At 48.6% G+C, this 57,671-nt stretch carries 55 protein-coding genes, 1 pseudogene, 1 riboswitch and 1 other annotated feature (2 of these 58 running past the window's edge); of the genes and pseudogenes, 5 read left to right on the top strand and 51 right to left on the bottom strand.

From position 1 onward, the window contains the following. The 7 genes from plsX to KNQ02_RS03585 all read right to left on the bottom strand — a co-directional run. On the bottom strand, nt 1-338 hold the beginning of the coding sequence (plsX, locus tag KNQ02_RS03615; RefSeq protein ID WP_029330860.1) for a phosphate acyltransferase PlsX. Its footprint begins 649 nt before the window's first position; 338 of the gene's 987 nt are visible here — the first part of the coding sequence; the start codon lies at nt 336-338; its stop codon lies beyond the left edge, outside the window. Next, nucleotides 338-904 (bottom strand): transcription factor FapR, encoded by a 567-nt coding sequence (fapR, locus tag KNQ02_RS03610; protein ID WP_029330861.1) that lies wholly within the window; start codon nt 902-904, stop codon nt 338-340. The genes plsX and fapR overlap by 1 nt, the downstream gene beginning before the upstream one ends. 85 nt (nt 905-989) lie before the next feature. After that, the gene (recG, locus tag KNQ02_RS03605; protein ID WP_214807314.1) at nt 990-3,020 is read right to left on the bottom strand and encodes an ATP-dependent DNA helicase RecG; all 2,031 of its coding nucleotides are present in this window, start codon (nt 3,018-3,020) and stop codon (nt 990-992) included. After that, nucleotides 3,004-3,900, bottom strand: a complete 897-nt coding sequence (sdaAA, locus tag KNQ02_RS03600; RefSeq protein ID WP_088837392.1) for an L-serine ammonia-lyase, iron-sulfur-dependent, subunit alpha — start codon at nt 3,898-3,900, stop codon at nt 3,004-3,006. The genes recG and sdaAA overlap by 17 nt, the downstream gene beginning before the upstream one ends. A 4-nt stretch (nt 3,901-3,904) precedes the next feature. Further along, on the bottom strand, nt 3,905-4,567 hold the full coding sequence (gene sdaAB, locus KNQ02_RS03595; RefSeq protein WP_088837393.1) for an L-serine ammonia-lyase, iron-sulfur-dependent subunit beta: 663 nt from the start codon (nt 4,565-4,567) through the stop codon (nt 3,905-3,907). A gap of 92 nt (nt 4,568-4,659) precedes the next feature. Continuing rightward, nucleotides 4,660-6,333, bottom strand: coding sequence for a DAK2 domain-containing protein (locus tag KNQ02_RS03590; protein ID WP_369834716.1), 1,674 nt, complete (start codon nt 6,331-6,333; stop codon nt 4,660-4,662). 25 nt (nt 6,334-6,358) lie between these two features. Beyond that, nucleotides 6,359-6,721 (bottom strand): Asp23/Gls24 family envelope stress response protein, encoded by a 363-nt coding sequence (locus tag KNQ02_RS03585; protein WP_029330866.1) that lies wholly within the window; start codon nt 6,719-6,721, stop codon nt 6,359-6,361. 284 nt (nt 6,722-7,005) lie between these two features. On the opposite strand from KNQ02_RS03585, the gene rpmB reads away from it, so the two are divergent. Then, nucleotides 7,006-7,194: a 50S ribosomal protein L28 gene (gene rpmB, locus KNQ02_RS03580; RefSeq protein ID WP_023468758.1), complete on the top strand. Its 189-nt coding sequence runs from the start codon at nt 7,006-7,008 to the stop codon at nt 7,192-7,194. A gap of 139 nt (nt 7,195-7,333) precedes the next feature. Further along, complete coding sequence (locus KNQ02_RS03575) at nt 7,334-8,746, top strand: amino acid permease (protein WP_214765172.1); 1,413 nt, start codon at nt 7,334-7,336, stop codon at nt 8,744-8,746. A gap of 630 nt (nt 8,747-9,376) precedes the next feature. On the opposite strand, the gene KNQ02_RS03570 is transcribed toward KNQ02_RS03575, so the two are convergent. The 13 genes and pseudogenes from KNQ02_RS03570 to gmk form a co-directional block, all read right to left on the bottom strand. After that, nucleotides 9,377-9,976, bottom strand: coding sequence for a thiamine diphosphokinase (locus KNQ02_RS03570; RefSeq protein ID WP_214807312.1), 600 nt, complete (start codon nt 9,974-9,976; stop codon nt 9,377-9,379). Between the two features lie 2 nt (nt 9,977-9,978). Beyond that, nucleotides 9,979-10,539, bottom strand: a complete 561-nt coding sequence (thiT, locus tag KNQ02_RS03565; protein ID WP_029330869.1) for an energy-coupled thiamine transporter ThiT — start codon at nt 10,537-10,539, stop codon at nt 9,979-9,981. A 64-nt stretch (nt 10,540-10,603) separates the two neighbouring features. Further along, nucleotides 10,604-10,710, bottom strand: a riboswitch (TPP riboswitch). A gap of 20 nt (nt 10,711-10,730) precedes the next feature. Further along, nucleotides 10,731-11,387 (bottom strand): ribulose-phosphate 3-epimerase, encoded by a 657-nt coding sequence (gene rpe / locus KNQ02_RS03560; RefSeq protein ID WP_029330870.1) that lies wholly within the window; start codon nt 11,385-11,387, stop codon nt 10,731-10,733. A gap of 1 nt (nt 11,388) precedes the next feature. Continuing rightward, entirely contained in the window at nt 11,389-12,294 is a 906-nt protein-coding gene (gene rsgA, locus KNQ02_RS03555; RefSeq protein WP_088837398.1) for a ribosome small subunit-dependent GTPase A, read from the bottom strand. Between the two features lie 36 nt (nt 12,295-12,330). Then, nucleotides 12,331-14,247, bottom strand: coding sequence for a Stk1 family PASTA domain-containing Ser/Thr kinase (pknB, locus tag KNQ02_RS03550; RefSeq protein ID WP_214765174.1), 1,917 nt, complete (start codon nt 14,245-14,247; stop codon nt 12,331-12,333). Nucleotides 14,248-14,249: 2 nt separating this feature from the next. Further along, nucleotides 14,250-14,984 carry a Stp1/IreP family PP2C-type Ser/Thr phosphatase gene (locus tag KNQ02_RS03545; protein ID WP_088837400.1) on the bottom strand — a complete coding sequence of 245 codons (735 nt, stop codon included), beginning with the start codon at nt 14,982-14,984 and terminating at the stop codon, nt 14,250-14,252. Nucleotides 14,985-15,045: 61 nt separating this feature from the next. Beyond that, nucleotides 15,046-16,374, bottom strand: coding sequence for a 16S rRNA (cytosine(967)-C(5))-methyltransferase RsmB (gene rsmB, locus KNQ02_RS03540; protein ID WP_214807310.1), 1,329 nt, complete (start codon nt 16,372-16,374; stop codon nt 15,046-15,048). Further along, entirely contained in the window at nt 16,371-17,291 is a 921-nt protein-coding gene (fmt, locus tag KNQ02_RS03535) for a methionyl-tRNA formyltransferase (protein WP_371816402.1), read from the bottom strand. The genes rsmB and fmt overlap by 4 nt, the downstream gene beginning before the upstream one ends. A gap of 33 nt (nt 17,292-17,324) precedes the next feature. Further along, nucleotides 17,325-17,756: pseudogene (def, locus tag KNQ02_RS15790) on the bottom strand (peptide deformylase); the annotation flags it as partial. A 9-nt stretch (nt 17,757-17,765) separates the two neighbouring features. Continuing rightward, complete coding sequence (priA, locus tag KNQ02_RS03530) at nt 17,766-20,090, bottom strand: primosomal protein N' (RefSeq protein WP_214807306.1); 2,325 nt, start codon at nt 20,088-20,090, stop codon at nt 17,766-17,768. Further along, nucleotides 20,087-21,277, bottom strand: a complete 1,191-nt coding sequence (gene coaBC, locus KNQ02_RS03525) for a bifunctional phosphopantothenoylcysteine decarboxylase/phosphopantothenate--cysteine ligase CoaBC (protein ID WP_214801877.1) — start codon at nt 21,275-21,277, stop codon at nt 20,087-20,089. The genes priA and coaBC overlap by 4 nt, the downstream gene beginning before the upstream one ends. Before the next feature lie 56 nt (nt 21,278-21,333). Further along, entirely contained in the window at nt 21,334-21,537 is a 204-nt protein-coding gene (gene rpoZ / locus KNQ02_RS03520; RefSeq protein ID WP_029330878.1) for a DNA-directed RNA polymerase subunit omega, read from the bottom strand. A gap of 1 nt (nt 21,538) precedes the next feature. Beyond that, nucleotides 21,539-22,156 (bottom strand): guanylate kinase, encoded by a 618-nt coding sequence (gene gmk, locus KNQ02_RS03515; RefSeq protein ID WP_200872407.1) that lies wholly within the window; start codon nt 22,154-22,156, stop codon nt 21,539-21,541. 169 nt (nt 22,157-22,325) lie between these two features. On the opposite strand from gmk, the gene KNQ02_RS03510 reads away from it, so the two are divergent. Continuing rightward, nucleotides 22,326-24,020, top strand: coding sequence for an Rqc2 family fibronectin-binding protein (locus KNQ02_RS03510; protein WP_088837405.1), 1,695 nt, complete (start codon nt 22,326-22,328; stop codon nt 24,018-24,020). A gap of 112 nt (nt 24,021-24,132) precedes the next feature. On the opposite strand, the gene KNQ02_RS03505 is transcribed toward KNQ02_RS03510, so the two are convergent. The 4 genes from KNQ02_RS03505 to KNQ02_RS03490 form a co-directional block, all read right to left on the bottom strand. Continuing rightward, nucleotides 24,133-25,044, bottom strand: a complete 912-nt coding sequence (locus tag KNQ02_RS03505; RefSeq protein ID WP_088837406.1) for an FUSC family protein — start codon at nt 25,042-25,044, stop codon at nt 24,133-24,135. Continuing rightward, nucleotides 25,041-25,940 carry a DUF4097 family beta strand repeat-containing protein gene (locus tag KNQ02_RS03500; RefSeq protein WP_088837407.1) on the bottom strand — a complete coding sequence of 300 codons (900 nt, stop codon included), beginning with the start codon at nt 25,938-25,940 and terminating at the stop codon, nt 25,041-25,043. Before KNQ02_RS03500 ends, KNQ02_RS03505 begins: the two co-directional genes overlap by 4 nt. Before the next feature lie 202 nt (nt 25,941-26,142). After that, nucleotides 26,143-26,832: a metal-dependent hydrolase gene (locus KNQ02_RS03495; protein ID WP_214807305.1), complete on the bottom strand. Its 690-nt coding sequence runs from the start codon at nt 26,830-26,832 to the stop codon at nt 26,143-26,145. 35 nt (nt 26,833-26,867) lie between these two features. Next, nucleotides 26,868-27,170 carry a winged helix-turn-helix transcriptional regulator gene (locus tag KNQ02_RS03490; protein WP_214807304.1) on the bottom strand — a complete coding sequence of 101 codons (303 nt, stop codon included), beginning with the start codon at nt 27,168-27,170 and terminating at the stop codon, nt 26,868-26,870. A gap of 107 nt (nt 27,171-27,277) precedes the next feature. On the opposite strand from KNQ02_RS03490, the gene KNQ02_RS03485 reads away from it, so the two are divergent. After that, nucleotides 27,278-27,769, top strand: a complete 492-nt coding sequence (locus KNQ02_RS03485; protein ID WP_088837410.1) for a lactoylglutathione lyase family protein — start codon at nt 27,278-27,280, stop codon at nt 27,767-27,769. Nucleotides 27,770-27,771: 2 nt separating this feature from the next. Next, nucleotides 27,772-28,743: a zinc-binding dehydrogenase gene (locus tag KNQ02_RS03480; protein WP_214807303.1), complete on the top strand. Its 972-nt coding sequence runs from the start codon at nt 27,772-27,774 to the stop codon at nt 28,741-28,743. A gap of 205 nt (nt 28,744-28,948) precedes the next feature. Here the strand turns inward: KNQ02_RS03480 and KNQ02_RS03475 are convergent, their stop codons facing one another. From KNQ02_RS03475 to KNQ02_RS03345, 27 genes are all read right to left on the bottom strand, one after another. Further along, nucleotides 28,949-29,761 (bottom strand): GNAT family N-acetyltransferase, encoded by an 813-nt coding sequence (locus tag KNQ02_RS03475; RefSeq protein WP_214807302.1) that lies wholly within the window; start codon nt 29,759-29,761, stop codon nt 28,949-28,951. A gap of 152 nt (nt 29,762-29,913) precedes the next feature. Then, a complete protein-coding gene (pyrE, locus tag KNQ02_RS03470) occupies nt 29,914-30,546 on the bottom strand; it encodes an orotate phosphoribosyltransferase (protein WP_214807301.1) in 633 nt (210 codons plus the stop codon). Continuing rightward, nucleotides 30,543-31,241 (bottom strand): orotidine-5'-phosphate decarboxylase, encoded by a 699-nt coding sequence (pyrF, locus tag KNQ02_RS03465; RefSeq protein WP_214807300.1) that lies wholly within the window; start codon nt 31,239-31,241, stop codon nt 30,543-30,545. The genes pyrE and pyrF overlap by 4 nt, the downstream gene beginning before the upstream one ends. Continuing rightward, on the bottom strand, nt 31,216-32,145 hold the full coding sequence (locus KNQ02_RS03460) for a dihydroorotate dehydrogenase (RefSeq protein WP_214807299.1): 930 nt from the start codon (nt 32,143-32,145) through the stop codon (nt 31,216-31,218). The genes pyrF and KNQ02_RS03460 overlap by 26 nt, the downstream gene beginning before the upstream one ends. Then, nucleotides 32,142-32,873, bottom strand: a complete 732-nt coding sequence (locus tag KNQ02_RS03455; RefSeq protein WP_214807296.1) for a dihydroorotate dehydrogenase electron transfer subunit — start codon at nt 32,871-32,873, stop codon at nt 32,142-32,144. The genes KNQ02_RS03460 and KNQ02_RS03455 overlap by 4 nt, the downstream gene beginning before the upstream one ends. Further along, complete coding sequence (carB, locus tag KNQ02_RS03450; protein ID WP_214807295.1) at nt 32,870-36,082, bottom strand: carbamoyl-phosphate synthase large subunit; 3,213 nt, start codon at nt 36,080-36,082, stop codon at nt 32,870-32,872. Before carB ends, KNQ02_RS03455 begins: the two co-directional genes overlap by 4 nt. Next, on the bottom strand, nt 36,075-37,163 hold the full coding sequence (locus KNQ02_RS03445; protein WP_214807294.1) for a carbamoyl phosphate synthase small subunit: 1,089 nt from the start codon (nt 37,161-37,163) through the stop codon (nt 36,075-36,077). Before KNQ02_RS03445 ends, carB begins: the two co-directional genes overlap by 8 nt. Further along, nucleotides 37,156-38,427, bottom strand: a complete 1,272-nt coding sequence (locus KNQ02_RS03440; RefSeq protein ID WP_214807293.1) for a dihydroorotase — start codon at nt 38,425-38,427, stop codon at nt 37,156-37,158. Before KNQ02_RS03440 ends, KNQ02_RS03445 begins: the two co-directional genes overlap by 8 nt. A gap of 1 nt (nt 38,428) precedes the next feature. Continuing rightward, the gene (locus KNQ02_RS03435) at nt 38,429-39,343 is read right to left on the bottom strand and encodes an aspartate carbamoyltransferase catalytic subunit (protein ID WP_214765211.1); all 915 of its coding nucleotides are present in this window, start codon (nt 39,341-39,343) and stop codon (nt 38,429-38,431) included. 122 nt (nt 39,344-39,465) lie between these two features. Beyond that, on the bottom strand, nt 39,466-40,782 hold the full coding sequence (locus KNQ02_RS03430; protein ID WP_214801892.1) for a uracil-xanthine permease family protein: 1,317 nt from the start codon (nt 40,780-40,782) through the stop codon (nt 39,466-39,468). 52 nt (nt 40,783-40,834) lie between these two features. Then, on the bottom strand, nt 40,835-41,365 hold the full coding sequence (gene pyrR / locus KNQ02_RS03425; protein WP_029330897.1) for a bifunctional pyr operon transcriptional regulator/uracil phosphoribosyltransferase PyrR: 531 nt from the start codon (nt 41,363-41,365) through the stop codon (nt 40,835-40,837). A gap of 237 nt (nt 41,366-41,602) precedes the next feature. Then, nucleotides 41,603-42,526 (bottom strand): RluA family pseudouridine synthase, encoded by a 924-nt coding sequence (locus tag KNQ02_RS03420; protein WP_088837422.1) that lies wholly within the window; start codon nt 42,524-42,526, stop codon nt 41,603-41,605. Continuing rightward, nucleotides 42,526-42,999: a signal peptidase II gene (lspA, locus tag KNQ02_RS03415; protein WP_088837423.1), complete on the bottom strand. Its 474-nt coding sequence runs from the start codon at nt 42,997-42,999 to the stop codon at nt 42,526-42,528. The genes KNQ02_RS03420 and lspA overlap by 1 nt, the downstream gene beginning before the upstream one ends. A gap of 72 nt (nt 43,000-43,071) precedes the next feature. Further along, the gene (gene ileS, locus KNQ02_RS03410) at nt 43,072-45,807 is read right to left on the bottom strand and encodes an isoleucine--tRNA ligase (RefSeq protein WP_088837424.1); all 2,736 of its coding nucleotides are present in this window, start codon (nt 45,805-45,807) and stop codon (nt 43,072-43,074) included. 58 nt (nt 45,808-45,865) lie between these two features. Then, nucleotides 45,866-46,092, bottom strand: a binding site (T-box leader). Continuing rightward, a complete protein-coding gene (locus KNQ02_RS03405; RefSeq protein WP_088837425.1) occupies nt 46,093-46,614 on the bottom strand; it encodes a DivIVA domain-containing protein in 522 nt (173 codons plus the stop codon). Nucleotides 46,615-46,637: 23 nt separating this feature from the next. Beyond that, the gene (locus tag KNQ02_RS03400) at nt 46,638-47,411 is read right to left on the bottom strand and encodes a YlmH family RNA-binding protein (protein WP_029330902.1); all 774 of its coding nucleotides are present in this window, start codon (nt 47,409-47,411) and stop codon (nt 46,638-46,640) included. Further along, nucleotides 47,411-47,683 (bottom strand): YggT family protein, encoded by a 273-nt coding sequence (locus KNQ02_RS03395; RefSeq protein WP_088837426.1) that lies wholly within the window; start codon nt 47,681-47,683, stop codon nt 47,411-47,413. Before KNQ02_RS03395 ends, KNQ02_RS03400 begins: the two co-directional genes overlap by 1 nt. 2 nt (nt 47,684-47,685) lie before the next feature. Further along, complete coding sequence (locus KNQ02_RS03390) at nt 47,686-48,180, bottom strand: cell division protein SepF (protein WP_029330904.1); 495 nt, start codon at nt 48,178-48,180, stop codon at nt 47,686-47,688. Between the two features lie 30 nt (nt 48,181-48,210). Further along, nucleotides 48,211-48,882 carry a YggS family pyridoxal phosphate-dependent enzyme gene (locus tag KNQ02_RS03385; RefSeq protein ID WP_088837427.1) on the bottom strand — a complete coding sequence of 224 codons (672 nt, stop codon included), beginning with the start codon at nt 48,880-48,882 and terminating at the stop codon, nt 48,211-48,213. Next, the gene (gene pgeF, locus KNQ02_RS03380) at nt 48,872-49,645 is read right to left on the bottom strand and encodes a peptidoglycan editing factor PgeF (protein ID WP_088837428.1); all 774 of its coding nucleotides are present in this window, start codon (nt 49,643-49,645) and stop codon (nt 48,872-48,874) included. Before pgeF ends, KNQ02_RS03385 begins: the two co-directional genes overlap by 11 nt. Before the next feature lie 80 nt (nt 49,646-49,725). After that, nucleotides 49,726-50,886 (bottom strand): cell division protein FtsZ, encoded by a 1,161-nt coding sequence (gene ftsZ, locus KNQ02_RS03375; RefSeq protein WP_029330907.1) that lies wholly within the window; start codon nt 50,884-50,886, stop codon nt 49,726-49,728. 43 nt (nt 50,887-50,929) lie between these two features. Then, nucleotides 50,930-52,234, bottom strand: a complete 1,305-nt coding sequence (gene ftsA, locus KNQ02_RS03370; RefSeq protein WP_214765220.1) for a cell division protein FtsA — start codon at nt 52,232-52,234, stop codon at nt 50,930-50,932. A gap of 228 nt (nt 52,235-52,462) precedes the next feature. After that, nucleotides 52,463-53,236: a cell division protein FtsQ/DivIB gene (locus KNQ02_RS03365; protein ID WP_088837430.1), complete on the bottom strand. Its 774-nt coding sequence runs from the start codon at nt 53,234-53,236 to the stop codon at nt 52,463-52,465. 59 nt (nt 53,237-53,295) lie between these two features. Further along, complete coding sequence (murG, locus tag KNQ02_RS03360) at nt 53,296-54,390, bottom strand: undecaprenyldiphospho-muramoylpentapeptide beta-N-acetylglucosaminyltransferase (protein WP_088837431.1); 1,095 nt, start codon at nt 54,388-54,390, stop codon at nt 53,296-53,298. After that, nucleotides 54,387-55,733, bottom strand: a complete 1,347-nt coding sequence (murD, locus tag KNQ02_RS03355) for a UDP-N-acetylmuramoyl-L-alanine--D-glutamate ligase (RefSeq protein ID WP_214807292.1) — start codon at nt 55,731-55,733, stop codon at nt 54,387-54,389. Before murD ends, murG begins: the two co-directional genes overlap by 4 nt. Nucleotides 55,734-55,770: 37 nt before the next feature. Further along, the gene (gene mraY, locus KNQ02_RS03350) at nt 55,771-56,733 is read right to left on the bottom strand and encodes a phospho-N-acetylmuramoyl-pentapeptide-transferase (RefSeq protein WP_088837433.1); all 963 of its coding nucleotides are present in this window, start codon (nt 56,731-56,733) and stop codon (nt 55,771-55,773) included. Nucleotides 56,734-56,755: 22 nt separating this feature from the next. Further along, a protein-coding gene (locus KNQ02_RS03345) for a UDP-N-acetylmuramoyl-tripeptide--D-alanyl-D-alanine ligase (RefSeq protein ID WP_088837434.1) crosses the window boundary here: on the bottom strand, nt 56,756-57,671 show its 3' portion. The gene runs 404 nt beyond the window's last position; only the last 916 of its 1,320 coding nucleotides appear in the window; the start codon falls outside the window, past its right edge; its stop codon occupies nt 56,756-56,758.

Genomic DNA, 57,671 nt, shown 5'->3' with positions numbered 1-57,671 from the left:
ATCACAAACAATCCGGCAGTCATCAGTGCTCCCGTGTTGCCTGCTGAAATCAAGGCATCCGCCTCTTTTGTTTTCACCAGGTTTGCAGCCACAACGAGTGAGCTATCTTTTTTCCGTCGAATCGCACGGACCGGTTCGTCTTCTCCAGTAATGACAGTCGCCGCGTGAACGATCGTCACACGGGAATCCTTGATGTCGTAAGAACGTAACTTCAATTCATCTCCAACCAATCGAATTTCAATGTCCGCCTTCGGGCGCTCCCCTAAATACTGGATCACACCTTCGACAATCGCACGGGGGGCGTTGTCACCACCCATTGCATCTACTGCTAAAATCATCATGATTCCTCCTTACTACTACGATACACCGTAAACTCACCGATAAAGACACACTCATCACCGACATAACTTTCGACGTTGATGTCTGATCGTCCATCTTGTCGATGGGAACTGACGAACGCTTTCGCGACGACGCGTTCTCCAACATGGACAGATCGTGTAAATTGCACGTTTGCTCGTGTCGTCAATGCTAACTCGTCATCAATTAACGCGATGGCGAGCGAATTGGCTTGAGCGAACAGAATATGCCCGCGTGCAATCGCGTTCCGGCTAAAAGCGTGTTCCGGCAAAATTTCTAAAATCGAAATCGCAGATGTATCAAGTTTCAGGTCAATCATATCACCAATGACTTCGCTTTCGGTCAAAGTACGCACGTCATCGAGTCGTTCTGTCGCGACGTGTTTAATCCGTTCCCGTAATTCAGGGATTTTCAATTCCATTCGATCGAGCCGAATCGTCTGAATGCTGACGTTAAAATGAAGCGCAAGTGCTTCATCCGTGATGAATGGGTTTTGTTCAATCGTATGCTGTAGTTCTACTTGCCGTTCTTTTTTAGGTACCCGCATGTACGTTCCTCCTACAAGAAGGATAATCACTATTATCACCTGGTACTAATAGTAGTATATATCCCCCGTTGTTCACTTTCAAGTATTATTCAATTCTTTCTCCGTCAAGCAGTCCTTGCTCTTCGATATAATGGCGTAACACGTCGTAGTCCGATGTTTGCCAAAAGGCATCCGAACGTAACAAACGGACGGCGTCGTTCCGGGCTGTTTCCATGATTTGAATATCGAGAGCAGGATCTGTCAGGACGAAACGTGGCAATCCACTTTGTTCTGTCCCAAAGAAATTACCCGATCCGCGTAGTTCTAAGTCTTTTTCCGCTAATTTGAAGCCGTCGTTCGTCTCTGTCATCGTCTTAATTCGCTCTTTCCCGGTGTCAGACGACGGATCAGCAATCAAGATACAATATGACTGCGAATCCCCTCGTCCGACACGTCCACGCAATTGATGCAGTTGCGCGAGACCGAATCGTTCTGCATCGTAAATGACGATGATTGAGGCATTCGGGACGTTCACCCCAACTTCGACGACAGTCGTCGAGACGAGGACTTGGACCTGATTGTCCTTGAAAGCTTGCATGACCTCGTCTTTTTCAGACGAGCCGAGACGTCCGTGCATCAAACCAACTTGATGATCGCGGAAACGTTCGACGAGAACGGCATGCAATTCCATTGCATTTTGAACATCAAGCGATTCAGATTCCTCGATCAATGGCGTGATGACATAGGCTTGCCGCCCGAGAAGTAATTCCTTCTCAACAAAACCAAAGACACGTTCAATCTGTTCTGGTTTTGCCCAGTACGTTTCAATTTCTTTACGCCCTGCTGGCATCTCGTCGATGATCGAAACATCCATATCGCCAAACACAGAAATCGCAAGTGTTCGCGGAATCGGTGTCGCCGTCATATAGAGGACATCTGCTTGCGCTGCTTTTGCTCGGAGGCGCTTCCGTTGTTCGACACCAAACCGATGTTGTTCGTCCGTAATCACTAAATGTAAGTCCTTGAAGACGACTGTATCCTGAATCAAGGCATGGGTGCCGACGAGGATGTCGATTTCTCCTTGCCGTAAGGCTTCTAGCAATAACACACGAGCCTTTCCTTTGACAGAACTCGTTAAGAGACCGACTTTAATCCCGAATGGTTCGAGTAACGGGGCAAGTGACGAAGCATGCTGCTCCGCTAGTATTTCAGTCGGAACCATCAAGGCACCTTGCTTGTTCGCACGAATCGTCGCGAACAGGGCAATCGCCGCGATGACGGTCTTCCCACTTCCGACATCTCCTTGCAGCAACCGATTCATTCGCTCTGCTCGATGCATATCACTCAAAATTTCTTCTGTCACTCTTTTTTGAGCGCCTGTCAACGGAAATGGCAGTCCTGCAATGAACTCGTCGACGGCTGCTTGATGTAACGGTAAAGCAATGCCTTGTCCCTGCCGCTTTCCAAGTCGTAATGTCTGAAGCTTTAACTGAAAATAGAGGCACTCTTCATACACATAACTTCTTCTCGCCGCCGTCAATTCTTTTCGATGCGTCGGGAAGTGTAGCGCCTTCAGCATCGTCATCCGGTCGAGAAGACGATACGCCGTCCGAATCGAATCGGGCACCCGCTCCCCGACTGATTCTACTGCTGCGAAAGCGAGTTCGACGACACGGCGGAACGTCTTCATCCGCATGTCACCTTTTAAGGAATAGACGGGTGTCAGTTCACCTTCGATCGCCCCGAATTGAAGTTCCGTCGCTGAAATCGTCATCCGGTGCAAATCCCACTTGCCGCTGACCGTCACTTCTTCCCCTAACTTCAACTGGGCTTTGTAGAAGGCACGGTTAAACATCGTCACCGTGACGCTGTACCGTTCTTCGACAAGTAACCGGAACGTTAGCCGATTCTTACCTTTTCCGTAATAACGAACGAGCGGTTCTGATTGAACTTGACCTGTGAACTTGACCTTATCTTCATGGATGGCTTCCGTCAAACTCCCCGTAACGAAATCATCGTAACGAAATGGGACGTGCTCCAGCACGTCCGAGATCGTTACGATATCCATTTCTGCAAGCTTAGTTGCCAAATCACGCCCGACTCCCTTAAGTGCCGTGACCTCACTTGATGGATTCATTCGATAAATCTCCAAAAATCTTCGACTCGAGCCAGCGTCCAGTCGGTGTATTCGCAAGACCGCCTTTCGCCGTTTCACGTAAGGCAGAAGGCATCATTTGACCGATTTCATACATTGCCGAGATGACTTCGTCACACGGAATACGTGACGTGATTCCAGCCAGTGCCATATCTGCTGCGACGAGCGCATTCGCTCCTCCCATCGCATTTCGTTTGACGCACGGGACTTCGACAAGTCCAGCGACTGGGTCACAGACGAGACCAAGCATATTTTTTAAAGCAATTGCAAACGCATGCGCCGATTGATCCGGTGTGCCTCCTGCCATTTCGACGATGGCAGCTGCAGCCATTGCTGTCGCCGAACCTACTTCCGCTTGGCATCCGCCTGCCGCACCTGAGATGGAGGCATTATTGGCAACAACGAACCCGAACGCACCCGATGTGAAAAGGTATCGGAGCATCTCCTCGCGTGAAGGCTGAAGCCGTTCTTTGACGGCGAACAACGTCCCTGGGACGACGCCCGCGCTCCCTGCTGTTGGTGTCGCACAGATTTTCCCCATTGCCGCGTTGACTTCATTCGTTCCGATGGCTTTGCTGACGGCATCTAACAAAAGATCTCCCGATAACCCGTTCCCTGACGCCCGATATCGTTGCAGTAAGACTGCATCCCCGCCTGTCAAACCGGTGACCGATTCGACACCGTCGCCTGTCAATGACCGTTCGACAGCTTCTTCCATGACTTGTAAATTCCGTTCCATCATTGCGTATACTTCATCACGCTCTAAGTGGCGGACCGTCATTTCTTGTTCAATCATGATTTCTGAAATCGGTACATTCTTTTCCGTAGCGAGTGCTACGAGTTCTTTTACTGATTTAAACATTTCTTCACTCTCCCATCATGACGGATCGTTCGACTTGTGGTAACCGGTTAATTTCTTCAAGCACTTCTTTAGGCATCCGATCATCGATTTCAATCGCCATCAAGGCTTGACGTCCTTTTTCGTGGCGCGACACTTCCATGTGACCAATGTTAATTTCATAGTCTGCGAGAATACTTGTGACTGCCGCAATCGCCCCGAAACGGTCGTGGTGCAGGACGACAAGTGCCGGCCCGCCACCTGAGAGGCGCAACGGTACACCATTCAATTCTGTAATTTCAATCGTTCCTCCGCCAATTGAAATGCCGACGAGTTCAAATTGATTTTCTCCGTCAGTCAAATGGACTCGCGCCGTGTTCGGATGGTCCGTCAGTGCTTCACTCGTTTCAAAATGAATCCGAATCCCTTTCCCTTCGGCGATTTTAATCGACTCAGGAATCCGATCATCAAACGTATCATAACCAAGCACCCCACCAATGATCGCTACGTCGGTTCCGTGCCCCCGGTACGTATCGGCAAATGATCCATAAAACGTGATATAAATGTCTGTTGGCGTTTCCCCGAACAACTTACCCGCCATCAAACCGATTCGTGCTGCTCCTGCCGTATGGGAACTCGATGGTCCTACCATGACAGGACCGATGATATCAAATACACTACGATACTTCATTTCATTTCCCCCTCTCTTTTAAACAAAACAAAATCCCACCTCTATTATCGCAGATGGTGGGATTCGTGAAAAGGTAACTTCACCTTTATTCTTTATTCAACACTAAGAATATATGAATAGAGCGGTTGCTTTCCGTCGTGAACTTCGACTTCAGCGTCCGGATTGACAGATTCGATGTAAGCGACTAACTCGTCGACTTCATCTTGGGCTACGCCTTCTCCAAATAAAATCGTTACGATTTCGTCATCTTCCGTGACGAGCGTATCGATGAGTTTCTTCGCTGCACCGAGACTCGAGTGATCCGTTGCGACGATTTGTTTTTCCGCAATCGCCATGTGATCATCTTTTTTAATCTCGACACCATCGATACTCGTATCACGGACAGCATATGTGATTTGTCCTGACTTGACAGCACCAATCGCATCCATCATGTGACGCTCGTTCTCATCGACTGTCGCTTCCGGGTTGTAGACGATTGTCGCAGCCAGTCCTTGTGGGACCGTTTTTGATTTCACGACCGTCACGCCGCATGATGCAACAGATGCTGCTTGTTCAGCCGCCATGATGATGTTCGAGTTGTTCGGATACACATAGACGTGCTCCGCATGCGCGTCTTCAATCGCTTTGACGATATCTTCCGTCGATGGATTCATCGTCTGTCCACCTTCGATGACGATGCTGACACCGAGTGATTTAAAGAGCTCACTGATCCCTTCGCCCATTGCGACCGTGACGAGTGCAGATTTCGCTTTCGCTTTCGTTGCAACTGGAGCTGTTACGTGATTGACGCCTTCTTCTTCTAAAATCGTTGAGTGTTGTTGGCGCATGTTTTCGATTTTAACCGCGACGAGCTCACCAAATTTTTGTCCTTTGTTGATGACATCACCTGGTGTCTCGACATGGACATGAACTTTGAGCAACTCTTCATCTGCGACGACGAGCAGTGAATCTCCGAACTCAGATAATTCGTTACGGAATGCTTCTTCACTGAACGGTGCATTCGCTAACTTATCATCTTGGAAACGAACCATGATTTCTGTACAGTAACCGTAATGGATTTCCTCTGTCGACATGAAGCTTTGAGCCGATTTATGATGCTCTGCTTCGACGAGTGCTTCCATGACAGGAGCATGCGGTTTTTCAAGTTCTTTTCCTTCGAGTGTCGCAAGGAAGCCTTCATAAATACAAACAAGTCCCTGTCCACCAGAATCGACGACACCGACTTCTTTTAAGACCGGTAAAAGATCGGGTGTTCCTTCGAGTGAAACTTTTGATGCTTCGACAATCCCGCGCATCAATTCAAGTAAGTCCGTCGTTGTTTCCGATTGTGCGATCGCAGCGACTGCTGTTTCACGAGCAACTGTTAAAATCGTCCCTTCGACTGGCTTCATGACGGCCTTGTATGCTGTATCAACACCTTTTTGCAAGGCATCTGCGAATTCCTTCGTATCGATTGTTTGTTTTCCTTCAATCGATTTCGAGAAACCACGGAATAATTGACTTAAGATAACACCAGAGTTCCCACGTGCCCCCATTAAAAGACCTCGTGCGAATATTGATGCGACGTCTGCGACAGAATCAGATGTTGCGTTTGTTGCTTCTTTCGATCCAGATGTCATCGTCAAGTTCATGTTCGTTCCTGTATCGCCATCCGGCACAGGGAACACGTTCAGTGAATCGACGAAATCTGCATTTTGATAGAGATTTGCCGCGCCATTTTGAATCATCTTGACTAATTGGGCTCCTGTTAAACGATCTACACTCACTAAAGTTTCCTCCTCTATTTCCGTCTTAGACATTCGTCAAACGGACTCCTTGGACAAAAATATTTACAGATGTCACTTCTAACCCTAACGCTTGGTTCAACGTATATTTAACACGGCTTTGAACATTGTTCGCGACTTCAGAAATTTTCGTACCGTAACTCACAATGATATGCATATCGATGTGAACTTGTTCTGAAGATTGTCGAACGATGACGCCACGTGCAAAATTCTCACGTTTCAATAATTCAGCTAGCCCATCTTTGATTTGTGATTGTGATGCCATACCAACGACACCAAAACATTCCATTGCTGCTCCGCCCGCCAGTTGCGCGACGACATCATTATCTACATCAATCTTTCCATAGGTCGTTTTCATCTCGATCGCCACCTGAGTAGCCCCCTTTAACTAATTGTGTTCTTCTCGTAATTCTACTATAAGGACCTACTATTGAAAAGTCGCCGTACTGACTATACAATGAATAAGTGAAAAATAGTAGCGGTCAAATGAACTTTTACCATCATCCTCATCCATTATTTTAAATTTTGAGGTTCTCTGTCAAGTTTTTTTCTTGTCAGCTACTTTTTTTATGTTGCAACCGTCCTGACACCATGCTAAGATAGCAAAGTGTCTATTAGGACGAACGCAAAACAACATAAAAGGAGGCGGAACGCATGGCACGTAAATGCTACGTTACTGGAAAATCGCCGAAGTCGGGAAACAACCGTTCACACGCATTGAACAAAACGAAACGCACTTGGGGAGTCAACGTACAAAAAGTACGTATCCTCGTTGACGGTAAACCTAAAAAGGTTTGGGTTTCAGCTCGAGCTCTTAAATCAGGTAAAGTCGAACGCGTATAAGGCGCAAAAACCGGACGGGAATCTTCCCTTCCGGTTTTTTTGTCGTCTTTTTTATTTTTCTCCTAAAGTAATTGTCGCAGCATTTGAAAACGCTTACAATAAGTTGGCAGTTACTTTATTGCTCAAGGGGGAATTCATCATGCAGTTAAAAAGAGCCATGACAAGCCGACATCTATTCATGATTTCGCTTGGTGGTATTATCGGGACGGGGTTATTTCTCGGTTCAGGGTTGACGATTTCGCAAGCAGGACCACTCGGGGCGGTCCTCAGTTACATCGTCGGCGGAACAATCATGTACTTAACGATGCTCTGTCTAGGAGAGATGGCTGTCCACATGCCTGTGTCCGGTTCATTCCAAACGTATACGACACGTTTTATCGGTCCAGGCATCGGTTTTGCCGTCGGTTGGATTTATTGGCTCGGCTGGGCCGTGACCGTCGCTCTTGAAATCACAGCTGCCGGTAGTCTGATGGATCGCTGGTTTCCACAGGTTCCCGTCGTCATCTGGTGCGCCTTATTTACCGTCATCTTATTCGGATTGAACGCGATCTCTGCGAAAGCATTCGGAGAAGCAGAATTTTGGTTTTCAAGTCTTAAAGTACTCGCCATCCTGTTCTTCATCGGACTCGGGGGAGCCGCATGGTTCGGATGGATTGATATGGCGGCTGAACGACCAGCTACGTTGTTCGCGAACTTCACGGCGAACGGCTGGTTTCCGAACGGGGCTCTCGGCGTCTTGACGACGATGATTGCCGTCAACTTCGCTTTCCAAGGAACAGAATTGATTGGTGTCGCTGCCGGGGAATCGAGTGATCCAGAAAAATCGATTCCGAAAGCGATTCGTAATACGGTTTGGCGGACGTTTATTTTCTTCGTCCTCTCGATTACAATTATCGGGGCTTTAATTCCGTATGAATCGGCGAGCGGCATCAGCAGTCCCTTCATCATGGTATTTGACGCAATCGGTATCCCATATGCTGCAGATTTGATGAACATCGTCGTTTTGACGGCACTCTTATCCGTCGGAAACTCTGGACTGTATGCTGCGACACGCATGCTCTGGTCGATGTCGCAAGAAGGCATGATTTCAAAGAAACTCGCCATCGTCAATCAGCGGGGTGTGCCGATGCGCGCCTTAACGTTCACGATGCTGTTCGCGATGTTATCCTTATTGACGGCATTCTTCGCAGAAGATACCGTCTTCATCTGGCTATTATCCATCGCCGGTCTCGGAGCACAAGTCGGTTGGATCTCGATTTCCGCTTCGCAAATCGCTTTCCGACGCCAATTCATCAAGGCAGGACACACGCTTGACGAACTGAAGTTCAAAACACCGTTCTTCCCAGTCTTACCCATCCTCTCATTCTCACTCAATCTGCTCGTCTTAATCAGTTTAGGTTTTCAAGCCGATCAACGCGTCGCCTTATATCTCGGCGTCCCTTTCTTCCTACTGACATGGGCAAGTTACCATCTTTTCGTCAAAGGAAAACATATCGCTGCAAAAAGCGAACAACAAGCAGCCAGTTCGACACTTCAAAACGAACAACGATGACTTGTTATCTGGCCCTGGATACACCGGGTGCCGGAATCCGTTGAACTTAAACAGTCGACTGACTAATAAATCAAAACGCCGATGCTTCCGTTTTACATACGGAGTCATCGGCGTTTGCCATACCTATCTTTTTGTTCATGACGTCATGACGTGTACTTGAAGAACGCATGTCCCGGTCGCATCAGCGAGATATGATGGAATCGCGTCTATCGCGTTTTTATCAAAAATCAGGCGAGAATACTCCCACCTCTAAGCGTCTTGGGGCGAAGCCCAGCGTAGGTGGGAGATGAATCGCCTTCGGGCAAGGCGTGTCTTACGACACGTCAATTGCCCTACATTTTTTTGGTTTAACAACAAGCAAAAGCAGGGATAATTAAAATGTCACGTTCTTTGAAAACTGAAGATATAGGGTTGTGACAGGAAGTTCGTCTGTCACGTAAAATCTTCAACGTTCACCTTGCGGATGACCGAAGTAGCGAAAACCAAGCAGAGTAGGCATCCGCACAAAAGAAACGGACAAGATTAACGTTCAACCGTCGGGACGACGGGGTTAGCCTGATAACGTTTCGATCGATAGGTCGGATAACTCAGGAATCCTCCACCTCTTAGCGTAGCGTAGGTGGAGGTAGTTCAATTTTCATGCGTGCGCAGGACGAGGACTTCCCCTTCGACGACCGTCACTTGCGCAACACCAACCCACTCATTGCTGACCGTCAGCGAACCACCGACCGGAACAGGATGCTCCGTCAAGGGGTATTTGACGCCGCGTAACGTCAAGTTCGACGGGACAAGGGGAATGAATGACAGGTAATGATACCCTTCAGACGCGAGTTCGTACTGACCGGTTTTCCAGTACCGGACATCCTCACGTTTCGTCACGAGTCGTGCCATCGGAAATTGTTTTAACAAATAGACGTTCTGTAGCGTCATGTCGAGCCGACCACCCGTCGCACCAAAGATGAGTAGTTCAGCACCTGCAGCCTGTTCGGTAGCGTAACGTAACGCTAGTTCTAAGTCCGTTTCATCTTTTTCTGCCGGATGAAGCAATCCACCATCCGGAACGTATCCGAGCGAATCAAAGTCACCGATTGCCACATCAAAATCAAGTCCTTGCTCCACTAATGTCGCAATCCCGCCGTCAACACCGATAATCATCGTCTTGTCTTTCACGAATGGTGCGAGCGTCGGGACGTCTTCTGCCGGTCCTGCCGCAACGATTAAAACTCTCATCTTTAAATACCGCGAGCGGAGTAACGTAAAAGACGTGGTGCTGTCGTAAGCAAAATACCTGCAACGACCCCACATAAAACGTACGACGGAGCCATATACGTCGCGTTATAAATGAACGAGTAAGGAACGACCGGTCCTTTGGCATACTCTGCAAAAAAGACGATTCCACTGATGACATGACAGATGTAACGTAGACCGGCACCTAACAAGGTCGCAAACAAAACAATCGTCATGAGACGCTTTTTTTGACCTTCTGTTGCTGCTTTTTTGACTTGGCCTGCAAACACTCCACTCAAACCGACGACACCATATGCAAGCGTATAGTCAAGCAGCGGTTGGACGACCGTCAAGACTTGCGGAGCGAACATCAATTGAATCGTTCCGACGAGCGCACCCGTGATGACACCACCAACGACGCCGTGACGAAAGGCCATGACGAAAATCGGTAACATCGCTAAGCTGATGGATCCGCCTTGTGGCATTTTGAACGGAATCAATAAATCAAATACAACACCGAGACTCGCGAAAATCGCAATCTCCATTAACATTTGTAATCGTTTCATACTGTGTTCCTCCTAAAAATAAAATAATGATGACAACAAAAAGGCAGTACGACGGACGCCGTACTGCCTGCGTGCGCCACATCCCTACGTCCGTCTGAACGGAACAGGTTCGAAGGGTTAAAGTCTACTCACTTCTCTCAGCCGCTTGACGCGACACCCCTTGCGGTCAAAATTTAATTGTCTTGGCTCTATTATACGTGAGCCGCGTTTCGAATACTAGTGATGGCTTCCGCATAGTCTGGTGCATTGTAGATTGCAGAACCTGCGACAAGGACGTTTGCCCCATTGTCGATACACAGTTTTGCCGTTTCCGCGTTGACACCACCATCGATTTCAATTTCGAACGTCAAACCGCGCTCTGCTTTGATCATCGCCAATTGCTTCAGCTTCGTCATGACGCTCGGCAAGAAAGCTTGTCCGCCAAATCCTGGATTGACCGTCATCAACAAGACCATGTCGACTTCTTCTAGGACATGTTCAATCGTCGACAGTGACGTGTGTGGATTCAGCACGACGCCGGCCTTTGCTCCAGCCCCTTTAATTTGTTGCAAGACACGATGGACATGATTCGTCGCTTCGACATGGAAGGTGACGATATCCGCTCCTGCCGCTACAAACGCTTCGACGAAGTTTTCTGGTCGATCGATCATTAAATGAACGTCAAGGACCATGTCCGTCTTTTGACGAAGACTACTGAGGACGGGTAGACCAAATGAAATGTTCGGGACGAACTGGCCGTCCATGACGTCGAAATGGATGTAATCTGCTCCTGCCGCCTCGACAGCTTTAACGTCTCGTTCTAGGTTGGCGAAATCTGCTGATAAAATAGATGGTGCGATTTTAATCATTTCAATACCTCCGCGCTCGATTCTTGATTTCCTCTACAAACATACCATAATTCGTATAGCGTGAGGACATGATTTCTTCTCCCTCAACTGATTTTTTGACAGCACAGCCTGGTTCGTTTAAATGCAGGCAACCACGGTATTTGCACGTATCTTGCCGTGCGACGAATTCTGGAAAACACCAACGTAATTCTTCGATTTCCATCTCGTGTGGAAAATCGAGGTTCGAAAACCCTGGCGTATCAGCAATCAAGCCCTCTGCAAGCGGAATTAACGTCACATGACGCGTCGTATGTCGTCCGCGTCCGAGCGATTTCGAGATGTGGCTCGTCTCGAGATCGAGCGTCGCATCGAGCGCATTCAACAATGAACTTTTTCCGACTCCCGACTGTCCCGCGAGCACACTTGTTTTTTCCTTGAGTAGCGGGCGGACTTCCTCTACCCCTTCTAGCGTCTCACTCGACGTCTCAATCACCTGATAACCGATTTGTCGGTAACCGGCAATCGCCGTCCGGACTTCTGCTTCCGCTGTTCCTTGCAACAAATCCATCTTCGTCAAGATAATGATAGGTTGAATCTCTTTTGCTTCGATTAAGACTAAAAATCGATCGAGCAAATGGGCTGAAAAGTCCGGTTCTGCTGCTGAGACGACAAGCAACGCTTGATCGATGTTTGCGACCGGTGGACGAACCAGGAAATTTTGCCGTTCCTTCACTTCTAAAATGTATCCAGTTTCGCTTTCGATATGCAATACGACCTCATCTCCTACAACAGGACTGATACCACGTTTTCGGAAGTTTCCCCGAGCGCGCGATCGCACCTCGCCCTGCGTCGTCATGACATCATAAAACCCACCTTGTAGACGAATGATCGTCCCGTCCCGATTTTCTTCGATACGATTTTCTGCCATCCCATGCCCTCCTTCAATTTGCGGTTCGTAGCACACTCATTGTTCTGCTTTCGCTTGTTTATAGGTAATCGTTTTCGAGCGATACACTACATCATCTTTATAAATTGTGATTTTTCCTTCTTCGCCCGGATCAATCGTCACCGGAACATCAAATGTTTCATCACTGTCAATCGACTCTTCAATCACCGTACGTTTCCCTTTAGCATCATCCGTCTCGATTCGAATGACTTGCCGCGGCGGATCTTCATCCCCTTCACCTACAGCATCGTAGGCTACTTTTTCCGGGAAGGTCGCCGTCACGGTTTGTTCTTCCTCCCCTTTTGAAATAAAGACCGTCACGGAATCGTTCGGCTCGACTTTGACACCCGCTTGCGGAAATTGACGAATGACTTGGTCCAGTTCGACTTCACTCGAAAATTCTTGTTCGAATGTACCGTCGAGACCTGTCGCGTCCAAGTACGCTTTTGCTTCAGCACTCGACATGTTCGTCAAATCCTTCAATTCAAACGCTGACGAACCTTCGGATACCGTGATTGTAATCGTCTGTTCCTTTGCAATCACTTCTGTTCCGGCTGAAATCGATTGCCGGATGACATTGCCTTGTTTAATGTCTTCCGACTCTTCTTTTTCGACATCTACTTTTGAGAACCCAGCATCCTTCAAGATCGAGGTCGCTTTTTTCTCTGTTTCGTCCGTTACATCCGGCACTTCGACCGGATCACTGCCCGTCGAGACAACAAGATTGACCGTCGAACCTTTTTTGACGGTCACTTTTGCCCGCGGTGCTTGACTGATGACAAGTCCTTCATCAATCGTATCACTCGATCGCTTAGTCGATTCGACGATAAAACCGAGTTTCTCAAGTTGTTTTTCGGCCTCGTCCGCATCTTCTTTTGCGACATCCGGCACAACGACCGTCGGATCCGGCCACATCGCGAACGTCGTCGCGGCACCTCCGAGTAAGAGGAGGAATACGAGCACAATCCACCATCGCTTTTTTTTCTTTTGTTTCGGTACAACTGTCGCGACCGTAGCTTCTTCTTCCTTGACCGGAGTTCCGGACGGAGTCGAGACTGGACTTAACACCATCGTTTGCTCCATCGGATCTTCCCCGCGAACCCCTTCATCTGCTCGTTCAACAGATAATGCCGTCACCATATCTTCCCGAAATTCAGCAACGGATTGTTGCCGATCGTGCGGGGCCTTCGCTAGTGCCTGCATGATACAGTTTTCTAGCGCTTGCGGCACGGCAGGATTCAAGACGGATGGCCGCCGCGCTGTATCTTGCAAGTGTTTTAATGCCACGGCAACGGGTGAATCTCCTTCGAACGGGACGTGTCCTGTCACGAGTTCATAAAGGACAGCACCGAGCGAATAAATATCCGATTTTTCATCGGCAAATTTTCCTTTTGCCTGCTCAGGTGAGAAGTAATGCACTGAACCAAGAACGGACATCGTATGTGTCAATGTCGCGTTCGACATCGCGACGGCAATACCGAAGTCCGTCACCTTGACCGTACCATCCTCTCGGACGAGCATATTTTGTGGTTTTATATCTCTGTGGATGATGCGATGGGCATGGGCATGATCAATCGCGTCACAAATCTGACTGATGATTTCAACCGCTTTATTGATTGCGAGCGGTCGTCCTTCACAGTAGGTTTTCAACGTCATCCCATCGATGAACTCCATCACGATATAGTAAATCGAATCCTCTTCACCGACATCATAGACGGCAACGATATTCGGATGGTTCAAACTTGTCGCAGCATGAGCTTCGCGCTCAAAGCGCCGAATGAATTGTTCATCATGCGAAAATTCAGTCCGTAAAATTTTGATTGCGACATTCCGTTTTAAGATTTCATCATAAGCTTGATAGACATTCGCCATCCCGCCATTTCCAACTAGCCGTTCTATGCGGTAGCGGTCATTTAATCGATCTCCGTATCGCATATTCAGCCCCTCTTTCTTTCTTTGAAACGGATGGCAGCAACGGTGATGTTGTCTGCTCCACCCCGCTCATTCGCCTCAAAAACTAATCGTTCAACGATTTGCTCGAGTGGCGCATCTTCTTGTAGCAGCTGTTGTATTACTTCATAAGGGACTTCATCCGTTAATCCGTCACTACAGACGAGGACAATTTCATAATCTGGTGCATCCCGGACTTGGACGTCGACGTCGACGAGTTCGTTCGAGCCAATCGAGCGCGTGATGACGTTTCGACGTGGATGATTTTCGACTTCTTCTTCCGACAGTTCACCTAATTGCTTAAGCATATTGACATAAGAATGATCATCTGTCAGTTGCTTCAGTTGACCTTCTTCAATCGCATAGACTCGACTATCCCCGACATGACCGATAACGAGGAGTTCGTCCGACCAACAGACACACGCCATCGTCGTTCCGACGACGGCCAAGTTTTCTGTCTTGGAGTACTGTAAGATTTTAGAATTGGCTTCCTGCACTTGCTGTTCAATCCAAGAAGATAATTCAGCTGGTCGGCTTGGCATGTCCGCATAGGCATCAGCAAATACTTGATGCACAATCGCGCTTGCCTTCTCACCTGCCGCGTGACCACCCATTCCGTCAGCGACGACGGCAAGCCCTTGTTTTTCATCACCAACGAGTAACACCGTATCCTCGTTTTGCAATCGCACTTTTCCAGTCGTCGTCAGATAAGCTAACTCCATGACCGTCCTCCTCTTCTATCTCACCTACTGTTGATGCATTTAAGAAAATTCAGCGTGCGTGTCATCCTTGCTTTTTAAAGGCTGCGATGTAAAATCCGTCGGTCCCAAGCGTCGTCGGAAGCAACTTGAGCTCTGCCCGTTCTGAAATCAACGCCTGCACGTTTTCTGGCATTCGCCCTTTGAACGACTCATCAAAAACAAACCCTTGGCTTAAGATAAATTCCGTTTGTTGTTCATTTTCGACTGGATCAATCGTACACGTCGAATAGACGAATGTCCCTCCGCGCTTGACGAGCGGAAGAACTGCCTCGATGATTTGTCGCTGAATGACAGGTAACTGTGTTAAATTTTCTGGTTGCTTTGTCCATTTAATGTCGGGTTTCCGGCGGATGACACCGAGTCCAGAGCACGGTGCATCAACGAGAATCCGGTCAAACGATTCTGCATCGAACCGGTCGCCGACTTTTCGTGCGTCGAGGGCTTCTGCTTCTACCGTATCGAGTTCAAGCCGTTCTGCCTGTTTTTTTAGTAATTTAATTTTATGTGTGTGTAAATCAAGTGCCGTCAACGAACCTGTCGTCAATCCTTCAGCAATATGCATCGCTTTCCCACCCGGTGCTGCACAACTGTCGAGTACATGGTCAGACGGTTCTGCTCCGACGGCCCGCGCAACGAGCATCGAACTCTCATCTTGAAGCGAGAGATACCCACGGTCGAGTAAATCCGTTTGTTGGACACTGCCACTGATGATTTCAAGTCCGTCCGGGGCGACGGCGGCTGCTTTAGCAAAGACACCTTGGGCTTCGAGTAATTCGACGGCTTCTTCGACGGTCGCTTTATTCCGATTGACGCGGACCGTGACGGGTGCCGCTTCGTTGTTGATTTGACAAATCTTCAACGTCTCGTCTTCCCCGAACAATTCAATCCAGCGCTCGACAAGCCACTCCGGGTGACTCGTCTCAATGCTGATTCGTTTGCTCGTTGAAGGAATCGTCGAGAAGTCTGGTTTCCCTTGACGTAAAACGTTACGTAAGACACCGTTGACAACTTTTGCGATATGCGGTTTTCCACGCGTTTTCGCGATTTCGACCGCTTCGTTGATGACGGCGTGATCCGGAATCCGGTCTAGATAAAATAACTGATAGACACTCATCCGGAGCAACGGTCGCATGAAGGGATCGAGTTTTTTTTGTGACGCGAGCAACGGATTGAGGATATAGTCGAGTGTCAGTTCGCGGCTAAGCGTTCCATAAACGAGTTCTGTATATAATCCGACATCGGCTTTTGAAATCGCCCGTTTTTCAAGCATTTGGTGGACGGAGATCGTCGAAAATGCACCACCTTGTCCAATTTTCAATAACGTCGTGACTGCAGCATCGCGTACATTCATGCGTCTTCGCCTACTTTCTGTCCGATTTCGAGCGTCTGACCAATCCCACGCATGAAGGTCGCACCATCCATCCGTTTCTTTCCGGCAGGTTGGAGATCGACGAGTTTCAAGGCGATATCCGAGCCCGTCGCAATGACCGGACCATCACTTTCGAGCGCAATGATTTCTCCTGGTGTTCCGGTCCCTTCACACTTCTCAGCGAAGTAGACTTTAAGTCGATCTTTGCCAAGTAGCGTATAGGCACTCGGGAATGGGTTCATTCCTCTGATTTGGTTATAAAGTTCTTCCCCCGGGCGAGAGAAGTCAAGCCGTTCCCGTTCCCGACTGATATTCGGAGAAAATGTTACATCCTCTTCCCGTTGTGCTTCCGGTGTTAATGTCCCGGCAAATAACTGCGGGAGTGTTTCAATCAATAAACGTGCTCCAGCGTCACTCAATTTTTCGAACATCGTACCGACCGTATCCCGTTCTTCGATCGGGACGATGATTTTTGATAACATGTCTCCCGCGTCCAAGCGATCGACCATATACATGATTGTCACGCCCGTCTCCGTCTCACCATCGATGATGGCTTGGTGAATCGGCGCCCCACCGCGGTACTTCGGTAACAAGGACGCGTGGACATTGATTGCGCCATATTTCGGAGCCTCAAGTACGGCCGACGGAACGATTTGTCCGTAAGCTGCCGTGATGATGATGTCCGGGTTCAGGTCGAGCAGGTCTTGGTAATCCTCGCGAATCTTCGTTGGTTGCAAGACAGGAATCGCGTGGGCAAGTGCGACTTCTTTGACCGGTGTCGGTTTAATTTCGCGCTTTCGTCCGACCGGTTTATCCGGTTGCGAGACGACACCGACGACATTGTACCCAGCATCAATCACTTCACGGAGCGTACTCGCTGCAAATTCAGGCGTCCCCATGAAAACGACACGTGGTGCCGCATCCTGTTCAACGAGTTTATCCGTGAACAACACGCCGTCGAGATGATCCATCTCATGCTGGATTGCACGCGCGAAAAAACCACTTGCTTTGATTTTAACGCTGCGTCCAAGGCGGTCTTGTGTTTTGACGACGATGTGGTCGAATCGTTCGACAGGACCGAAGACACCAGGCATACTCAAACACCCTTCGTCATCGATTTGCGATCCACTTGATTCGAGGATTTCCGGGTTGATCAACTCAATCGGACCTGTCTCGTCATCGGTATGGACAACGGCGACACGGATCGGCTGATTAACTTGTGGTGCTGCGAGTCCGACGCCGTCATACTCGTACATCGTGTCGAACATTCGATCGATCATCTTGCCTAACTTTTTATCAAACTTCGTGACGCGTTGACACGTCTGACGCAATACGTCATTTGGAACTTCTACTACTTTATACATACTGCCACCTCACATAAATACGAATGGATTTAAATCCACTGTTACTTGGATCTTTTGTTTGATGCGTAATGCGAGCATCGCGCGGAGTGCCTCCCGCACCTCTTCTTGACCTTTGTGTTTTATAATGACTTGCTGCCGATACATGTTTTTCAGTCGGGCGAGCGGTGCATCGAGCGGACCATTGACGACGAGGTCGTCTGACTCAAGATGTCGTAGTTGTGCCGCAATTGCTTCCGCTTCCGCCTGCGCTTCAAGCGGATGCGCCGCTGAAATCGTTATGAGTCCTAAAAACCAAAATGGGGGATGCCCACCTAGTTTACGTAATTGCATCTCACGTTTATAAAACGTTTCATAATCATGTTGCTTTGCGGTTTGGATGACGTAATGCTCGGGATTGTACGTTTGGATGATGGATTGCCCAGCCAGTTCACCGCGACCGGCGCGTCCGGAGACTTGCGTAATCAACTGGAACGTCCGTTCACTCGCCCGAAAATCAGGAATTCCAAGTGTCGCATCTGCTGCGATGACACCGACGAGTGTGACATTCGGAAAATCTAGCCCTTTCGCAATCATCTGCGTCCCGAGTAAAATGTTTCCCTCGCGTCGTTCAAACGCATTGAGTAACTTTTCGTGTGCGCCTTTACGCGACGTCGTATCTTGATCCATTCGAATGATTTTCGCTTCCGGAATCAAATGTGCCAGTTCTTCTTCAATCTTTTGCGTCCCCGTCCCGAACTGTCGAATTTTTTTCGACGAACAGGATGGACATTCTTTTGGCATCGCTGCCTCGAAACCACAGTAATGGCATTTGAGACGATCGGCTTGTTGATGATACGTCAAGTTGACGGCACAGTGCGGACACTGCAACGTCTCTCCACAATCACGACACAGGACAAACGTCGTATAACCACGTCGATTGAGTAGCAGGACTGTCTGTTCGCCCCGCTCAATCCGTTGTTTGATTCCTTCGATCAACGGCAAGCTAAACGGTGTCCGGTTCCCGCGCTCGAGTTCTTTACGCATGTCGATGATATCGACCGGAGGCAACTCGCCACCGAATCGTTCCTTGAGCGGTAAATACTGATAGACCCCTTTTTGCGACCGGGCGTATGTCTCAAGAATCGGTGTCGCACTTCCGAGGACGACCGGACAATGATGGAACGCAGCCCGCCACGTGGCGACATCTCGCGTATGGTACCTTGGATTTTCTTCTTGCTTATACGTTGTTTCATGTTCTTCATCTAAGATGATGATGCCGACATTCGTCAGTGGTGCAAACACGGCAGAGCGTGCCCCGACGACGACATCGACTTCCCCTTGCGCAATCTTGCGCCATTCATCGTACTTCTCACCGAGCGACAACCCGCTATGCAAGACGGCGACCCGTTCCCCGAACCGACGCTTGAATCGTTTGACCATCATCGGTGTCAGACTAATTTCGGGCACAAGCAAAATCGCCTGTCGTCCCCGTTCAAGCATCGCGTGAATCGACTCGAGGTAAACTTCCGTTTTTCCACTGCCGGTCACACCATGCAGTAAAAAGGTCGCCGTTTCGTCCGGTGCCGTAATCGCGTCGACCGCCGCCTGTTGATCAGCTGTCAGCATCGCGGGCGTAAAAATATCCTGCGTCAAGTGTTCGTAGGGATTGCGATGGATGTCCACCGTTTCGACACTGAGGACACCTTTACGTTCTAGCGTATGGACGATGCTTAATGTCAAATCGAGCTCATGCATGACGTGACTCCACATCGTCTCTTTCTGTTCGATTAAATAGTCCCGCAACAATACTTGTTTCGTTGCTTGACTCGACAACGGAATCGACGGATCGAGCAGGCGAATCCGTTTGTCCGTTTTCGTCGTCTTTTTTTCTTTGACGACCGGTTGGAGCTCAATCTCGCCTTGGCGTGCGGCAAGTAAGATTTCCTGTTGGACTTCACTCGGGAACTGACTGATTTTTTTGCGGTTCCAGTTCGAAAATCGAGCAGTTTCCGTCAAAATCAGTTTATCATAACTGACCTTTAACGCCGCGGGTAACATCGCGAGTAACGCCGTCGCTTGATAACAAAGTGTCGTCTCCGACAGATACGAGGAAAGTTCTAACAGTTCCTCCGTATAGGTCGGAACTTCATCAAGAACACGGACAATCGGTTTAATCCGTGTCAAATCGCTTTCTTCCTTTGTCGCGACGACGATGCCAAGTAACGCCCGTGGCCCAAAGGGTACTTCGACTCGCATGCCGGGAACGACAAGATTCTGCCACAATTCCGGTACTTCATAATCGAACGGTCGGTCGACGGTCGCTGCTGCTACATCGACGATGACTTCAGCAATCATCGTAAGACCTCAGCGAATTGTTCCAGTAAAACTTTCGCTAAATCCGTTTTCAGTTGTTGACCGTAGTGTCTAGCGGGACCATTTTTCCCGAAAACCGTCACTTGGTTTTCGTCACTTGAAAATCCGATGTCCGGACGGGAGACATCATTTGCGACAATAAAATCAGCATGCTTTCGCTCTAGTTTTTTCAGAGCGTGAACTTCGACTTGTTCCGTCTCAGCCGCGAACCCGACAAGCACTTGATGCGTCTTCTGCTCACCCAACGTCCGTAAAATGTCCGTCGTCTCTTCGAGTTCAATCCGTAACGGCCCATCGATTTTTTTCTGTTTTTTCGTATATTGAACCGTTGGACGATAATCGGCCACTGCTGCCGCCATGATGACTAAATCTTGTGCCGCATAACGCGTAAGCATCTCATGGAGCATCTCGTCTCCTGATTCAATCGCCACTGTCGTCATCCCGCTCGGCAATTCGCCTTTAATCGGTCCATGGACGAGTGTCACCGTAGCGCCAAAATCACGTGCTGCTTCTGCTAGCGCAACACCCATTTTTCCGGACGAATCATTTGTTAGATAACGGACCGGATCAATCCGTTCGATTGTCGGACCGGCACTGACTAATACATGACGCCCGGCAAGTGGTTTCGTCTCGAAGAGCCCTTTGATGGTCTCGACTAAATCCTCAGGCTCCGGAAGACGTCCTTTCCCGACCCATCCACAAGCAAGATTACCGACTCCTGGTGCAATCACCTGGACGCCGTCTGCCATCAATTGATCGAGATTTCGGACTGTCGCCGGATGTTCGAGCATATTGACGTTCATCGCCGGTGCGACGACGACAGGACACTTCGCAGCGAGAATCGTCGTCGTGATGAAATCGTCGGCGATGCCTGTCGCGAGTTTGGCAATCAAATTCGCTGTCGCTGGAGCGACGACAATCAAATCCGCCTCGTCCGCTAAATCGATATGCGCGATTTTCGAAGCATCATGTTCGATGAAGACATCATCATAGACCGGCTTCCGTGTCAATGCCTCAAACGTCGTCTTCCCGACGAATTGTTGCGCATTTTTCGTCATTGCGACTTGGACGTTCGCCCCCGCCTGGACAAGTTTCGAGGCGAGTGCTGCCGCTTTATAGGAGGCAATTCCACCTCCGACGCAGAGTAAGATATTACGATTCGTTAGCATATTGAACTCCTCCTTATTGAAAAAAACAGCCACAATGAGGAGTGGCTGCTTCAAAATTAGTCTTGCGGTTGGTTCGTGACCAATACCTCTCCGAAGTAGAGCTCTTCAAGGGCTTTTCCGACTGGCTTATGTGATTTCGGATTCGCGACTTTCACACGTTTTCCGTCTTGAATTTGACGCGCTCGTTTAGCAGCGACCGTCACGATTGTGTATTTAGAAGGGACTTTCTTTTGTAGCTTATCTACTGATGGATATAACATGTTATTTAACCTCCATGGCTTTTTTATAAAGGGACGCAACGCGTTCCCGACTACAATGTTCCGCAGTGACGATTGCTTGAATCCGATCACACGCTTTGTGAATTTCATCATTCGTCACGACATAATCATAAGCATCCATCATTTCAATCTCTTCTTTTGCAACGAGGAGACGTTGTTTGATGACTTCTTCTGATTCAGTCCCTCGCCCGATGAGACGATTGCGTAATTCTTGAAGACTCGGAGGCGCCAAGAACAAGAAGACCGCTTCTGGGAAGTGCTCCTTCACTTGCATCGCACCTTGTACTTCGATTTCTAAGATGACATCTTTGCCTTCATCTAAGATTTTGTTCACCCAGTCAACTGGTGTACCGTAATAATTCCCAACAAATTCTGCATGCTCAAGTAATTGATTGTTTTCAATCATATGCTCGAACTCATCACGTGTTTTGAAGAAATAATGAACACCATCAATTTCTCCTTCACGCGGTTTCCGTGTCGTACATGACACCGAATAATGCAAATTATTGTCCTCGTCTTCACGTAAGGCACGACAAACCGTCCCTTTACCAACACCACTTGGACCAGATAATACGAGTAATAAGCCACGCTCTTTGAAAATCACTTCAGAACCCCTCCATCTAACAAACTTCACATTGTTTCATATTAGCAGTATAGACAGGAAGTTCGCAAGTAATCTTTTTCTAGCTCGACTGCTTTATCATACCATAACGAAGCCGTTTCTGTTACCTTTAGAAAGTGGAAACGAAATCAGGAAAGAAGGTAATATCATGGCTTTTGATGGATTGATGACGACACGTGTCGTCAACGAACTACAGATGCTCGTCGGTGGGCGGATCAACAAGATTCATCAACCGTACGCACTCGATTTAATTTTTAGCATCCGGGCCGATCGTAAGAACGTCACCCTACTCGCATCTGCGAACGCAATGTATGCACGTTTGCATATGACGAGCGAATCGACGAGCAATCCTAGCGAACCCCCGATGTTTTGCATGATGCTCCGGAAGCATCTAGAAGGTGGCTTCATCGAATCAATTGAACAATTAGGACGGGACCGTGTCATTTTGATGCGTATTCGTTCCCGCAATGAACTCGGTGACGAAGAAGCTAAAAAATTGTACATCGAATTGATGGGACGTCACTCGAACATTCTATTGACGGATGGTCAGGACAAAATCCTTGATGCGATTAAGCATCTTCCACTCAGTCAAAATACGTTCCGGACGATCATGCCGGGACTACAATATCAACTCCCCCCGCAACAGGATAAAGTCGATCCATTGACCGGGGATATTGAAACAGCCTTACATCGTATCGATTGGAACGCCGGTAAGATTGACCGTCAATTACTCGGGCTGTTCAGTGGACTATCCCCACAAATCGCTGAAGAAGTCGTCTTGCGTGCAGGACTTGCCAATCGAACTTCGCTCGCGGAAGCACTCCGGTCCGTCTTGAACGAACTGGAAGGACCGTACTATTTCCAACGGCTCGCGAGTGGGAAAGAACGGTTTTCGCCCGTTGCCTTACAGCATGGCGAGATTGTCGATGAAAAAACGTTCACGACGAGTGGTGACGTCCTCGATGCCTTTTTCCATCAAAAATCGAACCGCGACCGTGTCAAACAACAGGCCGCGGATTTAGAACGCTTCATTAAGAGTGAATACGAGAAGAACCTCTTAAAACGGACGAAACTCGAACGTGACCTTGCGGCGACTGAGAAGATGGATGAACTGAAGCATAAAGGTGAGCTCTTGACGACCTACTTGTATCAATTACAACGCGGGATGAAAGAAGCGACCGTCGTCGATTATTATGATGAGGACGGGAAAGAAATCACAATTGCACTCGATCCCCGTTTCTCACCGAACGAAAATGCACAGCGTTACTATAAACGCTACAACAAACTAAAGACAGCCAAAGTTGAAGTCGCAAAACAATTGACGAAGAACCAACTCGAAATCGATTACTTCGAGTCGTTACTCGCCCAACTCGAGGTTGCATCACCCGATGATATCCGGGAAATGCGCGAAGAACTCGTCGAAGAAGGCTACTTACGCGAGCGCAGTAAAAAGAAAAAGAAACCGCTCGTCCCAAAACTTGAAGCTTATCAATCTTCAACGGGCATCGACTTCTTCGTCGGTAAGAATAACAAACAAAATGACTATGCGACGTTCAAATTCGGACGACGCTCCGAAACCTGGTTGCATACGAAAGACATACCCGGCTCGCACGTCATCATTCGGAGTGATGAACCGGATGAAACGACATTAAAAGAAGCCGCGATGGTTGCTGCTTATTATTCAAAAGCACGTGAATCGAGTCAAGTCCCTGTCGATTTTACGGAACTCCGTCATGTCAAGAAGCCAAGTGGTGCCAAACCCGGTTTCGTCATCTATACGGATCAAACGACGTTGTACGTCACTCCGGATGCGAGTCTCGTACAAGCGCTTCGCCTAAAATGATATTTACACGCCAAAAAAGATGGAACATCACTTTGAAGTGACGTTCCATCTTTTTTGTCGTGTTCGTCTTCTTTTACGAAAATATTATGAGACGCCCGCTCGGAGAGAACATCTACTTGATTTTTTCGAGCTGTTCACGGTAATCAAGTAGATGCCCATTGATGATATCCTTCGCTTCATTCACTTCTTCATCAAACGAGAACATTGATTGTTTCCGTTCATGCGAAAAAATCACATCATAATGATGACTCAACAAAAAGTCGATCTCTTGACCGAGCATTTTTTCTTGTTCATCCGTCATCGGGATATCTCGGTGACTGGCGATACTCTCAAGCAGTAACAGTAATTTATCTTCTAAATCGACGAGCTGCTTCAGTTCAATAAACGGTTCACTTTGTCCACTCGTCACGAGCGGATATTTTTGATCTTCTTGAAGCATTAACATCATCTCTTCATGTTTCAGCACTTGCTTACGGACTGCCAGCAGTTTTACGTCGTCCTTAACGAGACTCCGCCAGTCCTCCATTAATTGTTGCGTCGTTTTTTTGACGAGCAACATCAAACGGTTTTCATAGTGCGGTGGGAAGACGATATAGTTGACGGCGACCGCCGATAAAACACCAACGACCGTCAACAGAGACCGCGTCAAGGCATAATGGACATAATCGGCAGTCGGACTTTCAAACATCAAAACGATGGCAAAGGCAGCAAACGTCGACATGTCCGTCCGACCAATCATCGAGTTGAAGACGAGCGACACGATAACGGCTAACCCAATCGTCAAGGGGTTTGCCCCTAACGTCGCAACGACTACGAGACCACAGACAAGGCCTAAAATCGTTCCGAACACTCGATTAAAGAACATTTTAAAGGAGCGGTGAATCGTCGGCTGCATCGCAACGATTGCTGCGACGGCTCCCATTCCAGAATAGATGTCAAAGACGTACCAAGAGAAGCTGAGCGCAATCGCGACGGCGATCCCTGTCTTAATGGTACGGAGACCGATTCGAAATTGGATGTTCACTCGAGCGTCACCTGCCCGACTTCACTTTCAACCGTCACTTCCGGCTTTTCTTGTTTCGACAGCTCATAAATAACTGCACTGTCGTCTTTTAATTTCGTGTAACGTTTTGCAGCTTTCACATCTCCATCCGTTTCAACCGTAATTGTCCCAGCGGTTTTTGCAGGATTTAATCGAATCGCTCCATCAATCGTCTTGACGCTTAAATCAAGTTTCACACCATATTCGTCGAGTTTGACACTCTTTCCTGTGACATCAGCATGAACAGCATTCAAATCCTCGATGTCAACAGATCCGCTCCCAATCAATGTCACGTCATCTGCGTTAATTTTGTTCAGACGAATCGTCTCCGCGTCAAGCTGAATCACTTTGGCAAAAACGCCCATCCCTGTTAACGAGGCCGCATCGACATCAATCCGATTCATATAGCTGGGTAAACCAACTTCAATCTCATAATCCCCCGTTTTCAAGCTCGGGCGATTTCCGAATCGGGCCAGCCAGCCGTCACGTCCTGTCACGGTAATCGTATTTCCTGACGTCCCGACTTTTAAGCGTTTTTTACTTGAAGCACTATCGACCAGTTTCAATTGAACATTCCCATCCGTGCTTCTAACGAAGTTGATGCTCGCGTTCGGTGCTTCGATTTGTAATGTTTTATAGCGGTTCGTCGTCTTGAATGTCTCACCACGAGATAAAGAATCTGTCGTAAGTAAGAGTGTCACCGCGTATAGAAGAATAAGGGCTGATCCGACCGAAGCATATAGTATCCACGGACGGCGAACAGGCTTGCGCTGACCAATTCTTTCAAAAGAATCATTTTGTTTTCGTCGTTTTGCTTTTAAACGTGTAAACGTCGACTGTTTTCGTTTTCGTTCTGATCTACTCGTTGTATCGTCCATCCGTTTACCTCCATCCAGTTCACTTCCATTATTCCGAATTTATGATTGTCCTGTCAACATCCTCTCTCCATCATACGAAAATCGTAAATGTCTTGGCATCGGGCGGAAGAATGAACGGCGGTAAAAAAAAGGAAGAAGAAGAATCAGCTGAAATGATTCTCCTTCTTCCTTTTAAGTTAGCTCTAATTTTTCAAAATCTGCTTTACAGTTCAAGCGATTCATCAATCGCTAAAGGATGACCTGTCTGCCCTTGCGCTTCAAGCTCATCACAAAAAGATTTGGCATCTTGTTTGATTAAGTCGAATGTATCGTAATGAATCGGTACAACCGCGTTCGCCTGCAACATATCGGCAGCGATTAAGGCGTCTTCCGGTCCCATCGTGAAATTGTCGCCGATTGGTAAAAATGCAAGATCAATGTCATGATGTGCCCCATACAATGCTAAATCGCCGAACAACGCCGTATCTCCTGCATGGTACAGTACCTTATCTTCAATCGTCAGTAAGAAGCCAGCCGGCATTCCCATGTACATGATGGTCTGCTTCTCTTCATCAATGATGCTTGAAGAATGGAAGGCTTGCGTCATTTTTACTTTTCCGAATGGAAATTCAAATTGACCGCCGATATTCATCGGATGAACATTCAACCCTTTAAAACTTAAATACGTCGCTAGTTCATGTGTTGCGACAATCGTCGCGCCCGTCGACTTCGCAATCGTTTCCGCATCCGCCATATGATCGGCATGGGCGTGGGTCAATAGAATAAAATCTACTTTGACGTCTTCCGGTTTTGTCATCGCTTTGTCATTCCCACTAAAAAACGGGTCAATCACGATGTGTTGCCCATTCGTTTCAATCGTTACCGTTGACTGTCCGTGATATGTCACTTTCATTTAAAAGACCTCCCCTAACAAATAATCGGAACGAGTTATTTTTTCCCCTCTCCCCAAGCACATAAACCTTTCATCGCCGGTTGAAGCGTAAACGCAGCATCTGTCAGTCGGTATTCGACATGCAGGACCGCTTCATCAAATTCAATCCGTTCGACCATGCCAAGTCGTTCAAGTTCCTTTAATTGATCTGTCAACACCTTCCTTGATATGCCCGGAATCGACCGATGCAATTCTAGAAAACGTTTAGGACCGTTCTCTAATGTGCAATATAACCGTGGGCGCCATTTTCCACCAATGATTTCGAGCGCTCGATTAACTGGAAATTGTTCTGTCGTCATTACTTTTCGTCTCTCCTTCAAGTAGTTACTTCAAAGTGCGTACTATGCAATCGAGTGTATCGTAAGTTACCGTTAGCGTAAACCAAAAAGCAAAGGAGACAACAAACATGACTTACCCACGTAATTTTTCACACATCGGACTTTCGGTCCCAGATTTAGAAGCTGCTATTACATTTTATTCGGAGGTTATGGGATGGTATGTCATCATGGAACCATCTGATGTCATTGAAGACGATTCCCCAATCGGCGTCATGTGTACGGACGTATTTGGAGCAGGATGGGGCAAATTCCGCATCGCGCATATGGCGACAGGCGACCGGATCGGGATCGAACTCTTTGAATTCCCGAACAATGAACAACCGGAAAATAACTTCGAATTCTGGAAAACAGGTATTTTCCATTACGCGATTCAAGACCCGGATATTGAAGGCATGGTCGAAAAAATTGTGGCTCACGGCGGCAAACAACGGATGCCGATTCGTGAATACTACCCGGGTGAAAAACCGTACCGCATGGTATATTGTGAAGATCCGTTCGGTAACCTCGTCGAACTCTATTCACACTCATATGAATTGACGTACTCCGAAGGCGCCTATTAATCATGAAGGCGTGGCTCAATCAAGAGGGAACATCTATTGAAAATTGGCAGTACCGTGACGTCGAGATGCCGCAACTTAAAGCACATGAAGCGTTGATTCGTGTTAAAGCCGTCGCCCTGAATCCTGTCGATTACAAAGCGACGAACAATCCCGCTTGGACGTTCCCGCATATTCCCGGTGTCGATTTAGCCGGAGTCGTCGAACAGGTCGGTTCAGACGCAGGTGATTTGTCGGTCGGAGACCGTGTCGCGATTCATACGAACCTTCAAAAAAATGGAGCGTTCGCGGAATACGCTGCAGTCGATGCACGGGCACTTGCCCTCATTCCGGAAGACGTCAGCTTTACCGATGCCGCAGCGATTCTCTGCGCCGGGATGACGGCTTATGAAGCGATCCATCAAAAGATGAACACGACGGATAAAGAGACGATTCTCATCCACGCCGGTGCCGGTGGTGTTGGCGGGTTCGGCATCCAGCTCGCGAAACGTCTCGGCTTACGTGTCGCGACAACAGCGTCGACTGAAAATCATGACTGGGTCAAGCGGTTAGGGGCTGACTTAGCGATTGATTATAAACTGGAGAACATCACCGATGTGATTCGCGACTGGACGGATGGACGTGGTGTCGATTTAATCTTGAATACGGTCGGCCGAGCTGAAGCGACGGACGATTTAGGACGGCTCGCCTTTTCCGGTCAACTCGCTTATATCGCCGGCGGTCCGGATTTGTCGATCGTCAAACCGTTTACGTTGTCACCGTCAATCCATGAAGTCGCGCTTGCCGCTGCTTACGCGAGTCAAAATGACCGCGCCATCCGTAACCTTGGTCAAATGGCATCGGCGTTGCTTCTGCTCGTTCAACAGAATGAACTCGATCCACTCGTCACAGATATCATCCCAGCCGATCAACTGGTCGAAGGGCTAAAGCGGTTGGCAGAACGACACGTCCGCGGTAAAATCATCGCGACGTTTTAAGTAGGCAACATCCAAAATTGAAACGCCGATGCTTCCATTTTCAGACGGCAGCATCGGCGTTTTTATATTTATCATGATTTGATGCATAGCTGTAACACCGCAACAACAGTTTTCATCCCGTGTTGAAAAAATCATTCGCTTCGCCCGCACCAAACAGGAAAAAAGCTTATGTTCCGTTGTCAAAGACAAACAGACCGACTCTTGACTACCGGTATTTATCGGTTTTTGTGATTTGTAACGAGCGACCGACGAGTTGAAAGCCGATTGCTTGATAGATTTTATTGGACGTCGGGTTCGACCAATCCGTATAGAGTGTGATCATCGGGTACCCTTGCTCCAGCAAATAGGTACAGACACGGGCCACGAGATCAGAAGCAAGACCTCGCCCTCTAAGTTCCGGCGGCGTATAGACGTAAGAGACGGTCACGCCTGACGTCGTCGGTCGACTAGCTGACGTCATGGATATGAGACGGTCCCCGTCGAACAGACCAAATAACGTCTGCTTTGAACTATGACGACGAATCGTCTGTTCATTTTGAAGACGATTCCGCTCCGTCACGGCTAATGCACCGGTCTCGCAAATGAAGTCCCATCCGAACGAGACGGCTTGGTCGACAGCCTGTTCGTCAACGATACGAAAAGCGTATTCAAGTTGCGGTGGTCGCGTCACGTGATGTAAGGCATACATTCCTTGATCCATCTTCACACGGTATTTCGTATGCGGAGCAAGAAGCGGCTTGACGAGCGCATGTTCTCCGACATATCCCTTACAGTCAAAAATCCGGGCAAGTTTTCGCATGCTTGGATCCGAAAATGCTTCACCTGCCAAAATCGCCTGTTCTTCAATCGTTTGTAGGATGATGATTTTTCGGTCGTCTTCTTCAGCGATCGCCATCAAAAGTGGCGTATCCCCCCGTTCCAAGATACCGAGCGGCAATTGGTGGACCTCACTGCGCTGTTCAAGGAAAGGAACAGCCACGCGTTTAAAACTCTCATAATCCCGATAATGCGTTACCATCTGAAGCGACCTCCTTTGTTCTACAACTAGTGTAACAAAAAAAGTTTCCACCCCATACGACAAGTCAAAAAACATTCATCTAAAATCGTCAAGGCTCCTTACCCGTCCGGATAAGGAGCCTCTATTTACACTCTGGTATTTGATTCACTCAATCAAATCGTCGCTGTGAAACGGTCACTCCAAGCAACTGGATCAATTGACCACGCGAGCAGTTGTGTCTGTTCGTCTCTCGAGATCGCACTTGTCGCAACTGCCGTTTCGAGTAACTCCGAAAAATTCAGTAGCGATTTCGCCTTCAGATTCGCTGCCGTTAAATTAGCTTGCAAACGACTCATGCCATAGGAGAAGATGGCTTGAATCTGCACGACTTCCGCCCCTGCCTGTTGCAAAGCTTCAGCCGCTTCAATCGATGATTTACCTGTCGATAACAAATCTTCGATGACAACGACACGTTGGCCCGGTTTAATGCGCCCTTCGATTTGATTCCCTTTTCCATGTTGTTTGGCACTACCGCGGACATAGACCATCGGTAAGTTGAGTCGGTCCGCGACTAGCGCGGCGTGTGGAATACCCGCTGTCGCCGTCCCTGCGATGACGTCGACTTGTAACGATTTGACCTGCTGCGCCAATAAATCGGCAATCATCGAACGGACATCCGGACTCGACAATGTCAGACGATTATCACAGTAGATCGGTGAACGGAGTCCGCTCGCCCATGTGTACGGTTGACTCGGTGAAAGTGTGACGGCTTCGATTTCGAGTAATGCAGTCGCTAATTGATTCATTGTCGGATCCCCTTCCATTGTGCCAGTAAGTCTTCGTACATCGCTGCCGGGTCGTCCGCCTGTGTGATGGCGCGTCCGATTACAAGATCCGTCGCTCCCGCATCGCGGGCAAATTCAACCGTTGCGATTCGTTTTTGATCATGCGCCGCTGTCCCTGCCGGTCGAATCCCCGGTGTGACGAGTTGAAATCCATCGCGGCAACCCGGCTTGATTTTTTCAACATCGAGTGCTGAACAGACAACTCCGTCTAAACCAGCTTGTTCGGCTAGTTGTGCATATGCGACGACGACGGTATCCAATTCCTCATGAATCAGTAATTGTTCGACCATCGCCTGATCCGTCGACGTCAATTGTGTCACGGCAATCAACCGGGTGCCCGCAGCTGTTTCGTCTAATCCTTCCCGTGCCGCGCGCATCATTTCGAGTCCTCCCGCAGCATGAACGTTCGTCAACTCAACGCCGAGCTGACCGATGACGCGAAGTGTTCGTCGCGCCGTTTCCGGGATATCATGGACCTTCAAGTCCAAAAAGACGGCATGTCCCCGTTCGACCAATTGTCGGACGAATGTTGGACCTTCGGCATAATAGAGCTCCATGCCGACTTTGACGGCAGGTCGGACTGGGCCGAATTTTTCTAAAAATCGAGTAACGTGTAATCCTGACGGAAAATCAAGCGCGATGTAAAGCTGCCCCATATGCGTTCCCCCTAATGTCTAAAATATGTTCGATCCCGAATTCGTCCATCCGTTTCGGGAGTGCCGCAATCAACTCTTGGCAAATGAACGGATTGACGAAGTTCGCCGTCCCGACCGCCACAGCCGACGCACCGGCATAAATCATTTCCAGCACATCATCGACCTCCATGACGCCGCCCATCCCGATGATCGGAATCTCGACGACTTGTGCGACATCATGAATCATCCGGATTGCAACGGGTTTGATGGCGGGGCCAGATAGACCGCCAATCCGATTTGCAAGAATCGGTTGACCGGTCCGGACATCAATTCGCATCCCGACTAGCGTGTTGATCATCGTCAACCCGTCCGCTCCTGCCTGTTCGACGGCCTGTGCCATCTCGACGATTGACGTGACGTTCGGTGACAGTTTGACGTAGACGGGTTTATCCGACACTGCTTTGACACGTCGCGTCAATTCTGCTGCCATCCGTGGGTCTGTTCCGAACTGCAGTCCGCCGGATTTGACGTTCGGACAAGAAATATTCAACTCGATTGCTTTGACGACCGGATTTTGACTGATTAACCGGGTGACCGTTTCGTATTCTTCCGGTGTCGATCCGGCGACATTCGCGATGATTTCCGTATCGAACTGACTTAAGAACGGTAACTTCGTTTCGATGATGCCCTCGACGCCTGGATTTTGCAACCCGATTGCGTTCAACATCCCCATTCCGCTCTCCGCGACGCGTGGGGTTGGGTTTCCGTACCGTTCCTCGCCTGTCGCCGCCTTAATCATGATTCCACCAAGAACAGATAAATCGTAGAACTTGGCAAACTCTTCCCCGAAGCCGAAGCAACCGGATGCTGGCATAATTGGATTCTTCAAATTCAATCCCGGTAACGTGACCGCTAATCGATTCATAAAATCACCGCTTCCGCCCGAAAGACTGGACCATCGGAACATGTCTTCACGTAGTTTCCGTCCGGTGTCTTACAGACACAGGCGAAACAAGCACCAATCCCGCAACCCATCCGGTTTTCGATCGACAGGAAACGATCTTGAATCGGGACCATCTGCAAGGAGCGTAACATCGGTTCCGGACCACACGCGAGTAACGTATCGAACCGCTCTGGTGTCAGTGCCGCCGTCACAAACCCTTGAACACCCGCCGTCCCGTCGACCGTCGTAATCGTCGTCGGCCCCAGCTTTTTAAACGCCTCTTCGTAAAACACACTGTCTGCCGTATCAAACCCTAGAATCGCTTCACACGCCACCCCACGTTCAACGAGTTTACGCATCGTATAATACAGTGGCGGAACACCGATTCCCCCACCAACGAGGACAACGCAACTCGTCGGCTCAATCAAGTTCACCGGGAAACCGTTCCCGAGTGGTCCGAGGGCATCGACGAAATCCCCAGGCCGTAAGGAAGCGAGTTCTTTTGTTCCTTGACCAATCTCTTTGAATAAAAAAGTGATTAGATCGCCTTCGACGTTTGCGATTGAAATCGGACGCCGTAATAACGGGCCGACACGCAGGTGCATGAAGCGACCCGGCTCAATCTTTTTTACCTCCGGCATCCGACAAATCAATTCTGTCGCATTAACTGCGACCTTTTTCGTTGAGACGACCGTTAGTAGTTCAATCATCGCGTCACCGCCTTTTTCATGTGCGTGAATGCTTGAATCGAACTCGCTTCGAATGAGAGACTCTCAATGACTCGGAGTAACGCTTCTGCCGTATCGAGAGATGTCAGACAGACGACATTGTTTTCTGCGGCTGCCCGGCGAATGATGAAACCATCTTTCGTCACTTGGGAGTCGCGACTCATCGTGTTGATGACATACTCGACTTCTGCTTTTTCGATTAAATCGAGCATTGACCCTTGATCGGAACCAATTTTTCCGACAACCTGGACGGCTAACTCATGTCCTGTCAAGAAGCTTGCTGTTCCGGCTGTTGCGAGCAATGTGAATCCGAGTGCTGCAAACCGCTTGGCGAGACCCAGCATTTCTTGTTTATCTTGATCAGCGACCGTCATCAAGATACGACCATGTTCAGGAATCGCCATTCCGGAAGCGAGTAACCCTTTATACAGTGCTTTCTCGAGCGTCCGGTCCGTTCCGATGACTTCACCGGTCGACTTCATTTCCGGTCCGAGTGACGGATCCACTTCCTTCAGTTTCGCGAATGAGAAGACCGGTACTTTGACGGACACGAGCTTCTCTTCCGGCAGGAGACCGCTTGTCAGTCCGTAAGACGCGAGTGTCTCACCTAAGATGACGTTCGTCGCGAGACGTGCGACCGGTAATCCCGTTACTTTTGAGATGAACGGTACAGTCCGACTCGCCCGCGGGTTGACTTCAAGCACATAGAGTTCCCCGTCAGCGAAGACGAACTGGATGTTGAGCAATCCTTTGATGCGGAATGCTTTTGCGATACGCGTCGTGTAATCAACGATTTGATCTTTGATTGCTTGCGCGACACGTTGCGGGGGATACACCCCGATCGAGTCCCCGGAGTGTACTCCCGCGCGTTCGATGTGCTCCATGATACCCGGGATGACGACATCTTCACCGTCGCAAATCGCATCCACTTCAAGCTCCATTCCCGTCAAGTAACGGTCGACGAGGACCGGTCGTTCCGGCGAGGCGATGACGGCATGTTTCATGTAATGTTCGAGCTCTTGTTGCCCGTAGACGATTTCCATTGCACGTCCACCGAGGACATAAGACGGACGGACGAGGACAGGATAGCCGAGACCCGCTGCCGCTGCCGTCGCTTCTTCGACCGTGACCGCTGTTTTTCCGGGCGGTTGTGGAATCTCAAGTTTTGTCAAAGCGGCTTCGAATTGTTTCCGGTCTTCTGCCATATCAAGATCTTCTAACGCCGTTCCGAGAATCTTGACCCCTTCGTCAGCGAGCGACTCAGCTAAGTTGATGGCGGTTTGCCCGCCGAACTGGACGATGACGCCGATCGGTTGTTCATTTCGGATGACTTCGAGAACATCTTCCGTCGTCAGTGGTTCAAAGTAGAGCCGGTCCGAAATCGAGAAGTCCGTCGAGACCGTTTCCGGGTTATTGTTGACGATGATCGCTTCATAACCCGCTTCGCGAATCGCTTGAATCGAGTGGACCGTCGCATAATCGAATTCGACCCCTTGTCCAATCCGGATCGGCCCGGAACCGAGTACGAGAATCGACGGGCGTGTCGTCGGTGCCGCTTCATTTTCGACTTCATACGTCCCGTAGTAATACGGTGTATCGGAAGCGAACTCTGCTGCACACGTATCGACCATCTTGTAGACGGGATGAATCTGTTCTTGATTTCGCGTATGACGAATCACGGTCTCACTTTTCTTCGTGATCCGGCCAATCATCGCATCGCTGAAGCCGTAACGTTTTGCGTGTAATAAACGCTCGCGTGTCAGCTCTTCGCGTGCCAACTCCTGTTCAATCCGGAAGATATGGTGTAACTTCTCTAAAAACAGCCGGTCGATGCTGGTCCATTCGTGAATTTGTTCGACCGAATAACCCCGCTCCATTCCCGCGTAAAGGGCGAATAGCCGTTCATCCGTTGCTTTGACGATGTACTGGTTGAGTGTCACTTCATCCATGTCGAGAAAACGGTCCATCCGGAGATCCGACATCCCGATTTCGAGCGAGCGGACTGCCTTCAGCAAGGCTTCTTCCATCGTCCGTCCCATCGCCATGACTTCACCTGTCGCCTTCATTTGCGTCCCGAGCGTCCGGTCTGCCGATTCGAACTTATCAAACGGCCAGCGCGGAATCTTCGCGACGACATAGTCGAGTGCCGGTTCAAACGAGGCAAAACTCGTTTCCGTGATCGGGTTCTTCAGTTCCGATAAGGCATAACCGACAGCAATTTTTGCCGCAAGTTTTGCAATCGGGTAGCCTGTCGCCTTCGACGCCAAGGCCGACGAGCGCGAAACGCGCGGGTTCACTTCGATGACATAGTAGTCGAAACTATGCGGATCAAGTGCAAACTGGATGTTACATCCGCCTTCGATGCCAAGGGCACGGATGATGTCGAGTGAAACATTTCGCATCATTTGATAATCGCGGTCGGACAGTGTCTGGGTTGGTGCAAAGACAATCGAGTCGCCCGTATGGACGCCGACCGGGTCAAAGTTTTCCATCGCACAGACGATGATCGCTTGGTTCGTCGCGTCACGCATGACTTCGAACTCAACTTCTTTCATCCCGGCAATTGATTTCTCGAGCAATACTTGGTTCGCCGGACTCGCTTTGATACCGCCCTCGACGATTCGGACGAACTCGTCCATCGTCTCAGCAATCCCGCCGCCTGTACCACCGAGTGTGTAAGCCGGTCGAATGATGATCGGCAGACCGATTTTCGCGCAAAATTGTTCCGCTTCTTCTACTGTATGAACGATTTCACTCTCCGGGACACCGTGTCCCAGTCTGAACATCAATTTTCTGAACAAATCACGATCTTCTGCCTCTTCAATCGCGGACAGTTTCGTTCCGAGCAGTTCGACACCATATTCAGCCAAAACGCCGAGTCGGTCGAGTTCGACCGCTAGATTCAATCCAGTCTGCCCACCGAGTGTCGCAAGCAAGGCATCCGGACGTTCCTTGCGGATGATCCGGGACACGAACTCCGCTTGGAGCGGTTCGATGTAAACCCGGTCCGCGACAGTCGGGTCTGTCATGATCGTTGCGGGGTTCGAGTTCACGAGGATGACTTCGTAACCTTCTTCCTTGAGTGCTTGGCACGCTTGGGTTCCGGCATAATCAAACTCTGCTGCTTGTCCGATGACGATTGGACCTGATCCGATAACGAGAATCTTCTGGATATCTTGACGTTTAGGCATGAGTGACCTCCTGTTGGTTCGTGATTTCTGTTAAAAACTGATCGAATAAATCATTGGCGTCCATTGGACCGGGTGATGCTTCCGGATGATATTGAACAGAGAAGACAGGTTCCGTCCGGTGTCTGACACCTTCGACCGTCCCATCATTGATGGCGACGTGTGTGACGATTAACTCGAATCCCTTCAATGACTGTTCGTCGACGGCGTAGCCATGATTTTGTGAGGTGATGCTGACGTGACCGGTTTGAAGATCTTGAACCGGGTGATTGGCACCGCGATGACCGAACGGTAACTTGAACGTATCGGCGCCGTGCGCAAGCGCAATCAATTGATGACCGAGACAAATGCCGAAGATGACGATTTTCCCTGTCAGCTCTTGAATCAATGGAATCGCTGTTGGAACGTCTTTCGGATTCCCGGGACCGTTCGATAACATCATGCCGTCCGGTTTATAACGTAAGACTTCCTTCGCCGTAACATTGTACGGTACGACGACTACTTCGCAACCGCGGCGGACGAGTTCACGGACGATGCCGAGCTTTGCACCAAAGTCGACGAGGACAATCCGCGGACCGGCACCCGGGATGATGTACGCCCGTTCCGTCGAAGCACGTTTCACCTGATCCGTTGCGAGCGGCATGTTGTGCAAACGGTCTAATTGGTCGGCGAGATTAAATTCACCATCGACGAGCAATCCGCGCATGACGCCTTTTGATCGTAAGTGGCGCGTCAGTTGACGTGTATCGACGCCGGTTAAGCCCGGAATATCGAATTCTTCTAAGGCCTCTGCTAACGACGATTGGGAGCGGAAGTTCGACGGAGTATGGCAGACTTCACGGACGATGAGTGCTTTCGCAAGTGGTCGCGTCGTTTCGTAATCTTCCCGGTTGATGCCATAGTTCCCGATCAAGGGATTCGTCAAGACGATCATCTGGTCACAATAGGATGGATCAGATAACATTTCCTGGTATCCCGTCATCCCTGTCTGGAAGACGACCTCCCCCATCGTGACGCGTGTTGCGCCAAATGCTGTCCCTTCGAACGTCATACCATCTTCTAAAATGAGTGTCCGTTTAGACATGTGCCGTTTCCCCCTTGAATACGATTTTTCCACCGACGAGTGTCATGACCGGGTATCCTGTCAGTAACCGTCCCGCGAACGGTGTATTTTTTCCTTTTGAATAAAAGCGTTCTGGTTCAACCGGTCGGACGGTCTCTAAATCAAGCAACACGAGATCTGCCGGTGCCCCGACTTCCAAGCGACCATACGGTAAGTCGAACAAGGCGGCCGGCTTGCGTGTCAAGGCATCGACTAAGTCGCTTAGCGTCATCTGGTTCGTTTGAACAAGTTTCGTATAAAGTAGTGGAAAGGCTGTCTCGAAGCCCGTAATTCCAAATGGTGCCCGCTCGATGCCGAGCGCTTTTTCATCGGCTGCGTGCGGCGCATGATCCGTTGCGATACAATCAATCGTGCCGTCGCGTAACCCTTCGAGCAGTGCCGCCCGGTCTGCCTTACTCCGAAGGGGCGGATTCATTTTAAAGTTCGGATCCTGCCCCTCGATGTCATCTTCCGTCAGGACGAGATGGTGCGGTGTCACTTCTGCCGTGACACGGATTCCTGCCCGTTTGGCGTCACGAATGACCCGGACTGATTCTTTTGTCGAGACATGACAGACATGATAATGGCAGCCGGTCGCTTCTGCGATTAAGACGTCGCGCGCGATGTGGATACTTTCCGCTAGTGACGGAATCCCCTGCAGTCCTTCCCGTTCACTATACGCACCTTCATGGACACAGCCGGCTTTCAACGTATCGTCCTCACAATGGGCGACGACCGCCTTCCCGAGTTTCGCTGCGCGTCGCATCGCTTCCCGCATGACGGCGGCACTTTGAACGCCAACGCCGTCATCTGTAAACGCAAAGACATCCGTTAATTCTTCAAACGCGACGAGTTCCTGTCCTAGCTGATTTTTTGAAATCGCCGCATAAGGCAAAACCCGGACAGACGCCGTTTCTTCGATTTTCTTGAACAAGGCGTCTAACGTCTCGCGGTCATCCGGAACAGGACGCGTATTCGGCATCGGACAGATTGTCGTGAATCCGCCGGCTGCGGCTGCGGCCGTACCTGTTGCAATCGTTTCTTTATGTTCGCCACCCGGTTCGCGGAGATGGACATGAATATCGACGAAGCCTGGTGCTAACAAGCGGTTACTTGCATCGATGACTTGCTCGTCCGCCCGCGGCGCAGCATCGAGATCCGTAATCAAGCCATCCTCGATGCGAATGCTTGATTGTTGCAATTGTCCGTTTTGATACCATGTTGCGTGATCGATACGTAGTGTCATATTAAATCTCTCCTTCAGTTGAGTTAGGATGAAACGCACGTTCTAAAATCGCCATTCGGGCGAACACACCATTTTTCATCTGCTCGAAGATTCGTGACTGGGTATGTTCGACCAGTTCGTCCGCAATCTCGATCCCGCGATTGACGGGTGCCGGGTGTAAGATGATTGCTTCCGGTCGAATCCGCCGCATCCGGTCGAGTGTCAAACCATATTGTTCGTGATACGTTTCTTCGAGCTCCATCGCCTGATTGTGCCGTTCCTGTTGAACCCGGAGTAACATGATGATGTCACTTTGCTCGAGTGCCTCGTCAATCGGGACATAGGCAATCCCCATCGTCTCGTCAAACCATTCCGGTGGACCGGAACCGATGACGGTCGCCCCGAGCCGCTGCAACACGTCCGCGTTCGACCGGGCGACCCGGCTGTGTCGCAGGTCCCCACAGATGACAACCGTTTTGCCGTGAATATGACCGAATTCGGCAAACATCGTCATTAAATCGAGTAAAGACTGGGACGGATGTTGACCACTCCCATCGCCCGCGTTGATGACCGGAATCGTCAACTGTTCAATCAGCGCGTGGTAATAACCTGTCTCGTGATGGCGGATGACAAGTGCTTCGACCCCGAGTGCTTCAAGTGTTTTACATGTATCAAGTAACGTTTCTCCTTTTTGGACGGATGATGTCGTCGTCTCAAACGGCAGGACATGCATTCCTAAGCGATGTTCCGCCATCTCGAATGAACAGCGTGTCCGTGTCGAATTTTCAAAGAACAGGTTGGCGATCGTTTTATTCGCAAAGGTATTTGACGGTTGTCCATGTTTCAATTCAAGCGCCCGCTCAATCAACTGCTCGATTTCTAGAATCGAGAGCTGGTCGAGACTGACGAAATCGGGACTCACTGGTTGGGTTTTCATCTCGTTCACTCCTTTTTCGGCCGCAAAAAAGCGCACCTTCTGATGTGAAGGTGCGCTGAAGAAAGCAGATGAACATCTGCGATCTACAAGGGCCTCCACTTTATCGTCCTCTCGGGAACGTCTTAAAAGTCGTTAGCTGCTCGTTTCGGTTGTAAAGGTGTTTCTTCGATGTCGACTTCTTCCTGTGCCGCCTTCGGTAAAATCAAGTTCAAGACAACTCCGAGGATGGTGGCGAGCGCCATTCCTTCTAACGAGAAGTTCCCCACTTTCAAAGCTGCACCGCCGATGCCGATGACCAAGATGACCGCCGTGATCGTCAAGTTTCGTTTATCTGCTAAATCGACCTTACTTTCGACGATCGTCCGGAGACCGTTCGAGGCGATGACCCCGAACAAGAGGATGCTGATGCCGCCCATGACGGGTGTCGGAATCGTTTTAATGAAGCCTTCGACGTATCCAAGGAATCCGAAGCTGATTGCAAGTAATGCTGCGCCACCAAGGACAAACACGCTGTAGACACGCGTAATCGCCATGACACCGTTATTTTCGCCGTATGTCGTGACAGGTGGTCCACCGAGCATCGAAGCGACTGCCTTGGCAATCCCGTCTCCAAGCACTGTCCGGTGCATTCCCGGATCAAGGAGCGTCTCGCGCCCAATGATGCGGGAAGTGACCTTTTGTTCACCGATATGTTCCGTCAACGTGACGAGTGTGACCGGGACGATCAAGGCGAGTGCTGCCCAGTTCAAGGTCGGTGAATAGTCGAGGAACGGAATCGTAAAGTCAGGTAGATGGAAGAATGTTGCTTCGCGCAGTGGTGCAAAATCAACGATCCCGCTAATTGCTGCGACGAGGTATCCGGCGAGAATACCGAACAAAATCGGCACCGTACTCCACATGCCTTTAAAGTACGTCATCGCGAGGAGCGTAACAGCGAGCGTCGTCAAGGCGACGAAGAAGAACAAGCCGTTATATGTGCCATCCGCTCCGTTCATTGCCATGCTGACAGCCGTTGGGGCAAGCGATAGACCGATGACCATGATGACTGGACCGATGACGACCGGCGGAAGCAGTTTCATCAACCAGGAGACACCTGTGTACATGATGATTAAGGAGACAAGTCCGTAGACAAGTCCAGCGACCATCCCGCCGACAAGTGCATCTTCGACACCCCAGCGTTCGCTGACGGCGATGATTGGGACGATGTAGGCAAAACTAGAACCAAGGTATGTGGGGACTTTGAAACGGGTGACGGCGAGGAAAATCAACGTGCCGACTCCGCTCGCGACGAGTGCGACAGATGTGTTTAATCCCGTAAGTAACGGAACGAGCACGGTCGCACCAAACATCGCGAAGACATGTTGGAGGCTGAGCATCAGCCATTGAAGAGGATGTTTCGGTAATTCACGGACTTCAAGAATTGCTTTATGTTTTGACATGAGAGCATCTCCCTTTCTGGTCTCTCTGGACCACGTTAAAGGTATTTTTGATTTAACGTTTAATGAATACTTGATCAGCATCGTCGACTTCTGATAAGGCGACGACGACTTGTTCTTCGCGTGACGTCGGAACGTTCTTGCCGATGAAATCTGGTCGAATCGGGAGTTCCCGGTGACCTCGGTCAACAAGGACAGCTAACTGAATCATGCTTGGTCGACCATGATCGACGAGTGCGTCCATTGCCGCGCGGACCGTCCGTCCCGTGTACAGGACATCATCGACGAGCACAACGATTTTTCCTGTGACGTCTTCCGGCATCTCGGACCCTTTGATTTCCGGCTCGAGGCTTTTTTTCGAGAGATCATCGCGGTACATCGAGATGTCGACGACACCAAGTAACACGGCTTTTCCTTCAATCTCTTCAATCCGCCGGGCAAGGCGTCTCGCAAGTGTTTCGCCCCGCGTCTTGATACCGACGATCATCAATTCTTCAATCCCTTTGTTGCGCTCGATGATTTCATGGGCGATTCGTGTTAAGGCACGACTGATTGCCGCTTCATCTAAAATGATGGCTGGTTTCATGGCTTCTCCTTTCATAAAAAAACCTCCTGCTTAATCGGCAGGAGGTTGTTGAAGACAGATGTGTACATAGCAAAGCCATGTGTTTACACGCGTTACGGTGTCTCCCTTTCGTAGCCTCTCCGGACTCGATTAAAGGTGTTCTAATTTTGTAGGATCGTCACGCGGACGACCGATTTGGTGAGGCTGATGTCTCGCATCGCTCTCTAGGTGTTACTCTACCGTTTTATTAGAAAAACGTCAAGACTCTAATTCAAGTTTTTTCAACTGACTGATCTCAAACGTCATCTCTTCCGGGAGTGGTGCTTCGAACGTCAACCATTCGCCGGTCCGTGGATGTTCAAATCCGAGAACCGCTGCGTGGAGTGCTTGACCATTCATCTTCATCGTCTTCCGCGGTCCATATTTCGGGTCACCTGCGAGCGGGAATCCGATATAGCGCATGTGGACACGAATTTGGTGAGTCCGTCCTGTTTCGAGTTTACACTCAACGACCGTAAAGCCTTCATACCGATCGAGGACACGGAAATGCGTGACCGCTGCTTTTGAGTTTTTGTCCGTGACCGTCATCCGTTGACGGTCATTTTTATCACGGCCGACCGGTGCTTCAATCGTTCCGAGTTCATGGGGAATCTCGCCATGGACAAGCGCGATATAAAGACGTTCCGTCGTCTTATCTTTTAATTGTTGCGCAAGCGATTCATGGGCTAAATCATTTTTAGCGACCATCAAGAGACCTGATGTATCTTTATCGATCCGGTGAACGATCCCTGGTCGTTTGACCCCATTGATGCCTGAGAGGTCTTGGCAGTGATGAAGCAACGCATTAACGAGTGTTCCTGACACGTGTCCTGCTGCCGGGTGGACGACCATGCCTTTTGGTTTATTGATGACGATGACATCGCTGTCTTCGTAAACGACATCTAGCGGAATGTCTTCCGGTAAGATTTCGAGTTCGACGGCTTCCGGGATATGCACGGTGATGCTTTCCGTTCCCGTCATCTTATAGTTCGGTTTCACGATGCGTCCGTCTACTTCGACGTGCCCCGCCTTTAACCAGTCTTGCACTTGCGAACGCGACCACTCTTGTTGTTCAGCCAACCATTTATCGATTCGCCCTGTCGCGCCTTTTGCTTCGACCGTCCATACTTGTTGTTCATTCATTAATCAATCGTTCCCTTCTTCGTCAAACGCTCTTCGAACATGACGCTAATCAGCATCAAAATCACTCCAAATGTCAAGCAGACGTCTGCGACATTAAAGATCGGAAAATTATAGCCGAACGGATAAAAGTGTAAGAAATCAACGACTTCCCCACGCGCCATCCGGTCAATAAAATTTCCGATCGCTCCACTCAGTAGTAAAGCGACACTCCAAGCAAATACTTTGTTTTTTGTTCCTTCTTTGTACAGAAAATAAATCAGACCAACAACGACGAGAACCGTCACGATGAAGAAGAAGCCGAATTTTCCTTCAAGCATTCCCCATGCCGCTCCACGGTTGCGGTATGAATTGAGATAAAAGAAATTTGGAATGACTTCAATCGCTTGACCAATCGTCATCTGCTGAACGACGATCCATTTCGTCAATTGATCCACTCCTACGAGTAAAGCAGCAATCACTAAGTAAAGCCACATCCTGTTTTCCCCCACATCAAAAATAATGAGGGGTAGCTACGAAGTCGCAGTAGCCGCCCCTCCCCTTATTCATTATAAAGAATTGACGACCGCAGTACAACGAGGACAAAGTGTCGGATGAGCCGGATCTTGACCAAGTTCAGTCGAATATGTCCAGCAACGTTCACATTTCTCGCCGTCCGCTTTCAAAACAGTGATTGCTGTCGTCTCATAGTTACGTTCTGCCGAGTCGACAAAATCGATGTGTGAGACTTGAAGCAGTTGTTCAAGATGGTCGATTGTCGCAAGCAAGTTCTTCGTCGCTTCGTTCGGTGCGAGCTCGAGTTTGGCTTCGAGCGTTTTCCCGACGAGCTTCTCTGCCCGTGCTTCTTCAAGCGCCTTCAAGACATCATCGCGGAAGACGAGGAACGCGTTCCATTTCGCGATCAGTGCAAGTCCTTCTTCCGATACGTCGACTGCTTCCGGTAAATCCGTCAAGAAGATACTTGCCGTCTCGACACCAGGAACGAATTCCCATGCTTCGTCTGCCGTATGCGGTAAGACAGGTGCCATCAATTGTAACAATGTCACGACGGTATCATACATGACCGTTTGAACGGCACGACGCGCCGGTGCATCTGCTTGTTCGATATACAAGATGTCTTTCGTGTAGTCGAGGTAGAACGAAGACAGGTCAAGGACACAGAAGTTATGCAACAGTTGGTAAACTGCCATGAAATCATACGCATCATAGGCTTTTTTGACTTTACCGACTAATTGATCGAGCTTCGTCCGCATGAAACGGTCTGCTTCCGGTAAATCTTCAAACGCAACACGATGTGCCGTGTGATCGAATTGATCCAAGTTCCCGAGCAGGAAACGGACCGTGTTCCGGATTTTACGGTATGATTCTGAAACTTGTTTAAAGTTGTCCATCGATGCCCGGACATCTGACTGATAATCGACTGACGCAACCCACAGACGAAGAATCTCAGCACCGAATTGTTGCATGATTTGGATTGGGGCAATCGTATTCCCGATTGACTTCGACATCTTCCGTCCTTGACCGTCTAATACGAAACCATGACTGACGACTGCTTTATACGGTGCTTTTCCCGTTGTCGCAACAGCTGTCGAAAGCGACGAGTTGAACCAGCCACGGTATTGGTCTGAACCTTCGAGGTAAAGATCAGCCGGACGCTCTAGTTCTGGACGCGTCGCCAGCACACCGGCATGTGACGAGCCGGAATCGAACCAGACATCCATGATGTCTGTTTCTTTTTTGAACTGACCATTCGGACTTGCCGGGTGCGTAAAGCCTTCCGGCAATAAGTCGATTGCTTCGCGTTCATACCAGACGTTCGAACCGTGCTCTGCGAACAAGTTCGCGATATGGTCGATTGTTTCCGGTGTAACAATTTCTGTTCCGTCTTCTGCATAGAAGATTGGAAGGGGCACGCCCCATGCACGTTGACGCGAGATGACCCAGTCGCCACGATCTTTAAACATGTTGTGAAGACGTGTTTCTCCCCATGCCGGTACCCACTGCACATCTTTGATTTCGTCAAGGATTTCCGCACGGAAGTCTTTAATCGACGCGAACCATTGTGGTGTTGCCCGGAAGATGACCGGTTTTTTCGTCCGCCAGTCGTGCGGATACGAGTGTTTGATGAACGATAGTTTCAACAATGCGCCCGCTTTTTCTAACGCAAGACCGACTTCTTTATTCGCATCTTCATAGAACATGCCTTCGAATCCTGGTGCTTCCGCCGTCATGACCCCTTTATCATCGACCGGGCAGAGGACATCGAGTCCGTATGCTTGTCCGATGCGATAGTCATCTTCCCCGTGTCCAGGTGCCGTATGCACGACGCCGGTCGCTTCCGCCGTAACATGATCACCGAGCATGACGAGTGATTCACGGTCATAGAGCGGGTGTTTGGCTTTCATGTATTCGAAATCTGCTCCATTGAAGACACGACCGACTGTCGCGTCTTCCCATCCGAGTGCCTCGATGACTTCAGGAACAAGCGCCTCTGCGACGATATAACCTTTTCCTTCGTACTCGATCCGGGCATACGTGAGTTCCGCACTGACAGAGATTCCGAGGTTTGCAGGAATCGTCCACGGCGTCGTCGTCCAGATGACGAAGTGATCGGTTGGCTCTAAGATGTTATTTCCTTCTAAGACAGGGAACGCAACATAGATGGCAGCAGAACGTTTATCATGGTATTCGATTTCGGCTTCTGCCAGTGCTGACTCAGAAGAAGGTGACCAGTAGACTGGTTTTTTTCCTTTATAGATATAGCCTTTGTTCGCCATGTCACCGAAGAGGCGAATTTGCGCCGCTTCAAATTCCGGTTGGAGCGTGATGTATGGATTATCATAATCACCGAGAACACCTAAACGCTTAAACTGTTCACGCTGATGATCGACTTGTTCGAGCGCATATTTCGCACACAACTCACGGAACTCAGCGACCGACATCGTCTTCCGATCGACACCTGATTTTTGGAGCGCTGTTTCAATCGGTAAACCGTGTGTATCCCAACCCGGTACGTACGGTGAACGGAAACCATTCATCGATTTGTAACGGACGACGATATCTTTTAAGACTTTGTTTAATCCGTGCCCCATGTGAATATCACCGTTTGCGTATGGTGGTCCATCATGAAGGATGAAGGTTGGTTTCCCAGCATTTTTTTCTTGAACTGCTTGATATAAGTTCATCTCGTTCCAACGTGCCTGCATGTCCGGCTCACGTTTCGGCAAGTTACCTCGCATTAGAAATTCAGTTTTCATCATCAGTAATGTATCTTTGTACTCCATCTGGCATTCCCTCACTTCTTTTAATTTAACATACAAAAAAAGCCAAACACATCCCTGGTATAGGGACGAGCTTGGCTTGAACTCGCGGTACCACCCTACTAGTAGTTCAACCGTACGAACTACCACTTAAGAGCCCGATAACGGGGGCGAATCGGTGCGACTTACTTAATGGTTCAGTCTCACACTCGAAGGGGATATCCATTCTCACTTACTGTTCGGGCTCACACCAGTCCCCGATTCGCTTGCAGCAGTCTGATTAAGACGTGTCCTTGTCATTGATTTAAGTTATATGACATCGTCGTCATTATACGCAACTGCCGGAATCTCGTCAAGCGCACCACGGGTCGAACTATCAAACGCGTCCCAATCATGGCTTGCCAATAACTCCATCTGCGCATCGATCAAGACTTTAAAACGATTACGGTACAATTCGATTTTCTTACGCATCTGTTCGACTTCAAAGTCTGTCCGTTGCGCTCGACGCTGTGCGGAATCTTGCAGTTGTTCCGCTTCACGCTCGGCTTGTTTTAAAATCAAGCTTGCTTCTTTCGTCGCATTGGCCTTGACTTCTTCTCCTGCTTCTTGGGCAACGATGATTGACTTGTTTAACGTCTCTTCCATCGAACTGAAGTAATCGACACGCGATTGCATGTTTTGAATCACTTCTTGCTGTTGACGGTTTTCCCGCAACAACATTTCAAAATCCTTGATGACTTGATCAAGAAATTCGTTGACCTCATCCTCGTCATAGCCGCGAAACTTACGTGTAAATTCCTTATTATGAATATCAAGTGGCGTCAATGGCATGATGAAATCCTCCTCAGCATTTTTTAACCTTTTAATAATCCGTACTGTAATTTAATCCGGTCGCGTTTCGTCGACCCTAAAATAGCCGTCAATTTGACGCGGCCTGTTCCACGGAGCGAAAGCAAATCGCCTTCTTCAAGCATGAAGCTTGGATCTTCGACGATTTTATAATTCACTTTACTTTCCCCTTGTTTAATCAAACTCTGTGCTTTTTGTCTCGAAAAACCAAGCACTTCGCTGACGACAGTATCAAAGCGGAGCGAACTGACGAATCCAAGTTCTTCTTGCCATTCCTGTTCTTTGATCTTCAATTGGTCTTCTAGTTCGACGCGAGATAAACGAATTTTCGTTTTCCCTGCCCGCTCGACGTTGACTTCGATATAAGAAGCAACGTCTTCTGCGACTGCGAACTGAACGACTTGATCTTGAATGACGACGTCACCGAACTTGCCGCGTTTCAGACCGACGTTTAAGAGCGTACCTGTTACTTGTCGATGCGATAGTTCAACGAATTTTGTAGGATAATGAATACGATAGATGGCAATATCAAAGTCGCTCGCATCAAGTTCGTAGTAATCAGGCGCAATTAGTGCCCGCTGTCGCTCTGCCCCTTCGAAACCGCCCTCAAAAAAGAGGGCACATTTCGTTCCGACGAGTTCGCGTGTGATTTGCTGTTCGCGTGGGTCAAGAAAATCTGTCAGTTTAAACGTATAGGTCGCTTCGACATGATCGATCCAGTTTAAGACAAGATCGACGAACTCCCGCTCATGTCCGCGATAGTGATCATAGACGCTCATTAGAAGAAGATTGCTCGAATGCCTGACTGTGCTAAGTTCAACACTAAAAAGGCAACGATTGGTGAGATGTCAAGCATACCTCCGATGGGCGGGATGATCCGTCGGAAAGGCGCGAGGAACGGTTCGACTAACATCGCTAATACTTGTCCGAATCTTGACTCTCGTGCGTTTGGGAACCATGAAAGTAAAATATAAGCAATCATGACATAGCTATAATATTGAAGTAACGTGCTCAATGTACGCCCAATCGCGTACATAACTTGTGAATCCATGTTTACCACCCCTTATGATTGATATCATCTTCTCCAAGTAGATTTGAAATACTACCCGCGAGCTCGACGTTGTTCGGCACACAGAGGAGCGTGTTTTGACTGATTGTCGTAATCGTACCATCGAGTGCAAAGACGACGCCTGAAAGAAAATTAATCATTTGCCGTGATTGATCTTTTGACATGCGTTGCATATTAACGATGACCGCACGATTTTGACGGAGATGCTCCCCAATTTCTTGTGCTTCATTGAAGACACGCGGCTCACTTAAAATGACTTGTGATTTTGCTTTTTTCGTATGAATCGGAACGATATTCGATTGACGCACAGGGTCCTCCTTTTGAGTAACACTCGGGGTAGATTCCTCGTAGTACTCTTCATACTCTTGCTCTGCAGTACCTCTACCTTTATTTATTGTAGCATCATTTTCATATTCAAGTTCGTCTAAATCGTCTGTGTTCCCAAGAAACAGATGTTGCATTTTCGATTTGAATCCCATTTCGATTCTCCTTTCAACTTCTTCTACGTTTTATGATTGGACGAGGACCGTTCCGATTCTGACGTGTGTCGCCCCTTCTTCAATCGCAATTTCATAATCAGACGACATCCCCATCGATAATTCCGTACAGGGAGCGTAAGACAGGTTTCGTGCTGCTACTTCGTCTCGTAAGACGCGTAAAGCGCGGAAAACGGACCGCACTTCCTCTTGATTTTCTGTCAATGGTGCCATCGTCATGAGTCCAATCACACGAACTTTTGGATATTGACCGATTTCATGTAGAAAGGAATGGATGTCTTCTGCGGAAATACCTTGTTTCGAAGCTTCACCCGAGACATTGACTTGAACAAAACAATCGATAGGACGTTTTGCACGTTTATTGATTTCTTCCGCTAAATGCAAACGATCGAGTGAGTGAAGCACATCGATTTGATCGATGATTTGACGTACTTTTCGCGACTGCAGTGTCCCGATGAAGTGCCACTCACAGGCTTCACGCCCAAGTGCTGCTTGTTTTTCTGACAAACCCTCCGGACGATTTTCACCTAGCGCCGTTATACCTGCTTCTAACAGCTCAGAGGCAACTTGACTTGAAACTGATTTCGTCACGCCAATCAGTTGTACCTGCTTTTTTTGAAAACTCTTTTCACTCGCTTGTTGCATCTTTTGTTGGACAAGTTGAACATTTTCATTAATCGACATGTAATGACTCCTTTACGATCAAGCTCGCGAAACGACCTTGGTGGTCCCCATGACGGTAAGAGAAATAGTCATCTGCTTGGCAGTGCGTACAAATTCCTGCATCAATGATGTCACCTAATCCACTTCGCTCTGCTAATGCAGCATTCGTCTGCTGAAGCGAAAGCATCGCTTTTCCGTTTTCTTTTATTGTGTAGGGCGTATCTTCAAGACCAAGCCCGTCAATCGCTTCAAGGACGGGTTGGTCGACCTCATAACAACATTCACGAATCGAGGGTCCGATGACCATTTGAATCGAGGAACGGTCTGCCCCCGCCGCTTCCATTCGGGCGACAGTCGCTTCAACGATATTCGCGACTGTTCCACGCCATCCGGCATGCGTATTCGCAATAATTCCTGTCGTCGGATCACAAAACACGAGCGGTACACAATCCGCGAATAACATGGCGAGTAATACATTTGCATCCGTCGTCACCAATCCATCTGTACCCTCGATCGTTGTTCCATAATCCAGTGCGCCTCGTCCAGAATCTAGCGTCGTCACTTGTTCGACATGGTTCCCGTGAACCTGTTCTGCCCAAACTGAATTTTCGAGCGATAAATCAAGTTGACGGGCGATGACTTGCCGGTTTTGAATGACACCATCGCGATCGTCATTGACATGCAATCCAAGATTGCCAATACCATGCGGCGCTGAAAATTTTGTAGTGAATGCCGCACGCACTGTACCGGTCGGTGTATCCCACTTTATCCATTGACCAAACATCATTTCACATCCCTTTCAAAAAAGAGGTGCCGCTTACGCGACACCTCTTTGTCTAGCAGTCGTGTCTTGGAAAAAATCGATTAACGATTGTTCCGACGAAGGAATGATGGAATGTCCATCGTTTCTTCAACATCTGACCCTTTTGCTGGTTCTGGATTCGAGCTGACAGGTGTCTCTTCGACTTGTGGTTTCGGCTCCTCAGTCGCAGCAGGAGTTGGAGTCGCCTGCTTTTTCTTGAGTAAGTTTTTCATCATTTCTTGAGCAGATGGAATCTCGAAATCGAGTGGCTCGTTTTCGAATTCTGTTGCGATGACGGTAACGATGATTTCATCTTCTAAGTTATCGTTGATAACAGAACCGAAAATCAAGTTTACTTCTTCATCTGCTGCACTTTGAACGATTTGAGCAGCTTCCGTTACTTCATATAGACTGAGGTTCGCACTACCTGTGATGTTCATTAAGACACCTTTTGCACCTTCAATCGATGTTTCAAGCAATGGACTTGAAATGGCTTTCTTCGCAGCTTCCGTTGCACGGTGTTCGCCTGTCGCAACACCAACGCCCATCAAGGCAGATCCTTTTTCAGTCATGATTGTCTTAACGTCTGCAAAGTCTAAGTTGATTAAACCAGGGACAGCGATTAAGTCTGTGATCCCTTGAACCCCTTGACGAAGCACATTATCCGCTTCTTTGAATGCTTCGAGCATCGGCGTGTTACGATCAACGATTTCAAGTAATTTATCATTCGGAATGACGATTAACGTATCGACTTTTTCTTTAAAGTTTTGCACACCCGATACAGCGTGTTGCATCCGTTTGCGTCCTTCAAACATGAACGGTTTCGTTACGACACCGACAGTCAATGCGCCGATTTCTTTTGAAATTTCAGCGATGACTGGCGCAGCACCAGTTCCTGTCCCGCCACCCATACCTGCAGTGACGAAGACCATATCAGCACCTGACAAAATCTCTGTCAATTGTTCACGGCTTTCTTCTGCCGCTTTTTTACCGATTTCTGGATTCGCACCTGCACCTAAACCGCGTGTCAGCTTTGCACCGAGTTGGAGCTTCACATCTGCCTGCGACATGTTGAGTGCTTGTGCATCTGTATTGACGGCGATGAATTCTACGCCTTGTACACCATGTTCAATCATTCGGTTGACGGCGTTTGAACCACCGCCACCTACGCCGATGACCTTAATTTTAGCTACTTGGTCCATCATTTCATCAAAATGCAACATAAAAGGGGCCCCCTAATTTTTTATACTCATTGTATTTTAGTCATTAACCAAAAAACTTTTCAAAGAAACTACTGAATGATTTACGCTCTTTTGGAGGTTGTTCCTGTTGCGTTCGTTCTTCACGTACTGGAGACGGTGTCGGGTTCGTAAGCAATTGTTCTTGTTCACGATTTTGCGCCACGACTTCCTTCTCGTCCGCACGATCAAATCCTGATTTCGAAACCGTACTTCTTGAGAGTACATAGCGTAACATGCCGGCTGCCACAGCGTACTTCGGATTACGAATGCCTAAGCTGGCCGGTTGGTAGACGTTGACGTTCTGATTGAAAATCCGTTTCCCTAGCTGATCGATTCCAGGAAGCGAAGAACTTCCACCGCAGAGAATGATGCCACTATTCATTTGTGGATGGCCAGCCTGCGTCATCCGTTTTTGAATCATCTCGAAGATTTCTTCGAGGCGTGCCTCTAAAACGAAACCGATCTCAGGTTGCGGCTCAAAACGATGCTCCCCATTAATCGTTACATAGGATACCTTTTCTTCAGGATCCCCTAACGATTCAAGCGCCACTCCGTATTCTTCCTTCGCAAGTTTTGCATCTTGGTACTTACAATTCATCTTATACGTTAAGTCACGTGTCAGATGATCGCCACCATAAGGTAACGTCGTCGAGTAAACGAGATCGTTTTTTTCATAAATCGACAATGTTGTCGTCTCATGTCCAATATCGATGATGCCGACGCCAAGCTCCAGTTCATCGATTGATGCCGCGATTCTTGAAACAGCTAAGCTTTCAAGTACGTATCCTGCAAGCTCTAGACCAGCCCGTTCGATTGAACGTTTAATGCTATGTAGGATCGTCTTCGCTCCAATGATCAACTTCCCTGTCACTTCTAGACGATAACCGATCATACCACGTGGATCCGTGATTTCTGTTTGTTGGTCGACCGTAAACGTTTTCGGTAGTACATCGACAACACTTAATTCGTTCGGAATGCGCATGACCATTGCGGAGTGTAAGACGTCTTTGACGTCGTCATCCGTAATTTCATTGTCTTCGCCTTTAATTGAAGTCATCCCTTGACAATCCTTGACTTGAATGTGTTCTCCAGAAATTGCTACATATACTTCACCAATCGGTTCACCGAGTGTCCGTTCCACTTCAGCGACCGCTTGTTTAATGGCATTGACTGTTTGGTCGATATCGACGATGACGCCACGTTTGACACCGGCAGATGGTGCAGAACCCTCCGCTAACACGTTCAGTGTCCCACCGAGTAGTTCACCGACGATGAGTTTCACTTCCGATGTTCCAATGTCTAGTGCGGCAATCGTACCTTTCGTTTCCATGGGAGTGACACCTCCACTTTCATAATACTCATACTGATTGTCCCTATATATATTCAGGAAACAAGATAAACTTCTTCTCGTTTAAGTCTACACTATATAAAACCCTACGAAAAGAAGTTATTGTCTAACTTACCCATCTAATAGATTACGATTTGATGACGATACGCCTACTTATTTACTAATGAAAACAAACGTTTGTCAATCTGCTGACTCATGACTAGGAATTTTCTATTTTTTTACTTTATATGGTTTGAAATAGATTCCCCCGTCAATCGTGATCGTCCCTGTTTTTCCTTTTGGTAAGGCTGAAATCACTTTGACATATTCATTCAACGAGTTAGAAAAAGCTGAAGTACTCAATAAGACGGTATTGCCATCCGTCATGAATAACTTCAATCCCCCTTTATCGGTTTTATCGTTTGCAACGATTTCCGAAATCCGACTCCGAACTTTTGGTTCGATTTTGACGAGTTCCTTCGTCAACCGTTCAAGGGACTGATCTGTAAAGCCTGTTAAAATCGGTGCATCGAACAATTCTTCCTTCGACTTTCCAGGGATGATTGTTCCATCTGCTAAGACGATTCGGTCTCCGGGTTGATCTTTCGCGTAAGCAATTTCTTTTTCCTCCACGACATTAACTTGATAGTTATGGAGAAAACTCTGTGTCATCGTTGCTTCCCGTATACCTGGTACATCTTCGATTCGCTCTAGCACAGCTTCTTCTGACACATTGAAAGCATGTGTCTCCTTCACCTTCATCCGTGACGCCTGAATGATGTCTTCTTCTTTGACATTGACGACACCGTCAATCTCAAGTGTCGCTACCCGCGAATAACTGGACTGAAGATAAAATACGACAGCAATCAATAGACCGATCAGGATGAGGACATAGATTAAACGTCGATTTGCTTTCTTCCGGCGTTGTTCACGGATATAAGGAATCTTATCTTCTAGACTACTGACAGTGGCATCCGTATCTTTTACCGGTTGTCGCTCCTTCACGTTCATTCCTCCTCTACTTGATTAATTTCAGTTCCTTATCGGTCTATTCCTGCAACTGTTTAGTTTTTTTGTTGAATCAAGCGATTCAACTCGTCTACTAAATCACTCGATGCATTCGGCATCCCTAAAGCGAATGCGGCCTGCGACATCGCTTCTTGATTCGCAATCGCCGTTTTACAAGCATCGAATAACGTTTCTCCTGTCAGTTCAGCTTCTCGGACGAGCAAGCTTGCTCCTGTTTCGACGAGGGACGAGGCATTTACTTCTTGATGGTTTTCTGTGACGTATGGACTCGGAATGAGAATGCTCGGTAATCCGAGCGTCGTCAATTCTGCTAACGTGCTCGCACCCGAACGTGAAATGACGAGTTGACTCGCCTTTAAGATATTCGGTAAATCATAGACAAACGGACGTAACTGAATACGCTCCGGGACCGTTCCGATTTGGCGAGTAATCTCTTCAAAATGAACTTGACCTGTCACGAACAACATCGACCAATCCATCTGAATGAACTTCGGCATCATCTCGATGATTGCTTGGTTGATTGCTGGCGCTCCACGACTTCCACCGTAAACGACGACTAACGGGCGCCCTTCTTCAAAACCATAACGTTGCCGTTCAATGACCGGGTCGACTTGCAAATCAGCTACTTCGGAAGCCCGGGGATTACCGATTAAAACGGTTTTCGCTTCGTTTTTACCGAAATGGTGACCTGATCCTTTAAACGATAACGCGACACGATCGACGTACCGAGCAAGGAACTTATTCGTAATACCAGGTAAACTGTTTTGCTCATGGACGAGTGTTTTATACCCCATCTTCGCTGCTGTATAAAGGACCGGTCCACAAACGAAACCACCTGTCCCGACCACGATGTCGGGGTTGAACTTTCGCAACATTTTCCGGACACGGGTCACGCTCTTTAAGAAACGGATTCCCGTCTTAACGTTTTCAAATGATAACGAACGGCGAATACCTGAAATCTCAATCGATTCAAAGGGAATTCCTGCGCGTCGGACGATATCTGCTTCTAGCCCATTTTCCGTTCCGATGTATAGCACTTCACACGGCATCCGTCGCTCGATTTCGCGGATCATCGCGAGCGCCGGATAAATATGCCCTCCGGTTCCACCACCTGATACGACGATTCTCATTTAGCATCTCCTCCAATCGATTCGACGGCGCGAACAAAATGTTCGCCACGTTCTTCATACGTCTTATATTGATCCCAGCTCGCTGACGCAGGCGATAATAAGATGATATCCCCGGCTTGTGAGACATCAAATGCTGCCTGTACTGCTTGCGCCATATCGCTGACGACCGTTGCATCAATCTTTTCTTGACGTGCCAGTTCCACAAAACGTGGTCCCGTCTCGCCCAAACCGACGACATGCTTGACTTGTGTCATCGACTCTACGAGTGGTGTTAAATCAGCACCGCGTTCTAGTCCGCCACATAACCAAATGATTGGAGCTTTAAAACCGGATAGTGCTGCTTCCGTCGCTACGTTGTTCGTCGCTTTCGAATCATTGTAGACTTTACGTCCCTTGAATTCGCCAATGTACTCTGTACGATGCGCGACGCCACCGAATGTCCGTAAGACGTCCTGCACCGCTTGTAACGGAATATTGAATGGTTCTACTAACGTCAATGCTGCTAAGACGTTCTCTAGATTGTGTCCCCCACCTAAAGCCAGTTCAGCGGCCGGTAAGATCGGCGTTTCACCAACCATAATCATGTCCTGCTCGACACGAGCATAAGCTGGACTCTTACGTGAAAAACGCAACCGCTCTGCTTTTGCCTGATCACTTAAGCGCATGACGACATCATCGTCTGCGTTGACGACAAGGCGGTCATTCGCATCCATGTTACGGAAAATTCGTGCTTTCGCTTCCGCGTAGGATTCAAGATCACCATGATAGTCAAGATGAGCCGCTGATAAGTTTAAGAAAGCCGCACTCATTGGTTTAAAGGCGTGCATTCCCATCAGTTGGAAACTCGAAAGTTCAATCACGATGATTGCATCATCTTCCGCTTCTTTCGCAATCTCAATCGCCGGGAAGCCGATGTTTCCCGCCAAGTGTACCGGACGCGTCTGCTGTTTCAATAATTCGTGGACAAGCGTCGTCGTCGTCGTCTTCCCGTTTGACCCTGTAATCGCTACCCATTGCGCATTCGTCGCATGATAGCCGAGCTCGACTTCCGTCCAGATTGGAATCTGTCGCACCAGTGCTTCTTGCAAGAGCGGAATCTGATACGGAATCCCTGGATTTTTGACGATGAGCTCTACTCCTTCAAGTAACGTGAGCGGATGCTCGCCGAAAGTCGTTTTGACACCGAGTTTCAGCAAAGTATCTTGATCTGTTCCCGAGGGTGTTCCACCGTCGTTCACCGTCACATCTGCCCCTGCTTCGACCAAATACTTAGCCGCTGCGATACCACTTTTAGCCGTTCCGAGCACTAAGACCTTTTTGTTGACCCAATCAGACTTCTTCATCTTAAAATCGCTCACTTTCTTCATCCGGAAATTTCAATTAAACAAGCAAGTAGGCAATGAACGCTACGATACAACTAATCGAAGCAAACGTACCGACAATCCGCCATTCACTCCAACCGACCATCTCGAAATGATGATGAATTGGGCTCATCTTAAAGATACGTTTTCCCGTCGTTTTAAATGAAATCACCTGTAAAATCACAGATAATGTCTCAACAACGAACACGATTCCAATTAAGACAAGTAGCAATTCAAGTTTTAAGAGGATGGATAACCCGGCGAGTGCTGCTCCGAGTGCGAGCGAACCTGTATCCCCCATGAAGATTTTCGCAGGGTGGGCATTGAACAATAAGAATCCAATCAATGCACCGACTGCTGACATCGCGAATAACGCGACCCCTACTTCATCTGCAACGAACCACGCATACAAACTAAAGAACAGGAATGTCGGGATTGCTGTAAAGGATACGAGACCATCTAATCCGTCCGTCAAATTGACGGCATTCGAGAATCCGACTAACCAGAACAACGCGACAAGTGGATAAAGCAAGCCGAAATCAAACGTCATTGACGTAAACGGGATCGCTAAGTAAGTCGCTTCGCTCGTAAACCCACCACTCAACCATACAAATAATAATCCAACAACGATTTGTCCAATTAATTTTTGTTTCGAGTTCAATCCAAGGTTACGTTTTTTGACGACTTTGATGTAATCATCGATGAATCCGATCGCACCATAAGCAAGCGTCAAGAACAAGAGTGACAAGTGATTCGCTTCTAAGTCTCCCGTAATCATCGCCGCAATCAAACTTCCAATCATTGCGAGTAAAATGACGATTCCACCCATCGTTGGCGTTCCGGACTTGACCTGGTGCCACTGCGGTCCTTCTTCTCGAATTTCTTGTCCAAATTTCAACTGGTGTAAAAAAGGAATCGCTCTTGGCATGACAAGAAGAACCACGAGTAAAGCGACAATTAAACTGATGAATAATGTAATCATTGCAAACACCTACTTTTAAGAATTAAATTTTGTTTAAATCCGTTAAAATCTGCTCAAGCGCTACTCCACGAGAAGCTTTAAGCAACACAATCGTTTGTTCACCCAACAACGGACGAAGCAACGTAGCCGCCTGATCGACCGTCTCTGCGAATTCGACCACTACCGACGGATCAGTAATGCCTTCCGCGATATACCGTCCCTTCTCTCCTACAAGAATAGCATGTGAGACTGGAAGTGTAATCCGCTTACCGACCGATGCGTGCAATTCACGCTCTTGGTCCCCAAGCTCGTACATGTCTCCTAAGACAACAACGCGGGTCGGATAACCGTCAAGCTCTGCAACCGTCTCGATTGCCGCATTCATCGATGTCGGGCTTGCATTATAAGCATCATTGATAATGGCTGTCTTGTGATAGACAAGACGTTCCATCCGCATCGGTGTCAATTTCACTTCATCCAGCCCTGCCTGAATCACCTCGTCCGCAACCCCGAGTGCACGTGCTGTCGCAATCGCATAAGCCGCGTTGCGCACTTGATGTTTTCCAAGAACCGGAATACGGAATGTTGCTCCGGCAAATTGAAACGTCGTTCCGAGGAAGGTCGCCTCTGCTTGCTCGATGACAAATGTGTTTGCGTGGTGGTAACCAATCCGCTCACCTGTAACACCAGCAAGTAACGCTTCGTCTCCGTCAAGGAATAGATGACCATCCGGCTTTAGACCTGCTGTGATTTCTAATTTGGCTTTTGCAATTCCTGCACGCCCCCCGACATGTTCCGCATGAGACTCACCGATATTCGTTACAAGTGCGATATCCGGTTCTGCTAATTGTGATAAGAACTCGATGTCACCGAAGCCGCTCATTCCCATCTCGAGCACCGCTACCTCCGTGTCACGAGGCATCATCAAAATCGTCAACGGCATGCCGATGTCTGAATTA

The sequence above is a fragment of the Exiguobacterium sp. s102 genome (assembly GCF_018618635.1).
GTDB classification, from domain to species: Bacteria; Bacillota; Bacilli; order Exiguobacteriales; family Exiguobacteriaceae; genus Exiguobacterium_A; species Exiguobacterium_A oxidotolerans.
Note: the sequence above shows the minus strand (reverse complement) of the source record. Positions and strands in the feature narration are given on the sequence as shown.

What these genes read in the sequence shown, in the direction of transcription:
- rsmB (WP_214807310.1), bottom strand. Translation starts at nt 16,374, where the DNA reads ATGAATGTACGCGATGCTGCAGTCACGACGTTATTGAAAATTGGACAA.
- KNQ02_RS03385 (WP_088837427.1), bottom strand. Translation starts at nt 48,882, where the DNA reads ATGTCGATTAATGAAAATGTTCAACTTGTCCAACAAAAGATGCAACAA.
- coaBC (WP_214801877.1), bottom strand. Translation starts at nt 21,277, where the DNA reads ATGCTAACGAATCGTAATATCTTACTCTGCGTCGGAGGTGGAATTGCC.
- KNQ02_RS03480 (WP_214807303.1), top strand. Translation starts at nt 27,772, where the DNA reads ATGAAGGCGTGGCTCAATCAAGAGGGAACATCTATTGAAAATTGGCAG.
- pyrE (WP_214807301.1), bottom strand. Translation starts at nt 30,546, where the DNA reads ATGAATCAATTAGCGACTGCATTACTCGAAATCGAAGCCGTCACACTT.
- KNQ02_RS03400 (WP_029330902.1), bottom strand. Translation starts at nt 47,411, where the DNA reads ATGAGCGTCTATGATCACTATCGCGGACATGAGCGGGAGTTCGTCGAT.
- KNQ02_RS03495 (WP_214807305.1), bottom strand. Translation starts at nt 26,832, where the DNA reads ATGAAAGTGACATATCACGGACAGTCAACGGTAACGATTGAAACGAAT.
- ftsZ (WP_029330907.1), bottom strand. Translation starts at nt 50,886, where the DNA reads ATGTTGCATTTTGATGAAATGATGGACCAAGTAGCTAAAATTAAGGTC.
- pgeF (WP_088837428.1), bottom strand. Translation starts at nt 49,645, where the DNA reads ATGTTTGGTCAATGGATAAAGTGGGATACACCGACCGGTACAGTGCGT.
- carB (WP_214807295.1), bottom strand. Translation starts at nt 36,082, where the DNA reads ATGCCTAAACGTCAAGATATCCAGAAGATTCTCGTTATCGGATCAGGT.
- thiT (WP_029330869.1), bottom strand. Translation starts at nt 10,539, where the DNA reads ATGAAACGATTACAAATGTTAATGGAGATTGCGATTTTCGCGAGTCTC.
- rsgA (WP_088837398.1), bottom strand. Translation starts at nt 12,294, where the DNA reads ATGGCAGAAAATCGTATCGAAGAAAATCGGGACGGGACGATCATTCGT.
- ileS (WP_088837424.1), bottom strand. Translation starts at nt 45,807, where the DNA reads ATGGAGTACAAAGATACATTACTGATGATGAAAACTGAATTTCTAATG.
- KNQ02_RS03575 (WP_214765172.1), top strand. Translation starts at nt 7,334, where the DNA reads ATGCAGTTAAAAAGAGCCATGACAAGCCGACATCTATTCATGATTTCG.
- fmt (WP_371816402.1), bottom strand. Translation starts at nt 17,291, where the DNA reads ATGGGGACGCCTGAATTTGCAGCGAGTACGCTCCGTGAAGTGATTGAT.
- recG (WP_214807314.1), bottom strand. Translation starts at nt 3,020, where the DNA reads ATGAATCCATCAAGTGAGGTCACGGCACTTAAGGGAGTCGGGCGTGAT.
- pyrR (WP_029330897.1), bottom strand. Translation starts at nt 41,365, where the DNA reads ATGAAACCAGCCATCATTTTAGATGAAGCGGCAATCAGTCGTGCCTTA.
- KNQ02_RS03545 (WP_088837400.1), bottom strand. Translation starts at nt 14,984, where the DNA reads ATGGAGTTAGCTTATCTGACGACGACTGGAAAAGTGCGATTGCAAAAC.
- KNQ02_RS03405 (WP_088837425.1), bottom strand. Translation starts at nt 46,614, where the DNA reads ATGCCATTGACGCCACTTGATATTCATAATAAGGAATTTACACGTAAG.
- KNQ02_RS03490 (WP_214807304.1), bottom strand. Translation starts at nt 27,170, where the DNA reads ATGACGACAGAACAATTTCCAGTTAATCGAGCGCTCGAAATCATTGGT.
- pyrF (WP_214807300.1), bottom strand. Translation starts at nt 31,241, where the DNA reads ATGGGGCAGCTTTACATCGCGCTTGATTTTCCGTCAGGATTACACGTT.
- KNQ02_RS03485 (WP_088837410.1), top strand. Translation starts at nt 27,278, where the DNA reads ATGACTTACCCACGTAATTTTTCACACATCGGACTTTCGGTCCCAGAT.
- sdaAB (WP_088837393.1), bottom strand. Translation starts at nt 4,567, where the DNA reads ATGAAGTATCGTAGTGTATTTGATATCATCGGTCCTGTCATGGTAGGA.
- rpe (WP_029330870.1), bottom strand. Translation starts at nt 11,387, where the DNA reads ATGATTAAAATCGCACCATCTATTTTATCAGCAGATTTCGCCAACCTA.
- KNQ02_RS03570 (WP_214807312.1), bottom strand. Translation starts at nt 9,976, where the DNA reads ATGAGAGTTTTAATCGTTGCGGCAGGACCGGCAGAAGACGTCCCGACG.
- murG (WP_088837431.1), bottom strand. Translation starts at nt 54,390, where the DNA reads ATGAGAATCGTCGTATCAGGTGGTGGAACCGGAGGGCATATTTATCCG.
- KNQ02_RS03420 (WP_088837422.1), bottom strand. Translation starts at nt 42,526, where the DNA reads ATGAATGAACAACAAGTATGGACGGTCGAAGCAAAAGGCGCGACAGGG.
- KNQ02_RS03395 (WP_088837426.1), bottom strand. Translation starts at nt 47,683, where the DNA reads ATGGATTCACAAGTTATGTACGCGATTGGGCGTACATTGAGCACGTTA.
- priA (WP_214807306.1), bottom strand. Translation starts at nt 20,090, where the DNA reads ATGATTGCTGAAGTCATCGTCGATGTAGCAGCAGCGACCGTCGACCGA.
- rpmB (WP_023468758.1), top strand. Translation starts at nt 7,006, where the DNA reads ATGGCACGTAAATGCTACGTTACTGGAAAATCGCCGAAGTCGGGAAAC.
- KNQ02_RS03475 (WP_214807302.1), bottom strand. Translation starts at nt 29,761, where the DNA reads ATGGTAACGCATTATCGGGATTATGAGAGTTTTAAACGCGTGGCTGTT.
- KNQ02_RS03445 (WP_214807294.1), bottom strand. Translation starts at nt 37,163, where the DNA reads ATGTCTAAACGGACACTCATTTTAGAAGATGGTATGACGTTCGAAGGG.
- KNQ02_RS03430 (WP_214801892.1), bottom strand. Translation starts at nt 40,782, where the DNA reads ATGTCAAAACATAAAGCAATTCTTGAAGTCCGTGAATTACCGAAACAT.
- KNQ02_RS03435 (WP_214765211.1), bottom strand. Translation starts at nt 39,343, where the DNA reads ATGAAAACCCAACCAGTGAGTCCCGATTTCGTCAGTCTCGACCAGCTC.
- KNQ02_RS03390 (WP_029330904.1), bottom strand. Translation starts at nt 48,180, where the DNA reads ATGGGATTCAAATCGAAAATGCAACATCTGTTTCTTGGGAACACAGAC.
- sdaAA (WP_088837392.1), bottom strand. Translation starts at nt 3,900, where the DNA reads ATGTTTAAATCAGTAAAAGAACTCGTAGCACTCGCTACGGAAAAGAAT.
- mraY (WP_088837433.1), bottom strand. Translation starts at nt 56,733, where the DNA reads ATGATTACATTATTCATCAGTTTAATTGTCGCTTTACTCGTGGTTCTT.
- KNQ02_RS03500 (WP_088837407.1), bottom strand. Translation starts at nt 25,940, where the DNA reads ATGGACGATACAACGAGTAGATCAGAACGAAAACGAAAACAGTCGACG.
- murD (WP_214807292.1), bottom strand. Translation starts at nt 55,733, where the DNA reads ATGAAGAAGTCTGATTGGGTCAACAAAAAGGTCTTAGTGCTCGGAACG.
- rpoZ (WP_029330878.1), bottom strand. Translation starts at nt 21,537, where the DNA reads ATGTTATATCCATCAGTAGATAAGCTACAAAAGAAAGTCCCTTCTAAA.
- KNQ02_RS03460 (WP_214807299.1), bottom strand. Translation starts at nt 32,145, where the DNA reads ATGAATCGATTAGCGGTCACGTTACCGGGATTGAATTTGAAGAATCCA.
- ftsA (WP_214765220.1), bottom strand. Translation starts at nt 52,234, where the DNA reads ATGGAAACGAAAGGTACGATTGCCGCACTAGACATTGGAACATCGGAA.
- lspA (WP_088837423.1), bottom strand. Translation starts at nt 42,999, where the DNA reads ATGTGGCTTTACTTAGTGATTGCTGCTTTACTCGTAGGAGTGGATCAA.
- KNQ02_RS03455 (WP_214807296.1), bottom strand. Translation starts at nt 32,873, where the DNA reads ATGATTGAACTACTAACGGTCGTCTCAACGAAAAAGGTCGCAGTTAAT.
- KNQ02_RS03440 (WP_214807293.1), bottom strand. Translation starts at nt 38,427, where the DNA reads ATGACACTACGTATCGATCACGCAACATGGTATCAAAACGGACAATTG.
- pknB (WP_214765174.1), bottom strand. Translation starts at nt 14,247, where the DNA reads ATGCGATACGGAGATCGATTAAATGACCGCTACCGCATAGAACGGCTA.
- fapR (WP_029330861.1), bottom strand. Translation starts at nt 904, where the DNA reads ATGCGGGTACCTAAAAAAGAACGGCAAGTAGAACTACAGCATACGATT.
- KNQ02_RS03510 (WP_088837405.1), top strand. Translation starts at nt 22,326, where the DNA reads ATGGCTTTTGATGGATTGATGACGACACGTGTCGTCAACGAACTACAG.